The following is a 57444-nucleotide window of genomic DNA, read 5'->3' on the forward strand; positions in this document are numbered from 1 at the left end:
GGCCGCTGCGCAGCCGGGCCACCACATCGGCCGCGCCCGAGTGCTCGGCGGCGTCCAGGACGGCCTCCGCCCCTGTGCCGGTCCGGGCCGTACGGCCCGGGTCCGGGTGGCTCAGCCCTCGCTGACGCCGAGCTTCTCCAGGATCAGCTCCTTGACGCGGGCCGCGTCGGCCTGACCCCGGGTCGCCTTCATGACCGCGCCGACCAGGGCGCCGGCCGCGGCGACCTTGCCGCCGCGGATCTTGTCCGCGATGGCCGGGTTGCCCGCGATGGCCTCGTCGACGGCGGTGCCGAGGGCCGAGTCGTCGGAGACGACCTTGAGGCCGCGCTTCTCGACGACCTGGTCCGGGTCGCCCTCACCGGCGAGGACACCCTCGATGACCTGACGGGCCAGCTTGTCGTTGAGCTCGCCCCCGGACACCAGGGCCGCGACACGGGCGACCTGGGCCGGCGTGATCGGCAGGGAGCCGAGCTCGACGCCGTCCTCGTTGGCGCGACGGGCCAGCTCGCCCATCCACCACTTGCGGGCCGAGGCCGCGTCCGCGCCCTCCTCGATGGTGGCGGCGATCAGGTCGACCGCGCCCGCGTTGAGGATCGACTGCATGTCGTGGGCACCGATGCCCCACTCCTCGCGCAGCCGGTTGCGGCGCGTGCGCGGCAGCTCCGGCAGGGTGCCGCGCAGTTCCTCGACCCACGCACGGGACGGGGCGACCGGCACCAGGTCGGGCTCCGGGAAGTACCGGTAGTCCTCGGCCTCCTCCTTCACCCGGCCGGACGTCGTGGAGCCCGTGTCCTCGTGGAAGTGACGGGTCTCCTGGATGATCGTGCCGCCGGAGGAGAGCACCGCGGCGTGCCGCATGATCTCGTAGCGCGCCGCACGCTCCACCGAACGCAGCGAGTTGACGTTCTTCGTCTCGCTGCGGGTGCCGAACTTGTCGCTGCCCTTCGGCATCAGCGACAGGTTCACGTCGCAGCGCATCTGGCCCATCTCCATGCGGGCCTCGGAGACGCCGAGCGCCTTGATCAGCTCGCGCAGTTCGGCCACGTAGGCCTTGGCGACCTCGGGGGCCCGCTCGCCCGCGCCCACGATGGGCTTGGTGACGATCTCGATCAGCGGGATGCCGGCGCGGTTGTAGTCGAGCAGCGAGTGCTGCGCGCCGTGGATACGACCCGTCGCGCCGCCGATGTGCGTCGACTTGCCGGTGTCCTCCTCCATGTGGGCGCGCTCGATCTCCACGCGGAAGACCTCGCCGTCCTCGAGCTGGACGTCCAGATAGCCGTTGAAGGCGATCGGCTCGTCGTACTGCGAGGTCTGGAAGTTCTTCGGCATGTCCGGATAGAAGTAGTTCTTCCGGGCGAAACGGCACCACTCGGCGATCTCGCAGTTCAGCGCGAGGCCGATCCGGATGGCGGACTCGACGCCGGTCGCGTTGACGACGGGGAGCGAGCCGGGCAGGCCGAGGCAGGTGGGGCACGTCTGGGTGTTCGGCTCGGCGCCGAGCGTCGTCGAACAGCCGCAGAACATCTTCGTCCTGGTGCCGAGCTCGACATGGACCTCCAGGCCCATGACGGGGTCGTACGACGCCAGCGCGTCCTCGTACGACACCAGGTCAGTCGTGGCAGTCACGGTGAAACTTTCCCTCTCAGCCCAGCAGGACGTCGTCGTCGCCCAGGCGCTTCAGCTCCCGGTAGAGGATGGCGAGGCCGGTGACGATGGCGGCGGCGGACACGACGGCGTCGATGAGCTTGAGCGTGTCGTGCTCGCTGCGGGCCTTCTTGGCCTGCTTGACGACGCCGATCGCCCCGAAGCCGGTCGTGGCCATGGACAGATACGTACCGGTCTTGGACTTCTTGAAGCCCTTGGCCTTGGTCAGTGCACTCACAGCGAGGGAGCCTCCTCCAGCAGCGGGTGACCCCAGCGTTCCACGAAGGCCGCCTCGACGGCAGCACCGACCTTGTACAGGCGGTCGTCCTTCAGCGCCGGAGCGATGATCTGCAGACCGACCGGGAGGTTGTCCTCCGGCGCCAGGCCGCACGGCAGCGACATGGCGGCGTTGCCGGCCAGGTTGACGGGGATGGTGCACAGGTCGGCGAGGTACATCGCCAGCGGGTCGTCGGTGCGCTCGCCGATCGCGAACGCGGTGGTCGGCGTCGTCGGAGAGACGATCACGTCGACCTGCTCGAAGGCCTTCTCGAAGTCCTGGCTGATGAGCGTCCGGACCTTCTGGGCGGAGCCGTAGTACGCGTCGTAGTAGCCGGAGGACAGGGCGTACGTGCCGAGCATGATGCGGCGCTTGACCTCGGGGCCGAAGCCGGCCTCGCGGGTGATCGAGGTGACCTCCTCGGCGGAGCGCGTCCCGTCGTCGCCGGTGCGCAGGCCGTAGCGCAGGCCGTCGAACCGGGCGAGGTTCGAGGAGCACTCGGACGGCGCGATCAGGTAGTACGCCGCCAGCGCCAGGTCGAAGGACGGGCAGTCCAGCTCGACGATCTCGGCGCCCAGCTCCTTCAGCAGTTCGACGGACTCGTCGAAGCGCTGCACCACGCCGGCCTGGTAGCCCTCGCCGCGGAACTGCTTGACCACACCGACGCGCATGCCGTCGACGGAGCCGGTGCGGGCGGCCTCGACGACCGGCGGGACCGGGGCGTCGACGGACGTGGAGTCGAGCGGGTCGTGACCCGCGATCACCTCGTGCAGCAGCGCGGCGTCCAGGACCGTACGGGCACAGGGACCGCCCTGGTCCAGGGAGCTGGAGAACGCCACCATGCCGAACCGGGAGACCCCGCCGTAGGTCGGCTTGACGCCGACGGTGCCGGTGACGGCGGCGGGCTGGCGGATCGACCCGCCGGTGTCGGTGCCGATGGCGAGCGGCGCCTCGAACGAGGCGAGCGCGGCGCTGGAGCCACCGCCAGAGCCACCGGGGATCTTGGTGAGGTCCCAGGGGTTGCCGGTCGGTCCGTACGCGCTGTTCTCGGTGCTGGACCCCATGGCGAACTCGTCCATGTTGGTCTTGCCGAGGATGACGACGTCGGCTTCCTTGAGCTTCCGGGTCAGCGTCGCGTCGTACGGCGGGATCCAGCCCTCGAGGATCTTGGATCCGACCGTGGTCGGAATCCCCTCGGTGGTGAAGATGTCCTTCAGCGCCAGCGGTACGCCGGCCAGCGGGCCGAGCTTCTCGCCGCGCTCGCGCTTGGCGTCGACGGCGCGCGCCTGTGCGAGGGCGCCCTCACGGTCGACGTGCAGGAAGGCGTTGACCTTCTCGTCGACGGCCTCGATCCGGGCGAGGTGCGCCTCGGTGACCTCGACGGCCGTGAGCTCGCCGGAGGCGATCTTCCCGGCGATCTCGGCGGCGGTGAGCTTGATGATGTGGCTGTGGTCCGTCATGACGGTCAGTCCTCCCCCAGGATCTGCGGCACCTTGAAACGCTGCTGCTCCTGTGCCGGGGCGCCGGAGAGCGCCTGCTCGGGGGTGAGCGACGGACGGACCTCGTCCGCGCGCATGACGTTCGTCAGCGGCAGCGGGTGGGAGGTCGGCGGTACGTCTTGGTCGGCGACCTCGGAGACGCGGGCGACCGCGCCGATGATGTCGTCGAGCTGGCCGGCGAAGTGTTCGAGCTCTTCGGCCTTCAGCTCCAGACGCGCCAGCCGGGCGAGGTGGGCAACCTCCTCGCGCGTGATGCCAGGCATGCAGCGATCCTCAGGGGTGAGTGTGTGTGGTTTGGCCCAATCCTATGGGGCGCGGCCACGTGCCCGCGAAACGCTTTCCCTCCCGGCCCCGCGGGACAGGTGCACGCCTCGGCCGTCCCCTGACCCGGAGGGCCGTCGCACCGGCTTCGGCGAGGGCCTCGCGGCACGCCGTCTCCGGGGCGAGGCGGTCCGTTCCGTCACCGCTTCGGCGCAGGGGCCACGGACCGCACCGACCCTCGTCCCCACCCTGAAGACCGCGGCCGGGGTGCCATGGGGGCGCGCAAAGTCATCCCGGCCGGAGGCCGGGATCCGAGTCGGCTGCCGCCGCGGGCAATGCGGCACGCGGCCGCTGCCACCCCCGGGCCCCTCGGGCCCGGAGCCATGCCGTGGTCTCGTCGGGGGGCATGGCCGCGGCGACGAGCCACCCCTGCACCGCATCGCACCCGAGATCCCGCAGCCGCTCCCACGTCTCGTCGTCCTCGACCCCTTCGGCGACGACGAGCAGCCCCAGCGAGTGGGCGAGATCGAGGGTGCACCGCACGATCTCCGCGTCCTCGGCGTCCACGGCGAGGCGCGCCACGAACGACCGGTCGATCTTCAGCTCGCTCACCGGGAGCCGCCGCAGATGCACCAGCGACGAGTACCCGGTGCCGAAGTCGTCCAGCGACATCTTCACTCCGTGCCCGGTCAGCCCGGCGAGCGTGTCGGCGGCCCGCTGCGGATCCTCCAGGAGCACGTGCTCCGTTATCTCCAGCTGGAGCGCCCCCGGCGGGACCCCGTGCCGGGCGAGCCGCGCGGCGACGGCCCCCGCGAAACCGGGGGTGTGCACATCGCGCGGAGAAACGTTCACGGCCACGGGAACCAGAAGTCCCTGCGCGCGCCACCGGGCGACCTGAGCAAGCGCGGTCTCCAGCACGTATTCCGTGAGGTGCGGCATCAACCCGGAGGACTCGGCGATGGCGATGAACTCGTCCGGCGGCACCTTGCCGCGCTCCGGGTGCACCCAGCGGACCAGTGCCTCCAGGCCGGCGACCTGCCCGTCGAAGCGGACCTTCGGCTGGTAGTGCAGCTCGACCTCGCCCGCGTCCAGCGCCCGCCGCAGGTCGCCGAGCAGACCGAGCCGGTCCGGCGTGTTCGAGTCCCGCTTGGACTCGTACACCTCGACGCCCGTACGGTCCCGCTTGGCCTGGTACATCGCGACATCGGCCCGGCGCAGCAGCCCCTCGGCGTCGAGCGCGTGGTCGGGGAAGACGGCGAGTCCGGCGCTGGCCTCCAGGACGAGGGTGAGCCCGTCGAGGTCGAGCGGGGAGCCGAGCGCGGCGACGAGGGAGCGGGCGACACGGGTCGCGGAGGTCGTGGAGTCGGCGACGGGGAGCAGCACCGCGAATTCGTCGCCGCCGAGCCGTGCGGCCTCCGCGCCCTGCGGCAGGGCGAGGCGCAGCCGGTCGGCGATCTGCAACAGCAGCCGGTCACCCGCGAGATGCCCGAGCGTGTCGTTCACCGATCGAAAACGGTCCATGTCGATGAGGATCAGGGCGGAGCGCGCACCGATGCGTTCCGCTTCGTCCAGCGCCGTCCATGTCCGCTCCAACAGCCATTGCCGGTTGGGCAGTCCGGTGAGCGGGTCGCGCAACTGCTCCTCGGCGCGCGCGCGGGCGATCCACAGGGTGGAGTCGAGGGCGATGAGCGGTACCGCGAACAGCGGCAGCAGGACGGGCAGCGCCACCGCGACGACACAGATCAGCGGGGCGATGCCGAGCAGCGCGACACCGACGAGCCCCTGCCTGGCGAGGGCGGTGCGGGCGACGGTGGGCAGGCCGCCGGTGCGTGGCGCGTGCACGTACCAGAGCAGCAGTCGGGTGACGACGAGGTACGCGGCCGCCACCAGGACGAGGTCGGGCACCGCGTACAGGTCCCAGCCGTGCGGCTTCCAGGGGCTCTCCACCGTCGGCACCTGGCCGAACACCGCGAGCACGAGGGCGCCCGCGCCGATGCCGAGTATGTCGACGGCGCCGTGCAGCACGCCCTGGCGCCAGCGGTGGCGGCGGGCCACGCCGACCAGGACGACGACGGTGAGGCTCACGAGCCCCGCCGGCACCCAGCCGTAGAGCAGCAGGACCGCGAGGGTGAGCGCCGCACCGGAGCCCGTGCCGCCCCACCAACGGTCACGGCCGAGGGCCACCAGATGACCGACGATGACACCCGTGAGCACCGCGAGGGACCAGCCTGCCGTGCCCGAAGGGAAGAGCGCGTGGCTGGTGGTGACGGCCTGATAGAGACCGGTGACGAGAACGAGCGTCGCCAGGGCGACGATGGTCAGGGGCAGGAGCGGCCAGGTGCCCTGTGTGTCCTGCTCCGTTCCGTCCGCGACCTGTTCGGTCGGCCTTTGGTCGCTTTTGACGGTGTCTCGCCGTTCCGAACGCAGGGGCGATCCCCATCGCCGTCCACTGGACCCCCGGCGCAAGCGCAGCCGTGAGTCCGAGGCGGCACTCTCGGTCGGTTCCATTCCCGTCCCTCTCACAGCCGGCGGTGCCCACGCCACGCGGCCCGATGCCCTCGACCACCGTCATCGGCACCGCGTCTGAAAACCCGTCCCCCGCACTCGCGAGGAGCAGGGGATGCCCCATCCGCAGCAGGACACGGCAGGCGCACACCTCAACAGTAGGCCGCAGAAGGCTTCCACGGGCAGCGGTCGACAACGGTTGCCCGAATGCGCCCCGGCCACCCGTATGCAACTGATATGCGCCGAACGAGCGGCCTTCAACCACTACTGGTCGGTCGTAAGCGCGCCTATTCGCCGGTGGGCAGGGCGACTTCGGCGGCGGCGTCCGCGCCCTGTTCGAGGAGGACCGCGAAACCGTCCTCGTTCAGCACAGGGACCTTCAGTTGCATGGCCTTGTCGTACTTCGAACCCGGATTCTCACCGACGACGACGAAAGAGGTCTTCTTCGAAACCGATCCGGTCACCTTGGCGCCGCGGCTCTGCAGAGCCTCCTTCGCACCGTCCCGGGTGTGGTGCTGCAAGGTGCCCGTGACGACGACGGTGAGACCTTCGAGGGGGCGCGGGCCGCGCTCCTCCCCTGCGCCCTCGTCCTCCGTGCGGACCCCGGCGGCCCGCCATTTGCGCAGGATCTCGCGGTGCCAGTCCTCCTCGAACCACTGCTTCAGGGAGGCCGCGATGGTGGGGCCGACGCCCTCGACGGCGGCGAGCTCCTGCTCCGTGGCCTGTTCGATGCGGTCGATCGAGCCGAATTCGCGGGCAAGGGCCTCCGCGGCGACGGGCCCGACATGGCGGATCGACAGGCCGGTGATGATGCGGGCCAGCGGACGCTCCTTGGCGGCCGCGATGTTCGCGAGCATGGCCACCGCGTTCTTCCTCGGCTCGCCCTCCTGGTTGGCGAAGACCGTGGCGACCTTCTCCTCGCCGGTGTCCGGGTCGCGCTTGGGCAGCCCGCTGTCCTGGTCGAGGACGTACGCCTTGATGGGCAGCAGCTTCTCGACCGTCAGGTCGAAGAGGTCGCCCTCGTCGGCCAGCGGCGGCTCGGAGGGCTCCAGGGGCTTGGTCAGCGCGGCGGCCGCGACGTACCCGAAGTGCTCGATGTCCAGGCACTTGCGCCCGGCCAGGTAGAACAGCCGCTCGCGCAGCTGGGCGGGGCAGCTGCGGGCGTTCGGGCAGCGCAGGTCGACGTCGCCCTCCTTCATCGGCCGCAGCGGCGTACCGCACTCGGGGCAGTCGGCGGGCATCACGAACTCCCGCTCCGTGCCGTCCCTGAGGTCGGCGACGGGGCCGAGGATCTCCGGGATGACGTCCCCGGCCTTGCGGATCACCACGGTGTCGCCGATGAGGACGCCCTTGGCCTTGACCACGTCCTGGTTGTGCAGGGTGGCGAACTCGACCTCGGAGCCCGCCACGTGGACCGGTTCCACCTGGGCGTAGGGCGTGACCCGGCCCGTGCGGCCGACGCCGACGCGGATGTTGACCAGCTTGGTGTTGACCTCCTCGGGCGGGTACTTCCAGGCGATCGCCCAGCGCGGCGCGCGCGAGGTGGAGCCCAGCCGGCCCTGGAGGGGGATCTCGTCGAGCTTGACGACGACGCCGTCGATCTCGTGCTCCACGGAGTGGCGGTTCTCGCCGAAGTACGCGATGAACTCGCGGACGTCCGCGATCGAGTCGACCACCTTGTTGTGCCGGGCCGTGGGCAGGCCCCATTCGTGCAGCAGCTCGTACGCCTGCGACAGGCGGTCGATGTCGAGGCCCTCGCGGGCGCCGATGCCGTGCACCACCATGTGCAGCGGCAGCGTCGCGGTGACTCTGGGGTCCTTCTGGCGCAGCGACCCCGATGCGGAGTTCCGGGGATTGGCGTAGGGCTTCTCGCCCGCCTCCACGCGGCGTGCGTTCAGCTCCTGGAACGCCTCCATCGGGAAGTAGACCTCGCCCCGGATCTCGACCAGCGCGGGGACGCGGTCGCCCGCCAGCCTGTCCGGGATCTCCGCGATCGTCCGGACGTTGGGAGTGATGTCCTCGCCGGTGCGGCCGTCGCCGCGGGTGGCGGCGCGGGTGAGCCGCCCGTTCTCGTACGTCAGGTTGACCGCGAGGCCGTCGACCTTCAGCTCGCACAGGAAGTGGTGGTCGGTGGTGCCGACCTCCTTGGCCACGCGGTCCGCCCAGGCGGTCAGCTCCGCGTCGTCGAAGGCGTTGTCCAGAGAGAGCATCCGCTCGCGGTGCTCGACGGCGGCGAGGTCCGTCGCGTACGCCACCGCGACCTTCTGGGTCGGCGAGTCCGGCGTGCGCAGCTCGGGGTGCTCCTCCTCCAGCGCCTCCAGCGCGCGCAGGAGCGTGTCGAACTCCGCGTCCGAGATGACGGGCTGGTCCTTCACGTAGTACCGGAAGCGGTGCTCCTCGATCTGCTCAGCGAGCTGCGCGTGCTTCTCCCGTGCCTGAGCGGGCACCGATGCGGACTGTGCGTCCTTGTCGCCGGCCACCGTGTCGTCCTCCCGTTACTCTGGGTTGTCCGCGAGGGATCTCGCCGCCCGGACGCAGTGGGCGAGCGCCCTGCGCGCATACTCCGGGGAGGCCCCCGCGAGTCCGCACGACGGGGTGACCACGACCGCTTCGCCGAGCAGCCCCGGCTGCAGCCCCAGCCTGCGCCACAACGTCCTGACACCCATGACGCTACCGGCAGGGTCCGACAACGGGCCGTCCGTGCCCGGCACGACACCGGCGAACAGCCTGGTGCCGCCCTCGACCGCCTCCCCGATCGCGTCGTCGTCACGTTCGGTGAGCAACGAGAAGTCGAACGAGATGCCCGCGAACCCGGCGCGCCGCAGCAGGGCGAAGGGCACGTCCGGAGCGCAGGAGTGCACGATCACGGGGCCGTCGTGGACCGCGACGACGTCCCGCAGCGCGGCCTCCACGACCTGCCGGTCCACGGCCCGGTGCGTCCGGTACCCGCTCGCGCTCCGCACCTGACCGCGCAGCACGGCCGTCAGCGACGGCTCGTCCAGCTGGAGCACGAGCTCCGCGCCCGGCACCAGCCTGCGCACCTCGTCCAGATGGGTCCGCAGACCCTCGGCCAGCGACCCGGCCAGGTCACGGCACGCACCCGTGTCCGAGAGCGCCGCCTCGCCGTTCCTCAGCTCCAGGGCGGTGGCCAGCGTCCACGGCCCGACGGCCTGCACCTTCAGCGGGCCCTCGTAGCCCTGGGTGAACTCCTCCAGCGCGTCCAGGTCCTCGCCCAGCCACGACCGGGCGCGCCTGGTGTCGCGTCCCGGCCGGTCCCCGATCCGCCAGCCGCTCGGCTCCACGCGCGCGTAGAGCTCGACCAGCATCCCGGCGGTGCGCCCGATCATGTCGGCGCCCGGCCCGCGCGCGGGCAGTTCCGCCAGATACGGCATCCCCTGTCCGGGCTCGAAGCTCCCGGTCACCGTCTTGGCGGCCTCCCGCGCGTCGCCGCCCGGCATGGACCCGACCCCGGTGGCGCCCCGGACCCTGAACTCGCTGTTTTCGCTCACCCGGGCAGCCTATGCAACCCGCCGACGGCTCGTCGCGCCCGTCCGTCACGGCTCGAGGGCGGCGCACCGTGGCAGCGTCCGGCTACCTCCCGGGGCGTACGGTCAGATCGTTGACCTCGGCGTCGCGGGGCAGGTCGAGGGCCATCAGGATCGTCGTGGCGACCGATTCGGGGTCGATCCAGCGGGACGGGTCGTACTCCTTGCCCTCCTGCTGGTGGACCTTGGCCTGCATGGCGCTGGCGGTACGGCCCGGGTAGACGGAGGTGACCCGGACGCCGTTGGCGTGCTCCTCCTGGCGCAGGGAGTCGGCGAGTGCCTTCAGGCCGTGCTTGGAGGCGGCGTACCCGGCCCAGCCGGCGTGGGCGTTGAGGCCGGCGCCCGAGTTGACGAACAGCACATGGCCCTGGGTGAGGCGCAGTTGGGGCAGGAAGTGCCGGGTCAGCTCGGCGGGAGCGATCAGGTTGACGTTCAGCTGGGTGTGCCACAGCTTCGGGGTCAGCTCACCCACCGTGCCCAGCTCCACGACACCGGCGATGTGCAGCAGGGAGTCCACGCGGTCCGGGAGGCTCTGGTGGGAGAACGCCCAGGACAGCCGGTCGGGGTCGGCGAGATCGCCCACCAGGGTCGTGGCCCCGGGGTGGGCGGCGGCCAGTTCCTTGGCGCGTCCCGCGTCGCGCGCGAGGAGCACGAGGTCGTCCCCCCGCGCGTGGAGTCGGCGCGCGACGGCCGCGCCGATACCCGAGCCGGCCCCGGTGATCACATGAGTTGCCATAGGGGCCATGGTCGCATCACTCGATGCCCGGCCCCGTCGCGGGAGCCGCGTGCGTCCCGGCTTCCAGGTAGGCGAGCGCACCCGCCGGGTCCTCAGCGAAGAACACCAGCTCGGTGAGCGGCACGGGCAGGAATCCTTCCTCCTCCATGCGCCGGAACTGCGTCTGGAGGCCGTCGTAGAAGCCCGCCGTGTTGAGCAGCACCACCGGCTTGGCGGTGTGCCCGTGCTTCTTCAGCTCCAGGATCTCGGTGGCCTCGTCCAGCGTGCCGGTCCCGCCCACCATGATCACCACGGCGTCCGCCTTCTCCAGGAGCAGCGCCTTGCGCTCGGCGAGGTTCTTCGCGATCACCATCTCGTCCGTGCCGGGGCGCGCCTTCGCCGCGAGGAAGTCCACCGACACCCCCACGAGGCGGCCGCCGGCCTCCTGCACTCCGTCCGCGACGACCTTCATCAGCCCCACGTCGGAGCCGCCCCACACCAGCGTGTGGCCGGCCTTGCCGATCAGCTCGGCGAAGTCGCGGGCGGGTCCGGTGTAGCGGTCGTCGAGGTCGGCGGCGGAGAGGAAGACACAGATGTTCATGACCTCCACCGTAAGGGGAAGAAACGGCTCCCCCGACGCGCTGTGCCAGACATGACCAAAGGACACAGCATCACCATCGAGCAGGGCGCCCAGCACGTGCGTGTGGTGCGCGACGGGCGCGTCCTGGCGGACAGCCGTCGCCCCCTCGTCCTGCGGGAGACGGGCTGTCCCGTGCGCTACTACCTGCCGCCCGAGGACGTACGGACGGATCTGCTGACCCCGTCGGAGACCCACACCGTCTGCCCCTTCAAGGGGACGGCGTCCTACTGGTCGCTGCCGGACGCGAGCGATCTGGTGTGGGCGTATCCCGACCCGAAGCCGGACGTGGCACAGATCAGGGACCATCTGTGCTTCTACGACGTGGACGTGGTGGCCGGCGACTGACCCGCGCGCGGGAGCGCCCGGTCCGCCGGGCTCCGGGCGCTCCGGCCGACGACCCTCCGCGGCGCACCGGGCGACGGTCCGTCAGCCCACCGCCTGGAAGGTGCGCCGGTAGGCGACCGGCGACACACCCAGCGAGGAACGCATGTGCTGGCGCAGCGAGTTGGCCGTGCCGAAACCGGCCCGGTGGGCCACCAGGTCGATCGGCAGATCGCTGGACTCCAGCAGCTGACGGGCGAGTTCGATGCGCTGCGCGGTCAGCCAGCGCCCGGGGGTGGTGCCGGCCTCCTCCCGGAAGCGGCGCGTGAAGGTGCGCAGGCTCATCCGTGCGTGACGGGCCATGTCCCCCAGCGACAGGGGCTCCTGGAGCCTTTCGAGTGCCCACGCGCGCGTGGGGGCCGTCGTCGCGGTGGTGGGCTGCGGGACGGGCCGCTCGATGTACTGCGCCTGCCCGCCGTCGCGCCAGGGCGGTACGACGCAGCGGCGGGCGACGTGGTTGGCGACCTCGGTGCCGTGGTCGCGGCGCACCAGGTGCAGGCAGAGATCGACGCCGGCAGCGACGCCGGCCGATGTGAGGATGTCGCCGTCGTCCACGAAGAGGACGTTCTCGTCGAGGTCGACGCGCGGGAACGTACGCCGGAAATCCTGCGCGACGCGCCAGTGCGTCGTCGCGGGACGCCCGTCGAGGAGGCCTGCGGCTGCCAGCACGTACGACGCCGTGCAGATCGAGACGATCCGGGTGCCCGGACGGATCCCGGCGAGCGCGTCGCGCAGCGGCCCGGGAAGCGGTCCGCCGGTGGCGAGCGCGCCCAGCTCGTACGTCGGCGGGATGACCACCGTGTCGGCGGCCGCCAGCGCCTCGGGGCCGTGTTCCACGCCCACGGTGAAACCGGCCTCGCTGGTCACGGGGAGTCCGTCGGCGGTGCACACGACGACCTCGTACAGCGGCCGCCCCGCACTGTCCTCGGCGTTGCCGAAGACCCGCGAAGGGATGCCGAGCTCGAACGGAATGACGCCTTCGAGCGCCAGGACGGCCACACGGTGCATGGCCAGATTCTGTCACATCATGGCCAAACTGCCAGCACTGCGGCCCGGCTCCCCGGGCGAGCCTGGAGGCACGCAATCCCGGGGGTGCGCCGCGGGAGCAAGGTCCGGCGCACCCCTGCACGACCAGGAAAGAGGCAGAAGATGAAGATGCGTGCCGTGAGCCCCCGCGCGTGGGGCGGCCCCGAGGTCCTCACCGAGGTGGAGGTGGACCGCCCGGAGCCCGGGCCCACCGAGATCCTCGTCCGGGTGCACGCGGCGGGCGTCAACCCGGTCGACTGGAAGTCGCGCGAGAGCGGGGGCTTCGGCATGTGGGGCACTCCCCCGATCCTCGGCTACGACGTCTCGGGGACCGTCGAGGCCGTCGGCATCGGCGTGACCCTCTACCGGCCCGGCGACCAGGTCTTCGGCATGCCGCACTTCCCGCAGCAGGCGGGCGGCTACGCGGAGTACGTGGCCGCACCCGCGCGGCACTTCGCGCGCAAGCCGGACGCCATCGACCATGTGCAGGCGGCCGCGCTGCCGCTCGCCTCGCTCACCGCCTGGCAGTCCCTCGTCGAAACGGCCCGGCTGGCTCCCGGGCAGCGCGTGCTGATCCACGCGGCGGCGGGCGGCGTCGGCCATCTCGCGGTCCAGATCGCCAAGGCGCACGGGGCGTACGTCATCGGCACGGCTCGCGAGGCGAAGCACGGGTTCCTGCGCGGTCTGGGCGCCGATGAACTGATCGACTACACCACGACGGACTTCACCGAGGCCGTCGAGGACGTGGACGTCGTCCTCGACTCCCTCGGCGGCGACAACGGCCGGCGCTCGCTGAAGGTGATGCGCCGCGGCGGCACCCTGGTCTCGCTCCCCTCGCCGGACTCCGCGCCGCTGGCCGAGGCCGAGGCCCTGGGCATCCGTGCCGGGTTCACCCTGGTCGAGCCGGACTACGCGGGCCTCCAGGCGGTCGCGCGCCTGGTGGAGGAGGGACGCCTGCGCGCGGAGATCGACACGGTGCTTCCGCTGGCGGAGGCCGCGAAGGCCCACGCGTACGGCGAACAGGGCCGCACGCAGGGCAAGATCGTGCTCAGCGTGGCCGAGTAGCGCCGGGCGGCGTCGCGCTCCGGGCGACGGCGGACGTCGTGCGCGTGGTCGTCGCGATGGTCGCCGAACCGACCACCCGGGTGTCGTCGTACAGGACGATGGCCTGGCCGGGCGCGACGCCGCGTACGGGCTCGTCGAACGTGACCCGCAGCTCGCCGTCGACCAGCTCCGCGGTCACCTCGGTCTCGCCGCCGTGTGCGCGCAGCTGGGCCGTGTAGCTGCCGGGGCCCGAGGGCGCGGTGCCGCACCAGCGGGGCTTGATCGCGGTGAGCGCGCGGACGTCGAGGGAGGCGGCGGGACCGACGGTGACCGTGTTGTTCACCGGCGAGATGTCGAGGACGTAGCGGGGCTTGCCGTCCGGGGCGGGGGTGCCGATGCGCAGGCCCTTGCGCTGACCGATCGTGAAGCCGTACGCCCCGTCGTGCGTACCCAGCGTGGCGCCGGACTCGTCGACGATGTCGCCGGGCGAGGTGCCGAGGCGGCGGGCCAGGAATCCCTGGGTGTCGCCGTCGGCGATGAAGCAGATGTCGTGGCTGTCGGGCTTCTTGGCGACGGCGAGCCCGCGGCGCTCGGCCTCGGCGCGGATCTCGTCCTTCGTGGTCACGGTGTCGCCCAGCGGGAACAGGGCGTGCGCGAGCTGCTGGGCGTCGAGAACCCCGAGGACGTAGGACTGGTCCTTGGCCATGTCGGAGGCGCGGTGCAGCTCGCGGGAGCCGTCCGGGTTCACGACCACCTTCGCGTAGTGGCCGGTGCACACGGCGTCGAAGCCGAGCGCGATCGCCTTGTCGAGGAGCGCCGCGAACTTGATCTTCTCGTTGCACCGCAGGCACGGGTTCGGGGTGCGGCCCGCCTCGTACTCGGCGACGAAGTCCTCGACCACGTCCTCGCGGAACCGCTCGGCGAGATCCCAGACGTAGAAGGGGATGCCGATGACGTCCGCGGCCCGGCGGGCGTCGCGCGAGTCCTCGATGGTGCAGCAGCCGCGGGCGCCCGTGCGGAACGACTGGGGATTGGCCGAGAGCGCCAGATGCACTCCGGTCACGTCGTGCCCGGCCTCGGCGGCGCGGGCGGCGGCGACGGCGGAGTCCACGCCGCCCGACATGGCGGCGAGGACACGGAGGGGACGCTGCGGGGTCTCAGTCATAGCCCTACCAGGGTACGGGGCGCCGGGAACCTCGGCGGCCGCGTGTCCGTTGGGAGGGTCGACAGGGGCCGGAAGGGGCTGGGAAGAGGCGCGTACGACATCGGGGGTGGGTCGGATGACGGGGGAGGCGATCCGGAGCGGGACCGGGTCCGCGGGTCCGGGCGGCGAGCGGCGGATCGGCCGGCGGGGCGTCCTGATCGGCGGAGCGGTCGCCGTGCTCGGCTCGGCGGCGCTGGCGCGCGACGAGCTCGCGCATCTGTGGTGGCGGCTGCCGGGCGTGGAGAAGCGGCGCAAGGCCGGCGAGGTGGATTTCCGGGGTGCCCAGTGGGTGGCCGCGTCCACGATGAACTACCGACGGGCGGACCGGCCCGCGGACTACCCGATCGACCGCGTGGTCATCCATGTCACCCAGGGCAGTTACCCCTCCACGCTGAAGGTGTTCCGGGACCCGGGACACCAGGCCGCCGCGCACTACGTCGTGCGCAGGGACGGGCACATCGCCCAGATGATCCGCGAGCTGGACGTGGCCTTCCACGCCGGCAACCGCGCGTACAACGAACGCAGCGTCGGCATCGAGCACGAGGGCTTCGTCGAGAAACCGTCGTCGTTCACGGACGCGATGTACGCGGCATCGGCCCGGCTGACCGCGGCGATCTGCGCCCGGTACGGGATACCGGTCGACCGGGAGCACATCGTCGGACATGTCGAGGTGCCGGGCACGGACCACACCGATCCCGGCCCGCACTGGGACTGGGACCGCTACATACGCCTGGTGCGGCGGGCGCGTACGGCCATCGCCTGACCGGTCCCCGGCACAGGCCGGAAGGACGACCGCGGCGCAGGCCGGGAGGCCGCCCGGCGCACGGTCAGGGGCGTCAGGTGAGCCCCGCCGTCCGGGCGCGCTCCACCGCCGGGCCGATCGCCCGGGCCACCGCCTCGACGTCGCCCCGGGTCGAGGTGTGGCCGAGCGAGAAGCGGAGGGTGCCGCGCGCGAGGTCGGGATCGGTACCGGTGGCGAGCAGGACGTGGCTCGGCTGGGCCACCCCCGCCGTGCACGCCGAGCCGGTCGAGCACTCGATGCCCTGCGCGTCCAGCAGCAGGAGCAGCGAGTCCCCCTCGCAGCCGGGGAAGGTGAAGTGCGCGTTCGCGGGCAGCCGGCCCCCGCTGTCGGGGTCGCCGCCGAGGATCGCGTCCGGCACCGCCTTGCGCACCGCGTCGACCAAGTCGTCCCGCAGGGCGCCGATCTCGCGGGCGAACCGCTCACGGTTCCCGGCCGCGATCCGGCCCGCCACGGCGAACGCGGCGACGGCCGGGACGTCGAGCGTCCCGGAGCGGACGTGCCGCTCCTGGCCGCCGCCGTGCAGCACCGGCACGGGGCCGTACTCGCGGCCGAGCAGCAGCGCGCCGATGCCGTACGGGCCGCCGATCTTGTGGCCGGAGACGGTCATCGCGGCGAGCCCTGAGGCACCGAAGTCGACGGGCACCTGACCGACGGCCTGGACGGCGTCGGCGTGCAGCGGGACGTCGAACTCGGCGGCGACGTCGGCGAGTTCACGGACCGGCATCAGGGTGCCGATCTCGTTGTTGGCCCACATGACGGTGGCCAGGGCGACGTCGGCGGGGTTGCGGGCGATGGCTTCGCGCAGGGCGTCGGCGTGGACACGGCCATGGGCGTCCACGGCCAGGTACTCGACGTTTGCACCCTCGTGCTCGCCGAGCCAGTGCACGGCGTCGAGCACGGCGTGGTGTTCGACGGGGCTCGCGAGGACCCGGGTGCGGGCCGGGTCTGCGTCTCTGCGCGCCCAGAACAGGCCCTTGACGGCGAGGTTGTCCGCCTCGGTCCCGCCCGAGGTGAACACGACCTCGCTGGGCCGGGCGCCCAGCGCCTCGGCGAGCGTTTCGCGGGACTCCTCGACGGTGCGCCGCGCCCGGCGTCCGGCGGCGTGCAGTGAGGAGGCGTTGCCGGTGACGGTCAGCTGGGCTGTCATCGCCTCGACCGCCTCCGGAAGCATCGGAGTGGTCGCGGCGTGGTCGAGGTAGGCCATGGTGCGCACGATTCTACGAGCCCCGTACCGGGGTCGTGCCCGGCGCAGGGGTGCACCGGAGGCTCGCGCGCGGCAGGCGGTGGGCTCCGCGGGTCAGCCCGCGACGCTCCACGACAGGGTGTGGTCGGCGGAGACCAGCGTGGCGAGGACGATCAGGTCGGCCACACCGAGGCCGAGTCCGAGCAGGGCCCGTCCGCGGCGCGAGGTCCCGCGCCACAGCGCGAGGCCGGCGAGCACGATGGCGACCGGGCCGAGGAAGAGATTGAGGACGAGGAGGCCGAGCAGTCCGAGGACGAAGGACGCGACGGCCATGCCGTCGGCCTCACCGGCGCGGGTGCGGCGCTTGGCAGGTCGTGCCGGGCCGGCCACGTCGGTGTGGGTGGCGGAGGCGTTCGGAGCGGTGAGTTCCATGACGTGACTCCAGAAAGGAGGGGTGTTCAGTGGGTGTGGCGGCGCCGGGCGTGGCGCTCGCGGAGGGCGAAGACAACGAGCCAGACGCCGATGACGGCGGCGGCGAGCAGCGTGACGGGGAGCGGGGCATGGGCGACGGAGCCCATGGCGACACCCAGCAGAAGGAGGGCTGCAACGAGGAACAGCATGTGATGCCTCTCAGATGCCTCTCGGGAAACGGATGCCTCTTCGGATACTGACCCGCGGACCGGTCGGCCCACGGAAAGCTTCGGAAAGCTTCGGTGAACAACTGTGGTTACAACTGTTCACTGACTACTGAGTCTACCCCCTCCCCCGACTTCCAAATTCCGGAGAACAGTTGTTAACTGCATGGCATGAGTCACACTCTCGGCATCCGGCAGGCCCAGAAGCAGAAGACCCGGCAGGCACTCCTCGACGCGGCGCTCGCGCTGCTGGCCGAGCAGAGCCTGAGCAGCCTGGGCCTGCGCGAGGTGACCCGGGCCGTGGGGGTCGCGCCGACCGCCTTCTACCGCCACTTCCGCTCCATCGCCGACCTGGGCGTCGCCCTCGTCGAGGAGGCCCTCGGGAGCCTGCACCCGATGATCGGCTCGGCCCTGGCGGCCAGCGGCGACAGCGGCGAACGCATCGACCTGTCCGTCGAGCTGATCGCCCGCCATGTGCGGGAGTACCCGGAGCACGTACGGTTCATCGCCCGGGAGCGGCACGGCGGGGTGCAGCCGGTGCGCGAGGCGATCGACGGGCAACTGGCCCGGTTCGCCGAGGAGGTGAGCGCCGAGCTGGCCCGGCACCCCGAGTCGGAGGGCTGGAGCGACGACGATCTGCTGATGCTGGCGGAGCTCTACGTCAACCACATGGTGATGACGGCCAGCGCGTTCCTGGACGCAGGACCCGAGGAACAGGAGCGGCTGGCGAGCGTGGCGCGGCGGCAGATGCGACTGGTGAGCCTGGGGCGGCGCCACTGGCTGGACTGACCCCGGCTCAGCCCGGGGCGGCCGTCCCGTCCACCGGGGCACCCGGTGGAGCGCACACCCCGCCCGCCGGGGCCCCCTGCGCGTACAGCCGTGCCGTCGCCGCCGCCGCGCGGGCGAGTTCCGCCCGGGCCTCCGGCGGGGACAGCACTTCGAGGCGTTCGGCGAAGGAGAGCAGCGAGCGCACCTCGCGGATGTCGCCGTATCCCAGGCGGACGGTCACCCACGGGCCGCGGCCGTCGTCGTCGGGCGGGGCGGTCAGACGGGAACCGTTGAGACGGCGGAACATGTCCAGGCGGTCACGCCGGACCCGGGCGGTCACCTCGATGCCGACCGGCCGCTCCTCCACCTGCTGCTTCAACACGGCCCACACATCGGCCAGTTCGACGCCGGTCCGGCGGCGCACCGGCTCGTCGCCAGACGTCGCCGAGAGCACCCGGTCGGCGCGGAAGAGCCGTGGGACGCCCCCGTGGTCGGCAACGAGGTACCAGACGCCGGCCTTGGCGACCAGGCCGTACGGGTCGACGGTGTAGCACGTCGCCTCGGTCCGGCTGCTGTGCCGGTAGCTCAGCCGCAGACGCCGGTCGGCGAAGACCGCGTCCTGGAGCACGCCGAGGTCCACGGGGGGCTGCGGTCCGCCCATCCAGCGGGTGGCGTCGACAAGGATGCGGCGGCTCGCCGACTCCGCCACGGGACGGTGCGGTGCGGGGAGGGCGGCCATCACCTTGCGCAACGCGGAGCCGAGCGCGGCGTCCAGGCCGAGCGCGGAGTGTGCGCCGTCGGCGGCGAGGACGAACAGGGCGCGCGACTCGTCGGCGGTCAGACCGGTGACGTCCGTGCGGAAGCCGGGCAGCAGGGCGATGCCGCCGTGCCGGCCGCGCTCGGCGTAGACCGGGACGCCCGCGGCGGAGAGGGCCTCGATGTCGCGGTAGATGGTGCGGACGGAGACCTCGAGGCGTTCGGCGAGGTCGCGCGCGGGGATCCGGCCACGGGTCTGGAGCAGCAGCAGAATCGACAACAGCCGGTCGGACTTCACGGGTTCAGTATCGCGTCGGCCCGGGATCGGCCCGATCCGGGCCGCAGGGCCCGACGCGGACCCGCCGGGTGGTGCGCCGGGGAGGCGGCCGACGAGGTGTCCGGGAACGCCGTCGCCTCCCCTGCCGATTCAGGAGAGCTTGGCCCTCGCGAGCTGCCGGGACTGGGCGACCAGCCGGTCCGCGCTGTCCCAGACCTCGGCGTCCTCCTCCAGGAAGCCGCCGGCCAGGTTCCGTGTGGTGATCGAGACACGCAGCGGTCCCGGCGCCGGCCGGCAGCGCACGTGCACGGTCAGTTCGACGGTGGGCACCCAGCCCATGAGGCCGATCTCGAACGCGGTCGGCGGCAGCGCGTCCACCGCGAGCAGCAGCGAGAGCGGGTCGGCGTCGCGTCCGTCCGCGAGCCCGAACCAGGCCCGCATCTCCCCCTTGCCCGAGGGTGCGCCGAGCGCCCAGCCCAGCGTCGAGGGGTCCAGCTTGAGCATGAGTCGTCCGGCGATCTCGGAGCCGCCCGGCAGGGGACCGTTCTCCGGGGCGTCCTGCGGTCCGAAGCACTGCTCGACGGGCGGGATCGCCGGCGGCACGGCGGTGGTGCGGACGTCGTCGGGCAGCGCGTCGAGGTCGCCGTACGAGGCGAGGACCCGGATGCGCTCGACCTCCGTGCCGTCGGCGTCGTACTGGAACAGCGAGGCCTGACCGGTGGAGAGCGTGCGGCCGGTCCTTACGACATCCGTGCGGATCACCGCGGGGCCGGGCTGCGAGGCGGTGAGGTAGTGCGCGGAGATGGTGAACGGGTCGGGGTGCGGCAGTGCGTCCGCGAGCGCCCGCCCGAGGACGGCGAGCAGATAGCCGCCGTTGACGGCGCCGAGGATGGTCCAGCCGGCCGAGAGCTCCAGGTCGTAGACGCCGGGCTCGCGGCGGGTGACGGCGGTGTCGCGGTCGAACTCGCTGTCACCGATCGATGCCTGTACCGATGCTGCTTGTGCCATGCGGGCACCGTACAACACAAAATTACTAAGCGGTAGCTTTCTTCGGAGGGGCTACGGCTCACACCACCTCGTCCGCCTCCATCGCCGCGGACCGCCGGTTCCACGCCCGGGGCGCCCGCCAGTGGAAGCGCATCGCGAGCAGCCGGATCAGGAAGGCCGTGACGACGGCGAATCCGCTCGTGACCGCGTTCAGCACGTCGTAGCGAATGCACAGCACGACGATGGTGGCGCCGATGACGGCGGGCACCGCGTACAGGTCGCGGTCCCAGCGGACCAGCGACGGGACCTCGTTGGCGATGATGTCGCGCAGTACGCCGCCGCCGACCGCGGTGGCCAGGCCGAGGACGGCCGATGCGGTGAGGCCGAGCCCGTAGTCGTACGCCTTGGTCGTGCCCGTGACGCAGAACAGACCGAGCCCCGCGGCGTCGAAGACGTTGACCGCGACCTGGATCCGTTCCACCTCGGGGTGCAGGAAGAACACCAGGACGGCCGCGACGAGCGGCATCAGGAAGTAGCCGAGGTCGTTGAACGCGGCCGGCGGCACGGCCCCGATGACCAGGTCCCGGAACAGCCCTCCGCCGAGCGCCGTGACCTCGGCGAGCACGGCGATGCCGAAGACGTCGAAGTTCTTGCGGACGGCGAGCAGGGCGCCGGAGATCGCGAAGACGAAGATCCCGACGAGGTCGAGCACATGCTGGACGGAGGGGGTGAACAGTTCGTGGAGCACCCGACATTTTTACGCATCGCCGGGTGCCCCCCGGACACGTGCCGCTAAAGCGCGGGCTTCCCGGTAGTGAACAGCCACGTCCGGAACAGATCGTCCAGCCGCTGTCCGGACACCTTTTCCGCGAGCCGCTCGAAGTCCGCGGTCTCCGCGTTCCCGTACCGGTGGACCCTGGTCCAGGTGCGCAGCAGCCGGAAGAACGCCTCGTCGCCGATCCGCTCGCGCAGCATCTGGAGGGTCAGCGCACCGCGCCGGTAGACGGCGGAGGCGAACATCGTGTCGCGCTGCGGGTCGCCGACGGTGACCTGCCAGAAGGGGTCGTCGGCCGGCTTGGAGTCGTAGTAGGCGCGGGCGAGGTCGTGTGCGGTGGCACGGCCGCGGTGCTCCTCCCACAGCCACTGGGCATAGCTCGCGAAGCCCTCGTTGAGCCAGATGTCCTTCCAGCGGTGGACCGAGACGGAGTCGCCGAACCACTGGTGGGCCAGCTCGTGCACGATCGTGGTCTCGTTGCGGACGGCCGAGTAGGCGGGCTTGCTCTGCACCTCCAGCGAGAATCCGGCCTGCGGCATGTCGTCGACGATGGCGCCGGTCTCCTCGAAGGGGTACGGACCGAAGAGCTTCGACCAGTAGTCGGTGGCCTCGGCGGTGACCCCGTACACATCGACGGTCTCGCTGTTCTCCAGCTTCGGATCGATTGCGACGTAGATCGGCGTCCCGGCGGGTGTCCGCCCGGTCCGTACGTCGAACTTCCCGATGGTGGCGGTCGCGAGGTACGTCGCCATCGGGCGGCTCTCACGCCAGTGCGTGACGGTCTCGTCGCCCTTGGTGCGCGTCGACACCAGCCGCCCGTTGGACACACCGGTCAGGCCCTTCGGCGCCTTGATCCGGATGTCGTACGTGGCCTTGTCGGAGGGGTGGTCGCTGGACGGGAACCAGGTGGAGGCCGCATTCGGCTCACAGGCGACGAAGACGCCGTCGGCCGTCTTCATCCAGCCGTAGGGGGAGCCGAAGATGATCGGGCCGCCGAGCGGTTCGGGGACGCCGCCGTAGGTGACGGTCACGGTGAAGGTGCGGCCCCGGGACAGCGGGCCGCGGGGAGTGACGCGTATCTCGTCGCCGGTGCGGGTGAAGCGGGCCGCTCTGCCGTTCACCTCGATCGACGAGACGTCCAGCTTCTGGAGGTCCAGGTCGAAGGACGAGAGGTTCTGAGTGGCGCGCGCGGTGATCGTGGTGCGGCCGTCGAGGCGGGCGGTGTCCGGGTCGTACGCGACGTCGAGCGCGTAGTGGCGCGCATCGAAGCCACCGTTGCCGAGCTGGGGGAAATAGGAGTCGCCGATGCCGTCCGCGCCCGGGGTGGGGGCGGAGGACGCCGCGATGGTGAGGAAAGAGGCCGCCGCGGTGGCGACGGCCGCCCAACGTGCCGAACGGGAGAGTGCCATGAGTCATCCCTTCGCGCGTGTTCCGATGTGTCGGACACGCAGACTCTGCACTCTCCCGTCGGGACATGTACATGACTTTGCCAACTCGTCATGCCTCAGCGGTCGGTTGACTCCTGACCCTCGGACGGCCCGTCACTCGCGGAGGACTCACCGCCGTCGGCGTCGGTGGAGGCCTCGGTGTCCGCGGCACCATCGGCGGCCTCGGTGTCCTCGACTACGGACTCCTCGGCTACGGACGCCTCGGCAGCGGGCTCCTTGGCTCCGGACTCCTCGGCAGCGGACCCCTCGGTGGACGGCTCGCCCTCCACCGCGGCGGCCACCGCAGCCGACGTCTCCGCCGACTCCGCCAGCACCTCGTCCGGCACCAGTTCGCCGGCCGCCTTCGCGGCGGACAGCAGCACCGTGTCCTGCGGCGCCTGGTCCTCGAAGTTCTCCGGGTGGTGGCAGGCCACCCGCTGGCCGGGCTTCAGCTCCAGCATCGCGGGCTCCGTCGTCCGGCAGATCTCCGTCGCCTTCCAGCACCGGGTGTGGAACCGGCAGCCGCTCGGCGGCGCGATCGGCGAGGGCACGTCGCCCCTGAGCAGGATGCGCTCGCTCTTGACGCCGCGCCGCTTGGGGTCGGGGATCGGCACGGCCGACATGAGCGCCTTGGTGTACGGGTGCATGGGCGCCGTGTACAGCGAGTCCCGGTCCGCCAGTTCGACGATCTTGCCGAGGTACATCACCGCGATCCGGTCCGAGACGTGCCGGACGACGGACAGGTCGTGCGCGATGATCACGTACGTGAGACCGAGCTCCTGCTGGAGGTCGTCGAGCAGGTTCACGACCTGGGCCTGGATGGAAACGTCCAGCGCCGACACCGGCTCGTCGGCGACGACCAGCTTCGGGTTGAGGGCGAGCGCCCGCGCGATGCCGATGCGCTGGCGCTGGCCGCCGGAGAACTCGTGCGGATAGCGGTTGTAGTGCTCGGGGTTGAGGCCGACCACCGACAGCAGCCGCTGGACCTCCTTCTTGATGCCGCCCTCGGGCTTGACGCCCTGGAGCTTGAAGGGGGCCCCGACGATCGTGCCGATCGTGTGCCGCGGGTTCAGCGACGAGTACGGGTCCTGGAAGATCATCTGCACATCGCGGCGCAGCGGACGCATGCCGCTCGTGCTGAGATGCGTGATGTCCTTGCCCTGGAACTCGACCGTGCCGCCGGTGGGCTCCAGCAGCCGTGTGATCAGCCGGCCCATCGTCGACTTGCCGCAGCCGGACTCGCCCACGACGCCCAGGGTCTCCCCCGCACGCACGTCGAAGTCGATGCCGTCGACGGCCTTCACGGCGCCGACCTGGCGCTGCATCAGGCCCTTCCGGATCGGGAAGTGCTTCTGCAGCCCGGTCACCTTGAGCAGGGTCTCGCCGGGGGCGGCGTCCTTGGTGAGGGTGGCGCCGCCGCTCTGTGCAGGAATGGTCACCGCGGAGTCCTTGTGGTTCTCGCTCACAGCTTCGGCGCAATCTCTTCGGTCCAGATACGCTCCCGCTCCTCCTGCGACATGTGGCAGGCCGCCCAGTGCCGGCTGCCGACCTCGCCGAGTTCGGGCCGGACGGTACGGGTGACGTTGTCCTTGGGCACGTCGGCGTACGGGCAGCGCGGGTTGAAGGCGCAGCCGGACGGGATGTTGATCAGTGAGGGCGGGGAGCCCTTGACCGGGATCAGGCGTTCCTGCTGGTCGCGGTCGAGGCGCGGCATCGAGCCCAACAGGCCCCAGGTGTAGGGGTGCCGGGGCTCGTAGAACACCTTCTCCGCCGGGCCGCGCTCCACGCAGCGGCCGCCGTACATCACGAGGAGGTCGTCGGCCATCTCGGCGACCACTCCCAGATCGTGAGTGATCATGATGACGGCGGAGCCGAACTCCTTCTGCAGGTCCCGGATCAGGTCGAGGATCTGCGCCTGGACGGTCACGTCCAGTGCGGTGGTCGGCTCGTCCGCGATCAGCAGCTGCGGGTTGTTGACCAGCGACATCGCGATCATCGCCCGCTGGCGCATACCGCCGGAGAACTCGTGCGGATAGCTGTCGACCCGCTTGTTCGGCTCCGGGATGCCGACCCGCTCCAGCATCTCGATCGCGCGGGTCTTCGCCGCCTTCTTCGAGACCTTGTGGTGCGTGCGGTAGGCCTCCACGATCTGGGCGCCCACCGAGTAGTACGGGTGCATGGCGGACAGCGGGTCCTGGAAGATCATCGCCATCTTCTGGCCGCGCAGCCGCCGTACGTGGTCGGGGTCCGCGCCGATGAGCTCCTCGCCGTCCAGCCAGACCTCGCCGGAGATCTTCGCCCGGGCGGTGCGGTGCAGACCCATGATGCCGAGCGAGGTGACCGACTTGCCGGAGCCGGACTCGCCGACGATCCCCAGGGTCTTCCCGGGCCGGACGTCGAAGCTGACGCCGTCGACGGACCTGACGAGGCCGTCGTCCGTCTCGAAGTGGATGCGCAGGTCGCGTACGGAGAGGAACGCCCCCTCGGTGTCCGCCGGCGGATCCGCCACGGGCTCGCCCACTGCCGCTCCGGTCTTGCTGAGTTCAGTCATGCGAGCCTCACCCGGGGATCAATGGCGGCGTACACCAGGTCCACCAGCAGATTGCAGACGACGATGAAGAAGGCGGCCACCAGCGTGACACCCATGACGATCGGCAGGTCGTTGTCCCCCACGCCCTTGACCGCGTAGAAGCCGAGGCCCTGGAAGGAGAAGACCCCCTCGGTGATGACCGCGCCGCCGATGAGCAGACCGAAGTCCATGCCGAAGATGGTGACGATCGGCGTGAGCGCCGCCCGCAGACCGTGCTTGGCGACCACCTTGGACTCCCGCAGACCCTTGGCCCGGGCCGTGCGGATGTAGTCCTCGCTCATGGTCTCCAGCATTCCGGCGCGGGTGAGCCGGGCGTAGAGCGCCGAGTAGAGGAAGGCGAGGCTGCACCACGGGATGAGCAGGTTCCACGCCCAGCCCAGCGGATCGTCGGTGAAGTTGACGTAGTTGATGCCCGTGTCCCAGATCGGAATCTGCACGGTGAAGACGCCGAGGGCGAGCATGCCGGTGAAGAAGATCGGGAGGGAGACGCCGGCCAGCGCCACGCCCATGAAGAAGCGGTCGAGGAAGGTGCCGCGGCGCAGCGCCGAGACCACACCCGTCGCCACACCGGTCAGCACCCAGATCACGGCGGCACCGATGGCGAGCGAGAAGGTCACCGGGATGCGCTCGGTGATCTGCGGCCAGACCTCGATGTGCGACTTGAACGAGTAGCCGAAGCACGGCGCGTCGCAGTGCGTGGCGTCGGGACCGAACTTGTAGTCGGCGCCGGTGAAGATCTGCTTGATGAAGTGCCAGTACTGGGTGTACAGCGGTTGGTCGAACCCGAGGTTCTTCTTCACCGCGGCGATGGACGCCGGGTTGGCGTCCTTGCCCACGTACTGCGCGGCCAGTTGGTCCATCGACTGCCCGGCGAGCCGGGGCACGAGGAAGAAAATCGCAAAGGTGACGGCGCTGACGATCAGCAGCAGCACCACAGCGCCAAACACGCGTCGGATGATGTACGCAGCCACAGCTGTCCGGCACCGGTGCCCGCCGTGCGGGGGTGACCCGCATCGACGGGCACCGGTGCCTTCACCTGCCTTTCAGTCTCTTCAGCCCACCGGGCCCGCTGCTACTTCGCGGAGCCCATCAGCAGGTAGTCGTACATGCCGAGGTAGGCCTGGGTGACCGTGACGTTCGTCGCGGAGGTCGGCCGGAGCAGCAGGTTCTTGCGGTACGTCAGCGGCACGGCCGAGGCGTTCTCCGCCACCATCTTGTCGATGTCGCCCCAGGCCTTGGCACGGGCGGCGGCGTCGGTGTTGGCGATCGCGTCGTTCAGCGCCTTGTTGATCTTCGGGTCGTCGATCTCCTGGACGTTGTTGCCACCGGACGGCTTGATGGCCGAGCCGTTGATGATCTGGTCCAGGAAGCCGAAGCCGGTCGGCCAGTCGGCGCCCCACGCGGTCATGATCATGCCCAGCTTGTGCGCGTGCACGTAGCTCGGGTTGCCCGCGAAGTTCGTGAAGTACTTACCGGTCGGGTAGGACTTGATGTCCGCCGTGATGCCGATCTTCTTCAGCGACGCCTGGATGGCGGTGGCCATGGCCATCTCCGCCGGACGGTCCGAGCGGGCCGTCAGGTTGGTGGAGAAGCCCTTCGGCTTGCCGCACTGCTTGAGCTCGTCCTTGGCCTTGGCCACGTCGCCCTTGTGACCCGCGGTCGGGTACAGGTCGAACTTGCTGTAGCCGTTGACGGTCGGCGGCAGCAGCGTCGTGGCGACGTCACCCTTCGGGTCACCACCGGCGGCGGCCTGGACCGAGGCCCGGTCGAGACCCCACTGCACGGCCTTGCGGCAGTGGACGTTGTCGAACGGCTTCACGTGCAGGTTCAGACCCATGTACGAGGTCGCACCGGCGTAGGAGCCGTCCAGCTGGCTCTTGTACTTGGCGCTCTGCAGGACCTTGGGCTGGGTCTCCGGGGCGACACCGGTGCCACCCGCGTCCGTCGTGATGGCGTCCGACATCAGGCTGTTGTCGATCGTCGGCTGGTTGACCTTGAAGCGGAGCGTGATCTTGTCCGGCAGGGCCTTGCGGATCGGGTCCGTCTTCGGGTCCCAGCTGGTGTTGCGGACGAGGGTGGCGTCCTTGCCCTCCTCGTACGACTGGAACTTGTACGGGCCCGAGGACACGATGTGCTGGACGTAGGAGGCGCCCTTGTCCTTGGCCTGCGGCACGGGGGCGGTCTGCGAGAACGTCGCCAGGTAGTCGAAGTCCGCGAAGGCGTCCTTCAGGTGGAAGACGATCGTCCGGTCGTCCGGCGTCTCGATCGACTTGATGCCGTCCTTGGACTTGTCCTTGTACGGGCCCTTGTACTTGTCGCCGCCCTCGAGGTGCGCCTTGAAGTAGGTCGGACCGTTGGACAGCGCCTCGGGGGCGAAGTTGGAACGCTCGACGGCGTACTTGACGTCCTTCGAGGTGATCGGCGTGCCGTCCTCGAACTTCAGGCCCGCACGCAGCTTGTACGTCCAGGTCTTGGCGTCGGCGCTGGGCTTGCCCAGGGACTCGGCCATGTCCGGGACGACCTGGAGGCCCGCCTTGCCGGCCGCCGGCTTGAAGGTGGTCAGGGTACGCGCGTAGAGACGGGAGAAGTTCTGCACCCAGCCGTAGTACGTGTTGCCCGGGTCCAGCGAGTCCGGCGTGTCGGCCAGCTCGTAGGAGGCCGTGCCGCCCTTCTTGTCGCTCTTGTTGACGACGGACGTCAGCGCGGCGTCTGCCTTGGCGGAGCCCCCCTTGCCGCCGTCATCCTTGGAGCCGTTGCACGCGGTCGCGCCCAGCGTCAGCGCCAGAACAGTGGCGACTGCTGCTGTCACTTTCTTGGTCTTCACCTGAGGAAAGCCCCCTCAATCGGATGGTTGCTGCGGACGAACTGGCTGTTGCCGCGCTTTATTTGCTGCGGGGATCGAGCGCATCACGCAGCCCGTCGCCCAGCAGGTTGAATGCCAGGACCGTGATGAAGATGGCCAGGCCCGGCACGATCATGTACATCGGATCCGCCTCGTAGAGGGGCGTGGCGGTGGTGAGCATGCCGCCCCAGGAGGCCTGCGGCGGAGCGATGCCCACACCCAGGTAACTGAGGGCGGCCTCGAAGAGGATGTTCGTCGGGATGAGCATCGTCGAGTAGACGAGGATCGGTGCGACGAGGTTGGGCAGAAGCTCGCGGAACACGATGAACGGACCGCGGGCACCCAGGCTGCGGGCCGCCTCGACGAACTCGCGCTCACGCAGGCTCAGCGTCTGCGCTCGCACGATGCGCGCCATGTACGGCCAGTTGAAGAAACCGATCACGAAGATCAGGACGGCGATGCGCAGCGGCAGTCCGGTGAGTCCGAACGCCCCGTCCTGGAGCGAAGCGGAGATCGAGATCGCGAAGAGCAGCAGCGGGAAGGCGAGGAAGGTGTCCATGGCCCTGCTGATCAGCGTGTCCACCCAGCCGCCGTAGAAGCCGGCAACCACGCCCATGACGACGCCGATCACCACGGACAGCAGGGTCGATCCGCCGGCGACCAGCAGCGAGACCCACGAGCCCTCGATGACACGGGCGAGGACGTCACGGCCGTACTGCGGGTCGACACCCAGCGGGTGGTCCCAACTGATACCTCCCCAGCCGCCCTTGGGAGCAAGCAGGGCCGGGTCGATGAGGTTCTGGTGGAAGTCGTTGGGGTCGAGGCCGAAGACGGCCTGGATCGGCTTGGCGAGCACCGCCGTCAGAATGAGCAGCAGGACGACGATTCCACCCGCGACGGCCACCTTGTCCCGCTTGAAGCGGGTCCATGCGATCTGTCCGAGGGAACGGCCTTCGATCTGGCTCTGTTTGGCTCCGGCGAGGACTGCCTCGGGCTGCGCCTCGGCCGCGGCCCCGGTGGTCTCGATCGGTGCGGTCACGGGTGACTGCCCCTTCCCGGCCGGAGGTGACCGGCCCGCGCTTGCCGCTGTAGCGGCCCCTACCCGTCTGCAGCGCGAGAGGTCCCGACTCGGGACATTTGATCGCGCAGCTCGCACATGGGGCCGAGCGGCCCGTGCATGCGGGGAGTCTTCAACGCCCCCGTGATCACCCGCCAGATCTGGCCAGGAAAGGATGCGCAACCGTGATGTGGCCTGGAACATTCCGCTATCCGAACACCATGGTCGATAGCTGGAATCGCATGTGACGGGCACGTACGGCGATCCGCGCGGGGGACGGAACCGCCAAGCGGCCGCTCATGGGGGCAAGTTGGCCGATGGACGCCGAGAGGGGGCGGACCCGGGGCAATTAAGGTGAATCAGTACGCGCCGCGCGCCGGGGGATATCCGTATCCGGCGGCCGGGGAGGAGGGGGCGGCGTGGGACTCGCGGTCGTAGAACGGGCGGGCGTTGGCACGCAGCCACATGGCGACGGGGTCGTACTCGTCGGAGAGCGCCACCGTCGACACGGGCAGCCCGTCCGGGACGGCGCCGATGGACTGCTGCATCATCGCCCGTACGGCGTCCACGGCGGGCGGACTCGTGTCGTAGACGTCGAGGCCGATGGCCAGGTACGGGGCGCCGAGCGCGGGCTGCACCCAGGCGCGGCGCAGGGAGCGGACGGCGGGGGTGCGGTGGGCGTTCTGCGTGAGCAGCGCGTAGAACTGGGGGATCTCGATGCCCGGTTCGCCGATCCGCAGCGGCCCGGCGGGCTGCCGGTCGAGGCCGGTCGCGATCCGGCGCAGGTCGAGCCAGGGGATGCCGACACCGCCGCCCGGAGCGTGCGGATTGAGCCAGAGGCCGTACTGGTCGGGGTAGAGGGTGCGGGCCACGTCGAGCACCGGGACGACCTCGTACGAACGGTTCCAGCCGCTCGCCGACAGCTCCTGCGCGGAGGTCACACAGGGGGCGTAGCCGAAGCCGTCGACCTCCATGTTCCCGTACTGCGCGTCGGGCGAGCCGGCCTGTCCGTGCCAGAGCAGCATCCAGATCTGGCCGGACGCGGGGTCGGCGAGGGCGCGCAGCAACGCCTCGTACGCGTCGTAGCGCCCGGGTGTCACCTGGCGCAGCATGTGCTCGACCTGTCCGGCCGCAGCCGTGCCCGACGCACTCACCCTTGACCGCCCCTTCGCGACGCTCTCAACACGCACCCGACCCCGTCATGAAACCAGCTTAAGCGGCGTCCCTGACACCGACTTGACGCACCGGGCCCGTGGTGTCGCCGGTGCACTCGCGAGCGGGTGCCAGGAGAGCGGTCAAGGTCAGTGGCCCCGGTGGTAGAAGGGGCGCACCTTCTGGCGCATCCAGTCGGCCACCGGGTCGTCGGTGATGTCCAGCAGGACGAGGTTCACCGGCCAGGCGGCGGAGGCCCTGCCGAGGGCACGGCCCAGCGCGTCCATCGGCAGCTCCCGGGCGTTTCCCTCCCACGTGGAGAGTTCGACGCCCACGAACAGCACGGGGGCGTCGCCCTCGACGCTGGCCAGGCAGCGGCGGGCGGTGAGGACCACACCGGCGTCCGCGAACTCGGCGGACGCGGCCGACAGGAAGTCGACCGGGTCTTCCTGCCAGTCGGGTTCGCGCAGGTGGACGCGGCCGCCGCCGGCGGGCCCGTCGAGCTCGCTGCGGCCCGTGCGGCACAGCTCGGCGACGGCGGGGGGCGGCAGCGGAACGCCGACGATGCCGTCGGGGTTCACCGCGATGCCGAGCTGGGGCGGCAGGCCGCGCGCGAACTCGACGGCGGGCGCGACGGCGTACGACATGGCGTCGCCCACGACCTGGCGGAACTGCTGCTCGGAGCTGAAGACGGGGACGTAGGCCTGGCCGTCGATCTCGATGGCGGGCAGGTCGAGGCTCCCGCCGTCGGGGCTGCCGCCGTTCGGCAGCGGCACCCAGACGTGGCTGCGGCCGAGGACCTCCACGATCCGGCCGGCCGCCGATGCGGCGGCGCCGAGGGATGCGGCGAGCACCTCCTCCAGTTCGTTGCCGGGCCACCCCGCGTGGGGATGGGGAGCGGCGGCCTGCGCCGGGATGTCCATCTCTTCCTACCACCTGCTCGTAACGCTGCTGCGGGTCGCACCCTAACGCGTCCCGGGTGCGCCGCGGACGCTCCGTCCATGGAATGCGATCGTCCGCAGGGCGTCGGCCGCCCGGCGGTCCAGCAGGACGGCCGAGGCACACCCGCGCGGCAGCTCTCCCCGCTCCACTCCGGTCAGCAGCCGGGCCACGGTCCTGCGGTGCCGCAGGAAGGCATAGTGCGAGACGCCGCGGCCGCGCTCGCGCTGGCCGGCCCGGGCCGTCTCGGGCGGCACATCGAGCAGCAGCAGATGGAGCACGGTGCCGCGTCTGCGCGCCGCACGGCCCAGCCAGCGGCGCACCCACGCCTGTGTACCGCAGTCGTGCACGACGACGCTCCCTCCGGAACCCAGCGCGCGGCGCAGACCCCAGTAGTGAGCGATGCGGACGAGCGGCCGGTACACGGCGTACGGCAGGAAGCGGGGCATGCGGCGGGCCCAGTGCTCGCGCATGTCCTGCGAGTCGACCCGGGCGCCGGCGGCGGTGCGCCGCATCAGCGTCGACTTGCCGCTGCCGGGCAGCCCGGAGACGACGACCACGTCGCCCTCGGCGAAGGACAGCACGGCGGGGCGCCGTCCGCGCAGGTCCCGGACGAGCGGGACGGGTCCGTGCGCCGCGCGCACGCGCCGCTGCCCGGGCAGCGCGACCCCCGCCGTGGTGGCGTACGCCCTGGTCCTGTCCACCGCGATCGGCCTCCCCCTGGGGATACGACTGCTTCCGGACACCTCCGGTGCCTCTCCCCGACGAGTGTAAAGAGAAGGTAATCCGACACAAGGGAGTCGCCCGGTTCCCGCACCCCGCGACCGGGCCTGCGGGGTCGCACGGGGCCGGGCCGGCGGGGCAGCGCGGGGCCGGGACCGCCGCTTCGTGGGTACCGGTCGGATCTGCGACTGCCGCATCGCGGCGAGCCGTGCAATGATGTGCGCGCCAACTGCATACAGGCCGCTTGAATCCGCGCGGGAGAGCTCTCGGCCGTGAGGCCGGGGCGCCGAAGGAGCAAGTTCCTCCCTTGAATCTCTCAGGCCCCGATACCGCGTGGATGAGGCAGATCTGAAAAGCGAGCCCTGTGGCTCCACCCAAGGTGCAAGCCGAGTCCCCGGTGCGGGCTCTTGGCGAACCTCTCAGGTTCCGATGACAGATGGGGAGGATCGTCCTCGCCCGTCATGCATGCCCTGGGAGCAGTACGTAATGAGCAACGCCCCCCGTCACACCGCCCTCGATGCGCTGCATCGCTCGCTGGGCGCCACCATGACCGACTTCGCGGGCTGGGACATGCCGCTGCGCTACGGCAGCGAGCGCGACGAGCACAACGCCGTCCGCACCAAGGCCGGCCTGTTCGACCTCTCCCACATGGGCGAGATCACCGTCACCGGCCCGCAGGCCGCGGCCCTGCTGGACCACGCGCTCGTCGGCAACATCGGCAGCATCGCCGTGGGCCGGGCCCGGTACACCATGATCTGCCGGGAGGACGGCGGGATCCTCGACGACCTGATCGTGTACCGCCTCGGTGAGACCGAGTACATGGTCGTGGCGAACGCCTCCAACGCCCAGATCGTGCTGGACGCCGTCACCGAGCGCGCCGCCGGATTCGACGCCGAGGTGCGCGACGACCGTGACGCGTACGCGCTGATCGCCGTGCAGGGCCCCGAGTCCCCCGGCATCCTCAAGTCGCTCACCGACGCCGACCTGGACGGCCTGAAGTACTACGCGGGCCTGCCGGGGACCGTCGCCGGGGTTCCCGCGCTGATCGCCCGCACCGGTTACACCGGCGAGGACGGCTTCGAGCTGTTCGTGGCCCCTGAGCACGCCGAGAAGCTGTGGCAGGCGCTGACCGAGGCCGGCGCTCCGGCCGGTCTGGTGCCCTGCGGTCTGTCCTGCCGCGACACGCTGCGCCTGGAGGCGGGCATGCCGCTGTACGGGCACGAGCTGACCACCGCACTGACCCCCTTCGACGCGGGCCTCGGCAGGGTCGTGAAGTTCGAGAAGGAGGGCGACTTCGTGGGGCGGGCGGCTCTGGAGGCCGCCGCCGAGCGCGCCGCCACCAAGGCGCCGCGCAAGCTCGTCGGCCTGATCGCCGAGGGCCGCCGGGTGCCGCGTGCGGGCTTCTCCGTGGTCGCCGGCGGCGAGGTGATCGGCGAGGTCACCTCCGGTGCCCCCTCCCCCACGCTGGGCAAGCCGATCGCGATGGCCTACGTCGACGCGGAGCACGCCGTGCCGGGCGCCGAGGGCGTCGGCGTGGACATCCGCGGCGCCCACGAGGCGTACGAGGTCGTCGCCCTGCCCTTCTACAAGCGGCAGAAGTAGCACAGAAGCCGTACAAGGCGCCCAAAACGGCAGAAATCATGCCACGTCACGGAAGTCTCATCACGTCACAGAGGCATCACGCGTGACACTGCGCACAGCAGGGTGCCGGACGCCCGCGCGTCTCATATCCCAAGACCCCTTGTTCATCACCACTCCCCCGCGTACAGGAGAATTCAGGCCATGAGCAACCCCCAGCAGCTTCGCTACAGCAAGGAGCACGAGTGGCTGTCGACCGCCGAGGACGGCGTGTCGACGGTCGGCATCACGGAGTTCGCGGCGAACGCGCTCGGCGATGTCGTCTACGCCCAGCTCCCGGAGGTCGGCAGCACGGTGTCCGCGGGTGAGTCCTGCGGCGAGCTGGAGTCCACCAAGTCGGTCTCGGACCTGTACGCGCCGGTCACGGGCGAGATCGTCGAGATCAACCAGGACGTCGTGGACGACCCGTCGCTGGTGAACTCGGCCCCCTTCGAGGGCGGCTGGCTGTTCAAGGTGCGCGTCACGGACGAGCCGGACGACCTGCTCTCCGCCGACGAGTACTCCGCGTTCTCCGCCGGCAACTAAGGACCACTCACCCATGTCGCTTCTGAACACCTCCCTCCACGAGCTGGACCCGGATGTCGCGGCCGCGGTCGACGCCGAGCTGCACCGTCAGCAGTCGACCCTGGAGATGATCGCCTCGGAGAACTTCGCTCCGGTCGCGGTCATGCAGGCCCAGGGCTCGGTGCTGACCAACAAGTACGCCGAGGGCTACCCCGGCCGCCGCTACTACGGCGGCTGCGAGCACGTCGACGTGGTCGAGCAGATCGCCATCGACCGCATCAAGGCCCTGTTCGGCGCCGAGCACGCCAACGTCCAGCCGCACTCCGGCGCCCAGGCCAACGCCGCCGCGATGTTCGCCCTGCTCAAGCCCGGCGACACGATCATGGGTCTCAACCTCGCCCACGGCGGGCACCTGACCCACGGCATGAAGATCAACTTCTCCGGCAAGCTCTACAACGTGGTCGCCTACCACGTCGGCGACGACGGCCTGGTCGACATGGCCGAGGTCGAGCGTCTGGCCAAGGAGTCCAAGCCGAAGCTGATCGTCGCCGGCTGGTCCGCCTACCCGCGGCAGCTGGACTTCGCGGCCTTCCGCCGCATCGCCGACGAGGTCGGTGCCTACCTCATGGTCGACATGGCCCACTTCGCCGGCCTCGTCGCCGCGGGCCTGCACCCCAACCCCGTCCCGCACGCCCACGTGGTCACCACCACCACCCACAAGACCCTCGGCGGACCCCGCGGCGGTGTGATCCTGTCCACCGCGGACCTCGCCAAGAAGATCAACTCGGCGGTCTTCCCCGGTCAGCAGGGTGGCCCCCTGGAGCACGTGATCGCCGCCAAGGCGGTTTCCTTCAAGGTCGCCGCGACCGAGGAGTTCAAGGAGCGCCAGCAGCGCACCCTGGACGGCGCCCGGATCATCGCCGAGCGGCTGGTCCAGGACGACGTCAGGGCTGCCGGCGGCTCGGTCCTCTCCGGCGGCACCGACGTCCACCTCGTCCTGGTCGACCTGCGCGACTCCGAGCTGGACGGCCAGCAGGCCGAGGACCGCCTCCACGAGGTCGGCATCACCGTCAACCGGAACGCCGTCCCCAACGACCCCCGGCCCCCGATGGTCACCTCGGGCCTGCGCATCGGCACCCCCGCGCTGGCCACCCGCGGTTTCCAGGCCGAGGACTTCCGCGAGGTCGCGGACATCATCGCCGAGGTCCTCAAGCCGGGCTTCGACGCCGAGCAGCTGAAGGCCCGCGTCGCCGCCCTCGCGGCAAAGCACCCGCTGTACCCGGGTCTGAAGTAGTTCGTTTCCTCGGAGTACGTACCGAGTACGTACGATTGTCCGGGGCGCCGTGCACACTGACCGTGCGTGCGGTGCCCCGGACCCTCCGCCTCCTTCTCACCCTTTCCCGCACCCCACACCGGCGGACAAACGTTCCTGCACCACTCGGCGGACAACGGCGTCTACCACTTGTTTGAGGAGTTCCCCGTGGCCATCTCGGTCTTCGACCTGTTCTCGATCGGCATCGGCCCGTCCAGCTCCCATACGGTGGGCCCGATGCGCGCCGCGCGGATGTTCGCCCGCCGCCTGAAGAACGAGGGCCTGCTGGCCCACACCGCCTCCATACGCGCGGAGCTGTACGGCTCGCTGGGCGCGACCGGCCACGGCCACGGCACCCCGAAGGCGGTGCTGCTGGGCCTGGAGGGCGAGTCGCCGCGCACGGTGGACGTGGAGACGGCCGACGACCGGGTGGAACGGATCCGGAGCAGCCGGCGGATCAGCCTGCTGGGCGTGCACGAGATCGACTTCGACTTCGACAAGAACCTGGTCCTGCACCGCCGCAAGGCGCTGCCGTACCACGCGAACGGCATGACCCTCTGGGCGTACGACGCGACGGGCACCGTCCAGCTGGAGAAGACGTACTACTCCGTCGGCGGCGGATTCGTCGTGGACGAGGACGCCGTGGGCGAGGACCGGATCAAGCTCGACGACACGGTGCTGAAGCACCCCTTCCGCACGGGCGACGAGCTGCTGCGCCTCACTCGGGAGACCGGCCTGTCCATCTCCTCGCTCATGCTCGAGAACGAGAAGTCGTGGCGCACGGAGGACGAGATCCGCTCCGGCCTCCTGGACATCTGGCATGTGATGCAGGCCTGTGTCTCCCGGGGCATCTCCCGTGAGGGCATCCTGCCGGGTGGCCTGAAGGTGCGCCGCCGGGCCGCGACCACGGCCCGCCAGCTGCGCGCCGAGGGCAACCCCCACGCGCACGCCATGGAGTGGGCCACGCTCTACGCGATGGCGGTGAACGAGGAGAACGCCGCGGGCGGCCGCGTGGTCACCGCGCCCACGAACGGCGCCGCCGGCATCATCCCGGCCGTCCTGCACTACTACATGAACTTCGTCCCGGGCGCGGACGAGGACGGCGTGGTCCGCTTCCTCCTCGCCGCGGGCGCCATCGGCATGCTCTTCAAGGAGAACGCCTCGATCTCCGGCGCCGAGGTCGGCTGCCAGGGCGAGGTCGGCTCCGCCTGCTCCATGGCCGCCGGCGCCCTCGCCGAGGTCCTCGGCGGCAGCCCCGAGCAGGTCGAGAACGCCGCCGAGATCGGCATGGAGCACAACCTCGGCCTGACCTGCGACCCCGTCGGCGGCCTCGTCCAGATCCCCTGCATCGAGCGCAACGGCATGGCCGCGGTGAAGGCCGTGACCGCCGCCAAGATGGCCATGCGGGGCGACGGCAGCCACAAGGTCTCCCTGGACAAGGTCATCAAGACCATGAAGGACACGGGCGCCGACATGAGCGTCAAGTACAAGGAGACGGCCCGGGGCGGGCTGGCGGTGAACATCATCGAGTGCTGAACCGCCCGCCGCGCCGACACCTGGGATGAGGCGCCCGGCCCTTGGGAACCATTCAGGGGCCGGGCTCCCCCCACACAGTGCGTCAGGAGGCTGTCGGATGCTCCATGGCATCGATGTCAGCGCGTATCAGTCGTCGTTCGAGACCGACGGTCTGGCCTTCGTGTTCGTGAAGGCCACCGAGGGACGGTCGTACATCAACCCCCGGCAACGGGCGCAGGCGAAGCAGGCGCGCGACGCCGGCTGTGTCGTGGGGTTCTACCACTTCCTGTGGCCGGGCCATATCGCCGCGCAGGCCGAGTACTTCGTGACCGAGTGCGCGTCGAGGGAGCACGATGTGCTCGCGGTCGACTGGGAGCGGACCGGTGAGGGCACGCATGCGAGCAACGCCGAGAAGGACGCGTTCCTGCACGAGGTGAAGCGGCTGCGTCCGCACCACCGGGTCGTCCTGTACTGCAACCGCGACTTCTGGCTGAACGTGGACCGGACGTCGCACGCGGGCGACGGGCTCTGGATCGCCGACCCCACGACCGCGGGCAAGCCCCGGATCAAGGCGCACTGGACCTTCCACCAGTACTCCGACCATCCGCTGGACAAGGACGTGGCCAACTTCTCCAGCACCGCGAAGCTCCGGGAGTGGGCCCGGGGCTCGTGAGCCGTCCGGGCCCGCTGCCGGCCCCGGACGGCCCGGTGACGGCGTCCGCCGACTAGCCCCTGAACGCCGCTGTGCGCTCCGGGCCGGCCTCCGCCAGCGCCTTGCCGACGGCCTCGGCGTCCGCCGCGAGGCCGTACACCGGGGTGCCCGGCTGCTGGCGCCACGACTCGTCGATGCCGCCCGCGTCCACGGTGTCGAAGCCGATCTCGTCGATCAGGTCGCGCACGACCCGCTTGGCGGCCTCGTCGTCCCCCGCGACCGGCAGGGCGATACGGCCGGGCGTGCCCTTGGGCTGCGGCTTGTCCAGGATGTCCTGGGCGTAGGTGCCGTTGAAGGCCTTGATGACGGGGTGGCCGATCTGCCGTTCGGTCCAGCGGCTCTCGGTCAGCCCGTCGTCCTCGATGGCGGAGATCCGTCCGTCGCGCTGCTGCGGGTAGTAGTTGTTGGTGTCGATGACGGCGACGCCCTCGGCGGCCCCGTCCAGCAGGCCGCTCGGCAGATCGGGCACGGCCTTCACCGGGACGGTGATCACGACGACCTGGGCGTCCTTGGCCGCCTCGGTCGCCCACACGGGCGTGGCGCCGGTCTCCTCGGCCAGGGGCGCCAGGGTCTCGGGGGCGCGCGAGTTGGCGACGGACACGTCGTGGCCCAGCGCCGTCAGGCGACGGGTGAGATTGCCGCCGATGTGCCCGGCGCCGATGATGCCGATCTTCATGACTTGACCTTCCGGAGGGGAGAACCTTCTCGGTGCTGTCTGCCTGTCGCAGCACTGTCATCGGCAGGTGTCGGTGCTTGTCGGCCCTTGACATCGCTTGTCGGTGTTCGACAGTGCTTGTCGCCACCAGTCGGTGCTGATGTGCGCTTGTCGCTTTCGGCAGTGCTGTCGAAAGTCCACCAACCTCCGGCCGCCATCGGCTATTCCGGCATTCCGCGCCTTCCGGCCTCCCACCACCTCGGTTGACCGGATCCCTACCGTTCGGCGGGGCGCACCCGCGGACGGCGGGCGGCCCGCTCGCCGGGGCGGCGGGAGCGGGGGCCCGGCCGTGGAGTGCCCGGCACGGCACATGCACGCCGAGGGGGTACGCGAAGGGGCGGGCCGGCTGATGCCGTGCCCGCCCCGTCTCTCGCTTCGCCGCTCGTTCGGGCGGCCTACGGAACTACTTGTTCAGGTGGGCCCAGAACTCGTCGAAGGAGAGGAGCTTGTCGCCGTTGGTGTCCTGCTTCGCGATGACGGCCTCGGCCACCGCCTCGGTGGCGTAGAAGTCCCCCATCTGCGCCATGGCGCTCTTCCACTCCGCCGCCGTGATGAAGCCGTCGCCGTTCGCATCGAACCGGTCGAACGCCTTGCGTGCTTCCTCGATGTCCGCCACCGGATCCGCCCCTTCTTGGTGCCTTGTTGACGGGGGTCAGATTAACGGCCCGGAGAGGCGGCCGGCGCGGGGGCCACCCGGTCCGCCGTGCAGCACGGCGGAATGCGGGCCGGGGACCGCAGGACCGGAGCGGAGTACAGGGGTACAAAGGTCACTTGTCCGGATATTCACGGCCCGCGAGGGTGCGTCGGCCTGCGGCGCCCGCGAAGTGTCACGGCGCGGACGCGGGCAACACCGAACGGGGCGAGGGGGATGCGCGCGGCCGGATTCCGACCGGTGGACACAGAAACGCCGTTCACCACCCGTTCACCCAGGAATCGCGCATTCCACCCCCGCGGGAGCCGCGGACATCCCGTCGAACATCGACCACTATTCCGTAGACCGGAATATCCAATCCAATTCCGGCCGTGTACAGGCGAGTTCCCGTCAATCCGGCGGTCAGGTGTTCGTCACTCTCCGCCCTCGCGGTCTAACGTTCCGCGTACCGCCGCCACACCAGGAGCACCCGGCTCCCAGGGACATGCGACGGCAAGGGCGAATCCACTGTGACGACCACACACCCAGACGTTTTCGAGGTCCTGCCCTTCACCCGGACCTGCCAGATCATCCGGGAGGAGGGCGACCACGTACTCATCGGGGTGAGCCCGGGAAACAGCTACTTCAGCGCCGATCGCATAGCCGATCTCACGGCCTGGGCCCACGACCGTTTCGCGGAGATCGACTTCGTGTACGCGGACCTCCATGTCGACACGCTCTTCGAGGCGTTCGGCCACACCCCGGAGCACGCCGCACGCCGCGCCGCCAAGGAGCTGAAGGCGGTGCGCCGCCGGATAGTGAAGGGCGTCGAACGTGCCGGGCCACCGGACGGGCGCAGGAACATCCGCATCCGCGCGCTGTCGGAGTTCTCCGGCCATCCCGTCTACGAACTGCTGCACCGCCGCGTACGGCACTTCATGACGTACGACGACTCGTTCCGCGAGGGCTGCGACGACATGGTCCGCCAATTCCTCGAACCCAAGCTGGCGGAAGGCCGGTCCGGCACCGAGCGGCAGCGCGCCGCGTGCCTCGACTACATCGCCGCCGAGCTCCCCTTCTTCATCGACACCCCGGGAATCCTCGACGTGCCGAGTTCGGTGGCCGCGTACCACACGGTGCTGCCGCTGACCGAGGTCCTCTACGCGCGCGGCGGCGGGCTGCGCGCGACCCGCAACCAGGCCTACGCGGTCGTACGACCGGAAGGGAACGGAGCCCGTGACCGTGCAGCATGAGACGCCCGTGCTCGACTTCCCGCTCCCGCGGCGCGGCGATGTGCTGCCCCAGGAGTGCGCCTGGCTCCGTGCGGAACACCCGGTCGCGAAGGTGCGCACACTCACCGGCGACGAGGCCTGGCTGGTCAGCTCGTACCGGCTCGCCAAACAGGTGCTGGAGGACGAACGGTTCAGCCTCAAGGACACCGCGAACGCGGGAGTGCCCCGCCAGTACGCCCTGACGATCCCGCCGGAGGTCGTCAACAACATGGGCAACATCAACAGCGCGGGGCTGCGCAGTGCCGTGATGAAGTCCCTCAACCCCCGTACCGACGGTGTCGCCGGATGGCTGCGCGGGCAGGCGGACGCCCTCATCGACGACCTGCTCGCCGAGGGTCCGCCGGTCGACCTCCGGGCCGGGTTCGCCGACCCCTTCTCGGCCGCGCTGCACTGCAAGGTGCTGGGGGTGCCGTTCGCGGACCGGCGGCGGCTGATGGCGGGCATCGACATCGCGTTCATGACGGCGGCCGAGCCCTTCGAGGACTCCGCGCTCAACTGGTACAAGGACCTCGGCTACATGGTCGAACAGCTCAACGCCCCCGCGGGCCGGCGCTCGGGCCTGCTGGAGCGGCTCGCCGCCCTGCGCGAGGACCCGGAGTCCGCCCATCTGACCGACGAGATGCTCGCGACGGTGGCCCTGTCGCTGTTCGGGGCGGGCGCGGTCAGCACGTCCGCGTTCCTCGTCCTGGCCGTGCTCGCTCTGCTCCAGCGGCCGGAGCTGATGGAGCGTCTGCGCGCACACCCGGAGTGCATCGGCCGGGCCGTGGACGAGCTGCTGCGGTGGAACCTGTCCATCGGCGACGGTCTGCCGCGGCTCGCCCTGCAGGACGTGGAGCTCGACGGCGTCGTCGTACGCAGGGGAGAACTGGTGCTGGTGCTGGTCGAGGGCGCCAACTTCGACCCGGCCGTCTTCGAGGACCCGGAACGCCTCGACCTGGACCGGCGGCACAACCCGCACCTGTCCTTCGGCGCGGGCCGGCACTTCTGCCCCGCCTCGGCGCTGGGCCGCGCCCATGCGGAGGTCGCGCTCTCCGCACTGGTGGAGCGGCTGCCCGGGCTGCGGCTGGCCGTGCCGCCTCAGCAGCTGGTGTGGCGCACGGGGTTCATCAAGCGGCTTCCGGAGCGGCTGCCCGTGGCGTGGTGAACCGGCCCTCCACGGTCACCCGCCGCCGTGCTCCCCGCCCGCCGCCGGGGCGCACGGCGGCGGGTGCCGGCGCGGTCCGTCAGCGGAAGATGCCCGTGTGCCCGAGCGAGTAGCGGCCCGGCTGCGGGTACACCGCAAGACCGTGCGGCCCGCTGCCGACGGGGATGCGGGCGATCTGCTGCCCCGTGCGGGTGTCGATCGCGTACACCTCGGAGTCGTAACGCCCGGACAGCCACAGCACCTTGCCGTCGGCGGAGACCCCGCCCATGTCGGGACTGCCACCCTCGGGCAGCACCCACTTCCTGGTCAGCCGGTCCTTGGCGAAGTCGAAGACGGAGATGGTGCCTTCGCCCCGGTTGGAGACGAACATCTCCTTGGAGTCGCGGCTGACGTACAGGCCGTGGGCGCCCTTGCCGGTGGGCAGCAGCGTCGGTTTGCCGAACGTGTCGCCGTCGAGCACCCACATACCGTTGGCGATCATGTCGGCGACGTAGAACTTCCTGCCGTCCGGGGACATCTTCACGTCCTGCGGCATCGCCCCGCTGTACGGCAGCCGCTGCTGGGCCACCACCTGCATCTTCGCCGTGTCGACCTTGAGGAGCTCGCCGGAGAACTCGCAGGACACGATGAAGTACCGGCCGTCCAGGGAGAAGTCCGCGTGGTTGACGCCGTAGCAGCTCACCGGAACCGTCTTGACCCGTTCCATGGTGTGCGCGTCGCGGAAGACCAGCTCGCGGTCGAGCGAGGCCATGACGACGGCGTACTTGCCGTCGGGTGTGAAGTAGAGGTTGTACGGATCGTGCACGTCGACGGTCTTGCCCGCCTTGCCGGTCCTGGGGTCGATCGGCGTGAGCGAGTTGCCGCGGTCGTTGTTGACCCACAGCGTCTTCAGGTCCCAGGACGGCACGACGTGCTGGGGCTGTACGCCCACCGGGATCGTCCGGATCACCCGGTACGTCTTCGGGTCGATGACCGACACCGTGTTGGAGTTGGTGTTGGGCACGTACACGAGCGACGGGAAGTCCTTGACGACCGGCGAGAGATTGCCGGGCCGGTCGGCTGCATACACGTCCTTCGGGTCGAGCACGGGCGGCATCCCGGGCAGTCCCTGCGCCTTCGGCTCGGCGGGCCGCAGCGCCGCCTGGGTGCCGAGGGCCTGGTCGGCCTGCTTGTCGCCGCCGGAGCAGCCCGCGGTCAGGGCGGCCATGGCGACGGCTCCGGCGAGCAGGGCTCCGGCGCGCTTGGTGAGGGTCAGGTGCACAGACATCAGGTCAGCAGCTCCGTGGTCGTCACCGCGCGCAGGCCGCGGCGGTCGAGTTCTTCCAGGACGTCGGGGAGCGCGGCAACCGTGTCCGCGTACCCGAAGTGCAGACTCACCACCGAACCGGCGCCCGCCTGCCCGGTGACGGTTCGCACGACGGCGGGGGCGCCCGGCGAGGTGTAGTCGAGCGAGTCGACGTCGTACGACAGCACGTGCGGGTATCCGGCCTCGCGCGCCAGACGCTCCACGAGCGGGGACGCCAGCTGCGCGCGCGAGGGCCGGAACCAGGTGCCGATCGAGCCGGTGAGCCGGCGCAGCCTGTCCGCGCAGCCGGTGATCTCGGCGCGTGCCTCGGCCTCCGGCATGGTGTTGATGTCGAGGTGGCGAAGGGTGTGATTGCCGAGGTCGTGGCCCCCGTCGAGGATGCGCCGGGCGACCTCGGGGTGCTCGTCCAGCCAGGTGCCCACGGCGAGCACGGTGACCTTCGCGCCGGCGCGCTCGGCCTCCTTGAGCACGGAGCGGGCGACGGCCGGGTCGCCCTGGCCGTGGAAGGTCAGCGCCACCTGGCGGCGGCCCCGGGGGCTGTGGGTGATCTGCACGGGCAGGCCGGAGAAGCGGCGCGGGGCGGGCGCCGCGCGCTCGGGCGCGGCACGAGCGGTCCGCGCCGGTGCGGACGGGGTCTCCGGGCGGATGTGCTCCGGCGCCGGACGGGTCGGGGAGCAGCCGGTGAGCGCGCCCGCGACGGCGAGCCCTGCGCCGGTGCGCAGGGCCGAGCGGCGGTCGGTCGAGGTCACCCGACCATTTAAAGACGATTTGTCATGAAAACTGGCGAATGACTCGTTCGAACCCTCCGGCACCTTGCACCGCACCCCGGCCCCGTGGGCGCGCGAGGGAACGCCAGGACGGCCCGGAGCGTCAAGAAATCATCGAACGATCGGTAACAGCATCGATTAACCAGCGTTTACCAGGCCCGTGGCCCATCTCACCAAAGATTCACTTTGGAAACGCCAGCATATCTACCCTTATGCCCGAGTAGGGACTTTTGGATCAGAGGCCCCCGTCTGCCATAGTCGGAGGCCGCGACCCCCATTGACCCGGGCCAGGTCGTCGTAGCGACCGCGGAGCACACCCCCTTCGCATCCGCGCCGCATCAGAGAAGCCCCCGAGCACCGCACAAAGGCAGTCGGGGGCTTCTGTGCATCCGGGGGCCGGGGAAGCGGCGTCAGCGGTCGGCGACCCGCATCTCGAACCATGTCGTCTTGCCCCTGGGTAAGAGATCCACGCCCCAGCGGTCGGAGAGCTTGTCGACCAGGAAGAGCCCACGGCCGGAGACGTCGAGCTCATGGACCGGCATGAGGCAGGGCAGGCCGCGCGACGGATCGCGCACCTCGACGCGGATCCAGCCGCGGCGCCGCAGCATCCGCAGCCCGAAGATCCGGGCGCCGGTGTGCCGCACGGCGTTGCCGACGAGCTCCGAGACGAGGAGCACGGTGTCCTCGGTGAGCTTGGGCGAGAGTGCCCACTGACGGAGCACCACGACCTGGGCGAGCCGGCGGGCCGCGGCGGCCGACTCGGGACGCGAGGGCAGCGGCACCTCCCGCTCGGTCGGGTTGCCGAACAACTCGAGCACCCTGAGTGCCTGCTCGTCCGCCACCGTCGGCGACCAGCGTGCCGCAGTGGCACTCGCGTGCCGCCGCGGCTGTTCGAAACCCTCCAGCCCCGCCATGCCCCCCATCATGGCGGCCAGAAAGGCAGTTGGGGGCCGTTCCGAAGGAATACGACCCCCGGAATCTTCGATTCCGGGGGCGCTTCGAGGCATATGCCGGTGGCAGAAAAGGACTTCGCGCACCCTCACTGACCTGCAATGACCCTTCGCTTACGAATGATCACCGAGCGCGGGCCATCACAGATGTTTAAGGTTGTCTTAAGGTCCCCATAAACCGCCCCTACGGGGGACGGTGCCGGTTCACGCCACCATGACGGCTTGACGGGCCGACGAACCGACGAACCGACGATGCGACAACCGCCGTGCGCTCAGAGGAACTTGGCCTTGCCCGGGCCTTCCTCCACAAAGCTGCGCATACCGCGCTCGCGGTCCTCGGTCGCGAACAGCCCGGCGAACCAGTTCCGCTCGATGGCGAGTCCGGTCTCGATGTCCGTCTCCAGACCCGCGTCGACGGACTCCTTGGCGGCACGCAGCGCGAGCGCCGGCCCCTGGGCGAGCTTCGCGGCCCAGGCGTGGGCCTGCTCGTACACCTCGGCGGTCGGCACGACACGGTCCACGAGCCCGATGGCGAGCGCCTCGTCGGCCTTCACATGGCGGCCGGTGAAGATGAGGTCCTTGGCCTTCGACGGGCCCACCAGCCGGGACAGCCGCTGGGTGCCGCCCGCACCCGGAATCAGGCCGAGCAGGATCTCGGGCTGACCGAGCTTGGCGTTGTCCCCGGCGATGCGGTAGTCCGCGCAGAGCGCCAACTCGCAGCCGCCGCCGAGCGCGTACCCGGTGACGGCCGCGACCACCGGCTTGGGGATACGGGCGACGGCGGTGAAGGACTCCTGCAGGCCCCGGGAGCGCAGGACCATCGCCGTATGGTCCATGGCCTGCATCTCCTTGATGTCCGCGCCCGCCGCGAACACCTTCTCGCCGCCGTAGAGGATCACGGCGCGCACGTCGTCGCGACGCGTGGCCTCCTCGGCGAGTTCCTTGAGACGGTCCTGGGTGGCGATGTCCAGCGCGTTCATCGGCGGACGGTCGAGGCGGATCGTGCCGACGCCCTCGGCGACTTCGAGATGCACAGTCATGCAGAGCAGGTTAGCCGCCGTTAACGACAATGGGCCCGGTGCACTGTGTCACAGTGCACCGGGCCCGTTCGAGGCCGTGGCCGCAGCGCGGCCGGGCGGAAGGCGAAGCGTTACGCCTTCCAGTCCTCCCAGGACATGTTCCAGCCGTTGTAGCCGTTGTCCGGGGCGACGGTCTTGTCGTGCGCGTGCTTCACGATCACGACGTCACCGATGATCGAGTGGTCGAAGAACCAGGCCGCGGGCACCGAGCGGTCACCGCCGCCGCGCACGTCGCGCAGGCCGACGCAGCCGTGGCTGGCGTTGTAGTTGCCGAAGGCGTCGCCGCCCCAGTAGTTGCCGTGGATGAAGGTGCCCGAGTCCGTCAGGCGCTGGGCGTCCGGCACATCCTTGATGTCGTACTCGCCGCCGTATCCGACGGTCTCGCCGTTCATCCGGGTGACCCGGAGCCGCTCCTTGATGACCATCTGGCCGTTCCAGGTGTCGTATCCCGGCTTGCCCGTGGTGATCGGGATCCTCTTGATGACCTTGCCGTCCCGCTTCACCGTCATCATGTGGGTCTTGGCGTTGACGGTGGACACCTGGCTGCGGCCGACCGTGAACTTCACGGTCTTGAGCTGCTTGCCGTACACACCGGGCCGGCCCTCGACCCCGTCGAGGTCGAGCTTGACGGTCACCTTGGTGCCGGCGGCCCAGTACTTCTCCGGGCGGAAGTCGAGCCGGTCGTTGCCGAACCAGTGGCCCTGGACGTCGACCTTGGGCTCGGTGGTGATCCGGATCGCCCGCTCGACGTCCTCCGGGTGCGTGATGCCCCGGGTGAAGCGCACCGAGAACGGCATGCCGACGCCGACCTTGGAACCGTCCTCGGGGGTGTAGTTGCCGATGAAGGTGTTCTTCGGCGTCAGCGTGGTGAACTTCGACTCCTTGGCCGACGCGCGGCCCTCGGAGTCCTTGGCCACCGCGTGCACCTTGTAGGTGGTGGCGGAGGCCAGGTGGTACGACGGCGTCCAGGTGGCCCCGCCGCCGGTGATCTTCCCCTCGACCTCGTTGCCCTTGGTGTCCTCGACCTTGACTTCGGTCAGCTTGCCGTGGTCGGCCGTCACCTTGAGGGCGCCGCCGGTGTCGACGCCGTCGGCGCCGTCCTTCGGCGCAATGCTCACCACGGCCTGGGACTGCTTGTCCGCCGCCTTTTCCGGCCCCTTGCCGTCCTTGCCGTCGTCCGCCCCGGCGCCGGAGCCGCCGCCGCAGGCCGTGACCAGCAGCAGCATCGCTCCCAGCAGCAGGGCGAGCAGCCCCGTTCCCCCCTGACGCCGCGCACGCAGCCGCGCACCAACCGACGCCCCCGATATCGGTCGCCCGTTCAACGTTGTGTCTCCCCTCGCACGGCCCGACCGGGCCCGCACTCACAGCGCGCCCCGCGCGCCCGTGCGTACATTAACCATCCGGCCCTGTGCGATGGCTCCCCGCGATTGTCACTGTTCAGTCCCAGTTTTCCGTGGGCCGTCCCGGGCCCGACGAGCCGTCAGGAGCGCGCCGCGCCCGCCTTCCACTTCTTCCAGTTCATGTTCCAGCCGCCGAGGCCGTTGTCCGGGGCGACCATCTTGTCGTCGGAGTTGACCACCTCGACGACGTCGCCGATGAGCGAGCGGTCGTAGAACCAGCCCGCGGGGGTCTTGGGGCTGCCGCCCTTCACATCGCGCAGGCCGATGCAGCCGTGGCTGACGTTCTCGCTGCCGAACACGCCGGACACCCAGTAGTTGCCGTGCAGGAAGGTGCCGCTGTCGGTGAGGCGCATCGCGTGCGGCACGTCCGGGATGTCGTACTCGCCGCCGAAACCGACCGTGCCCCCGTCCATCCGGGTCACGTCCTGCATGTCGCTGATGACCATCTTGCCGTTGTACGTCGTCGCGTCGGGGGCACCCGCGCTGATCGGGAGGGTCTGGACGAGCTCGCCGTCGCGGCGGACCTCCATGGTGTGCGCGTCGGCGTCGACGAGGCTGACCTGGCTGCGGCCGACCGTGAAGGAGACCGTCTTGTGCTGGAGGCCGTAGACGCCGGGTGCCTCCTCGACGTCCTGGAGGTTCAGCTGCACCGTGACCTTGGTGCCCGGTTTCCAGTACTTCTCGGGGCGGATGTCGAGGCGCTTGTCGCCGAACCAGTGCGGGGCGACCTCGACGGCGGGCTTCGCGGTGACGCGGATCGCGCGCTGCACGGCGGCCTTGTCGCGGATCTCCCGGCTGAACTTCAGCGAGACGATCATGCCGGTGCCGACGGTGGAGCGGTTCTCCGGCGCGGCGTACGCGATGAACCGCTGCGCCGGGACGACGGTCGTGAACGTCGTGTGCCGCGCCGTCCGGTGCCCGAACTCGTCCAGCGCGACCGCGTCGACGATGTACTTGGCGGCCCCGGCCAGCCTGCCGTCGCCGTCGGGCCGCCAGCTCAGTCCGTTCGCGGAGATCCGTCCCGGCACCGGAGTGCTCTGCGCGTCCTGGTTTCTGACGACCTTCACGGATTCCAGCCGGCCGCCCGGAACTCGCACCTCCAGCGGTTGGCCGGGGCGCACGTCCTTGCTGCCGTCGTCCGGGATCACCCTGATGGCGTCCTCGGGTGCGGGGGACTTGCCGAGCAGCTCGTCAGGAGAGCAACCGGCGAGGGAGGCCAGCAGGCCCGACCAGGTCAGTACGGCGGCCAACGCCGCCGCTGCGCGCCGTGCGCGCCTCGCATCGTGCTTCACGGTTGTCCGACGATAGGGCTTGTGTGCGCCCCGGGGCGGTTGACCGGCCCGGCGTGGGCGGGTCGTTCCCCCGGGTGATGCAGTGCCCGGCTTCCCGGGCGGTCCGGCCTCCGGCGAGATGCGGTGCGCCGCCTGCCCGCCGCTGCCACTCCGGGACGGCCGCCGTGCGCCGGGCCACGCCGTGCTCGCGAGAGCCGCGCTCCCCTGCCCTCCTGGGGAAACGTGAGTGCGAGGCGATCGGTGGGCAGAACAGTGGGGAGGACGACACCCGGGGAGCCGCGGACGGGACACCGCGCGCTCGTCGCGGCACGTCGTCCACCCGAGCCGCGGGAGGCCGACACGTGTCGAGCGCAGCCGAGCAGGAGGCAGTCCAGGAGGGGCGGAGCACGGGCAACGGCACCGTGCCCGAACGCCCCTCGTCCGTGCTGAACGGTCACCGGGCGGGCGGCCGCCCGGCGCCCGCCGTTCCCGTGTGGCCCGGGACGCCGACCCCCCTGGGCGCCCGCTTCCGGGTGGGCCCGGACGGGGTCGCGGGCACCAACTTCGCCCTGTGGGCGGGCGGGGCCGAGGCGGTCGAGGTGTGCCTCTTCGACGACGAGGGCCACGAGACGCGCTGTCCGCTGACCGAGCTGACCCATGAGATCTGGCACGGCTTCGTGCCGGGTGTGCTGCCGGGCCGCCGCTACGGCTTCCGGGTGCACGGCCGCTGGGACCCCTGGACGGGCGCCCGCTGGAACCCGGCGAAGCTGCTCCTCGACCCGTACGCCCGCGCGGTGGACGGCGACTTCACGCTGCCGCCCGAGGTCTACGGTCATGTACGGGACTGGCCGCAGCAGTACGTCGCCGACACCGTGCGCGACTCCCGGGACTCCGCACCGCACGTCCCCAAGGGTGTGGTCGTGCACGACGACGTGCCCGACGACGAGTGGATGGACGACCGCCGGCCGAAGACGCCATGGGCGGACTCGGTCATCTACGAACTGCACGTGCGCGGCTTCACCAAACTCCACCCGGACATCCCCGAGGAGCTGCGCGGCACCTACGCGGGCCTCGCGCACCCCGCCGCGATCGAGCACCTCAGCCGGCTCGGGGTGACCGCGGTCGAGCTGCTGCCGGTGCATCAGTTCGCGCACGAGGACCATCTGCTGCGGCGGGGGCTGCGCAACTACTGGGGCTACAACTCGATCGGCTACTTCGCGCCGCACGCGGCGTACGCGGCGACGGGCACGCGCGGGCAGCAGGTCGGAGAGTTCCGCCGGATGGTGCGCGCCCTGCACGAGGCGGGCATCGAGGTCATACTCGACGTGGTCTACAACCACACGGCCGAGGCCGGCGAGCTGGGCCCGACGCTGTCCCTGAAGGGCATCGACAACCGCGGCTACTACCGGCTCCAGGCGGACGCCCGCCGGTACGCCGACTACACGGGCTGCGGCAACACGCTGCACGTCGTCCAGCCGCAGGTACTGCGTCTGATCACCGACTCGCTGCGCTACTGGGTCACCGAGATGGGCGTCGACGGCTTCCGCTTCGACCTGGCGGCCGCGCTCGCCCGGTCGTTCCACGACGTGGACATGTTGTCCCCCTTTCTCGCGGTGATCGCCCAGGACCCGGTGCTGCGGCGCGTGAAACTCATCGCCGAACCGTGGGACGTCGGGTCCGGGGGCTACCAGGTGGGCGCGTTCCCACCCCTGTGGACGGAGTGGAACGACCGCTACCGCAATGCGATGAGGGACTACTGGCGCGGCGCCCTGCCCGATGTGCGCGACCTCGGCTACCGCCTCTCCGGGTCCAGCGACCTCTATGCCTGGGGCGGCCGCCGACCGTACGCCTCCGTCAACTTCATCACCGCCCACGACGGCTTCACGCTGCGCGACCTCGTGTCGTACGAGCGCAAGCACAACGAGGCCAACGGCGAGGGCAACCGCGACGGGTCAGACGACAACCGTGCCTGGAACTGCGGTGTCGAGGGCGAGACCGACGACCCCGCAGTGCGCGCGCTGCGCCGCCGCCAGCTGCGCAATCTGCTGACCACGCTGCTGCTCTCCACCGGCGTGCCCATGCTGGTCGCGGGCGACGAGCTCGGCCGCACCCAGCGCGGCAGCAACAACGCCTACTGCCAGGACAACGAGATCAGCTGGATCGACTGGAGCCTGCTCCGGGAGCCCGGCTGGAAGGCCCTGTACGACCTCACGTCACGGCTGATACGGCTGCGCCACCGCCATCCGGTGCTGCGGCGCCGCGCCTTCTTCTCCGGCCGCCCGCACTCGGTCGACGGGCTGCGCGACCTGGCGTGGTTCACGGCGCGCGGCACCGAGATGACCGAGCAGGACTGGTACGCGCCCGCCGCGACGCTCGGCATGTACCTCTCCGGGCGGGACATCCCGGGCCGCGACGCACGGGGGGCGCCCGTCACGGACGACAGCTTCCTCGCGGTCCTGCACGCCGGTCACCGCCCGGTCGACTTCGCGCTGCCGGGGCCGCCCTGGGCCGAGGAGTACGAGGTCGTCGTCGACACCTCGGACGAGGAGCAGGCCGGACCCCCGGAGACGGTGCACCGGGCGGGCACGACGGTGACGATTCCGGGGCGCACGGTGCTGCTGCTGCGCGTCCGGTCGTGACCGCGGGGAGGTCACCCGAGGATCCCCCGGTCGTACCCCACCGCCACGGCGGCGGCCCGGTCGCTCACCCCCAGCTTTGCGTACAGGTGCGTCAGATGGGTCTTCACGGTCGCCTCGCTGATGAACAGGACGCGGGCGATCTCGCGGTTGGAGGTGCCCTTGGCGACCAGGGCGAGGACCTCGCGCTCGCGGGACGAGAGCGGGGTCTCGACCGTGGCGGGGCGGCGCACCGCGGAGACCAGGCGTGAGGCGACGGCAGGTGAGAGGACCGTTCGGCCCTCGGCCGCAGCCCGCACGGCGGTGAACAGCTCGTCGCGCGGGGCGTCCTTGAGGAGGTAGCCGGTGGCGCCGGCCTCGATCGCGGGGAGCGTGTCGGAGTCGGTGTCGTACGTGGTGAGGACCAGGACCCGGGAGCGGGACCCTCGCCTGGTCAGCTCGGCTATCGCGTCGACGCCATCGCCGCCGGGCATCCGCAGGTCCATCAGGACGACATCGGGGTCGAGCCCGGCCGTCAGCGCGACTGCGTCGACGCCGTTCGCGGCCTCGCCGAGGACGGAGAAGCCCGCCGCGGATTCGAACATGCCGCGCAGCCCGTCGCGTACCACGGGGTGGTCGTCGACGAGCAGCACGGTGATGGGGGGCTCATCGGTCATGGCGCACCAACGGTACGCGAGCCGACACGGCCGTACCGCTGCCCGGCTCCGATTCGACGGTGAGGGAGCCTGCGACGCGCTCGGCGCGGGCCCGCATGCCGTCGAGGCCGAAGCCGCCGGTACGGGTGCGGGGCCGTGGGAGGAGCGGGTCGAACCCCCGGCCGTCGTCGCGCACATCGAGGGTGACCTCGCCGTCCATGAAGGACAGGGTGACGCCGGTCCGGGTCGCGGCCGCGTGCCGGGAGGCGTTGGCGAGTGCCTCCTGCGCGATACGGAGCAGCGTGCCCTCGATCTCCTCGTGGAGAGGTTCGGCCGGGCCGGTGACGGTGAACTCGGCGCGCACGCCGGTGCGTTCGGCCCAGTCGCCGACCGTCTTCGCCAGCGCCTCGGGCAGTCCGTCGTGCTCCAGCGCGGCCGGGGCGAGGTTCTGCACGGAGCGGCGGGCCTCGCCGAGGCTGTGCCGCGCGAGGTCGGCGGCACGGTCGAGATGGGCGCGGGCGATGTCCGGGTCGGGGGCATTCGCGACGACCTGAAGCTGCGCGATGATGCCGGTGAGCCCCTGCGCCAGGGTGTCGTGGATCTCCGCCGCGAGGCGGCGGCGCTCGTCGGCGACCCCGGCCTCACGGGCCTGCACCAGGAGCTGGTTGGCGAGCTGGGCGTTTTCGTCGAGCGCCTGTTTCAGACGGCTGTTGGTGCGCTCCAGCTCGTCGATGGTGGCCACCTGGAGGCGGGTGCGCTCCTCCTCCTGCGCGGAGAGATGGCTGAACACACTGAGCAGCGCGATGTTGACCGCGAGCAGGGCGCCGAAGAGGACCCAGCCGATCCGGCCGTGCGGCGGCATCCCGCCGGACTGGGATCCGGCCAGGATCACCGCCGTGGCGAACAGCCCGGGCTTGAGCAGCCGTCGCGGCAGCAGCCGGTCCGCGCCGAAGTAGCCGCTGGCGGCGTAGAACACGAAGAACGGGTTGTACCAGCCGAGGACGAAGCCGATCGCCCACCGCGTGAAGTAGTAGAGGGCGCCCGCGGTGGACGGCTCCCGTCCCCCGCGCGGCGTCCTCCCCCACCCGAGTTGGAGGGCGACGGCGGCGGCGACGAGGCCCCAGGCGACGTACCAGTCCCGGCGGTCCATGCCGACGAGGTCGGAGGTGGCCAGCGAGACGAGGACACCGACGGCGAGGAGGGCGTAGGGGCCGTAGTGGTGGAAGACGGCCCAGCGCTGTTCGACCGAGGTGGCCGCGGCCGCACTGCGCTCGGTGGCGGATGCAGCGCGGTCGTCCGCCGCCCCGTCGGCTCCGTCGCCCACGGCGCGCCCGGCCGGGTCCGCGCCCTCGGCCGGGTCCGCGCTCCGTGCCCGGTCCGTGCTCCGATCCGGCTCCGCGTCCTCGGCAAGGCCCTCGTATGCACCCGGATCCCTGTACTGCGCCGACCCCGTGGACATCCGCCCAGTCTGCACGCGGCTACTCCCAACGGAACCAGCGGGACGCCGCCGCGGAGAGCAGCACCGTCCACGCGGCGAGTACGCCCAGGTGGGACCAGGCCGGCCAGTGGCCGGCCGCGGCCTCGCCCAGGGCCCGCGCAGCGGCGCCGAACGGGGTGTATCCGACGATACGGGCGAGCACGGCGGGCATGGCCTGCACCGGCAGCCACACTCCCGCGCAGAACATCATCGGGAAGACCACGGCCGACCCTATCGCGTTGGCGATCTTGGATGTGCGGGAGAGCGCCGAGACGAGGGCGCCGAGGGCGAGGGCCGCACCGGTCGCGAGGCCCAGCGCGACGAGATAGCCGGCGGCCTGCCGGGGCAGCGTCACGTCGAAGACGAGCCGGCCGACGGTCAGCGACAGGACGGCCGAGGCCAGCGCGGCCGCGCCGTGCAGCCCCATCTGGCTGCCGAGCAGCGCGACCGGCCGTACCGGCGTGGTCGACATACGGCGCAGGATGCCGCGTTCCCGGTAGCCGGTGATGAGCGGCGGCATGGCCTGGAGTCCGGACATCAGCAGCGAGATCAGCACGGTGACGGGCACATACGCGTCGATGAGCCGGATGCCGCCGAGTGACTGGTCGGCGGTGCGGAACGACGGAATGGAACCGAGGATGCCGAGCAGGAGGCTCGGGAAGGCGAGGATCCAGAAGACGGCGCCCGGCTCCCGGCGGAAGAGACGGGCCTCGGTCTTGAGGACGGCCGCGCCGGCGCCTCGGGTGCGGGCGGGGCCGACGGGCGCGGCGGTGGCGGGGTGGGCCGTACTCATGCGGACGCTCCGGTCAGGTCGAGGTACGCGTCGTCCAGGGTGGCGTCGGAGACACGGAGTTGGTGGGCGGTGATGTGGTGCCGGGCGAGCAGGGCGACGGCGGCGTTGACCGTTTCGTCGGTCCCGGTCAGGGTGAGCCGGCCGTCCCTGTGCTCGAGGGAGGCGAGGGCGGGCAGTGACCGCAGTGCCTCCTCGTGCAGCGGCGTGGACGGGGTGAACGACATCACGGTGGAACTCGCGGTGCGGCTGATGAGGCCGTCCGGGGTGTCGAGGGCGGCGATCCGGCCCCGGTCGATGACGGCGATCCGGTCGCAGAGGCGCTGGGCCTCCTCCATGAAGTGGGTGACCAGCAGGACCGTGACGCCCCGGCCGCGCACGTCCTCGATGAGCTGCCAGGTGTCACGGCGGGCGCGCGGATCGAGGCCGGTGGTCAGCTCGTCGAGCACGACGACCCGGGGGTTCCCGATCAGCGCGAGGGCGATGAACAGGCGCTGCTTCTGGCCGCCGCTGAGCTTGGCGAACCGGGTGCCCAGGCGGTCGGTGAGCCGCAGCCGTTCGGCCAGCGGACGCCAGTCGGCGGGGTGGGGGTAGCAGGCGGCGTAGAGCTCCAGCGCCTCACGGACGGTCAGCTTGCCCTGGAGTTCGCTCTCCTGGAGCTGGGCCCCGAGGATCCGGGTGACCCGGTCGTGGTCGGCGACGGGGTCGAGTCCGGCGACGCGCACGGCACCCGCGTCCGGGGCGCGCAGGCCCTCGACGCACTCGACGGTGGTGGTCTTGCCGGCGCCGTTCGGGCCGAGTATCCCGAAGATCTCGCCCTCCTCGACGGTGAAGGAGACACCGTCGACGACGGTCCGGCCGCCGTAGGCCTTGGTGAGGCCGTTCACTTCGATGACGGGCTGGTTGGTGGACATGCACCGAGCATCCCGGCGGCAGCCCCGCTGCGGCATCGCCCATCGCGCTCGAACCCGCATCAGCCGATCGGCCGATGGCGGGCTACGACCCCACCGGCCGGGTGGTGGGCCCGGCACGGGGACGCGGGCCGGACGGTGTGACCGGCCCGGAGACCGCCGGCCGGGCGGTGTACCAGGCACGGAGAACGCCGGCGCACGCCGACCTTGCCGGAAACCCGGTGGGCTCTGTCAGTGGTGAACCGTAATCTCGGTCCTGATGTCCAGGACCAGTGCAGTTTCCGGGGAACGCTCCGCCGTGCGGAGCCTGTTGCGGCTGTGGCCGTATGTGCGGCCCGTGCGGGCGCGTCTGTTCACCGCCGCGTTCGTCGCGGTCGTCGCCTCCTGCGTCGGGCTGGTGATCCCGCTCGTCCTGAAGTGGATGGTGGACGGCCCCGTCGCGGACCGCGACCCGCGCGGCGTCTGGCTCGGCGCGCTGTATCTGCTGCTGCTCGGCATCGCCGAGGCATGCCTCTTCGGGTTCCGCCGGTGGCTGGTGGCACGCCCGCTGGCGGGCGTCGAGGCGGACATGCGGGCCGCCCTGTACCGGCATCTCCAGCGGCTCCCCGTCGCGTTCCACGACCGCTGGGCGTCCGGCCAGCTGCTCTCCCGGGCCACCACCGACCTCATGCTGCTGCGGCTGTTCCTCGCCTTCCCGTTGACCTTTCTCCTGGTCAATGGCGCGACCATCCTGGTCGGCGTGGTCATCCTGCTGGTCCAGCAGTGGACCCTGGGCCTGGTGCTGCTCGCCCCCGCCGTTCCCGTCGTCGTCGCCTGCTGGTTGTTCGAGAACCGGTACGCGGAGCTGACACGGCGCGCACAGGACCAGGTGGGCGACCTCACGACGGTCGTCGAGGAGAGCGTGCTCGGCATCCGCGTCGTCAAGGGCTTCGGGCGCCATCGCAGCCAGGCCCGCGCGTTCGCCGCGCTGTCCCGGACGGTACGCGGCACCGAACTGGCCAAGGCCCGGCTGCTGGCGACGATCTGGACGGTCATCGTGACGCTTCCGGAGCTCGCCATCGGGGCGGCCCTCGTCCTCGGCACGGTCCAGGTCGCCGACGGCACCCTCTCCGCAGGCACCCTGGTCGCCTTCCTCTCCACCGCACTCGCGCTGCGCTGGCCGATCGACTCCATCGGATTCCTCCTGGCCATCAGCCAGGACGCGGCCACGGCGACGGACCGGTACTTCGAGGTCATGGACGAATCCCCGGAGCCGGAGGCGGACGGCGGCGCGGACGGCGCAAACGCTTCCGAACCCACGGCCGGCAGCAAGGCCGACGGAGACCGGGACGTGGAAAGCGGCCCCGCCGTCGCTGTGCACCGGGCGTCGGGGAGACCGAAGGGAAGCGGCGAACCGGCCGGCGGCGGACTTGAGTTCCACGGTGTCCGCTTCCGCTACCCAGACGCGCCCACGGACGCACCCCCGGTGCTCAGCGACATCACCCTGAGTATCGCGCCCGGCGAGACCATGGCCCTGGTCGGCGCCACGGGCAGCGGCAAGACGACCCTGACCGCCCTGGTCCCGAGGCTGCACGAGCCGACCGGGGGCCGTATCACGCTGGACGGCGAGGACATCACGGCGATGCCCCGCGAGCGCCTCCGCGCGCTCGTCTCCATGGCCTTCGAGGAGCCCACCCTCTTCTCGGCCTCGGTCGGCGACAACGTTCTCATGGGCGCGGGCGACGCCTCGGGCCCCGGCGATCTGGAGCGTGCCCTGACCGTCGCCCAGGCCGACTTCGCCCACGCCCTGCCGCAGGGGACGGACACCCAGGTGGGCGAACAGGGCCTGAGCCTGAGCGGTGGCCAGCGCCAGCGGCTCGCCCTGGCGAGGGCGGTCGTGGGCCGCCCCCGATTCCTGGTGCTGGACGATCCGCTGTCCGCGCTGGACGTGCACACCGAGGCCCTGGTGGAGGCGGCCCTGCGCCGCGTGCTCGACGGGACGACCGCCCTGGTGGTGGCGCACCGCCCGTCCACGGTGCAGCTGGCCGACCGGGTGGCGCTGTTGTCCGGCGGCCGGATCGCGGCGGTCGGCACCCACCACGAACTGCTGCGGACGAACGCCGAGTACGCATGGCTGATGTCGGGCGCGCGCACCGGGCCCGCCGACCCGGACGGGCCCGCCGGCGTGCCTGTGTCCGCCGACGCTCAGGGGCCGACGGACGCGGGGGTGCCCGTGGACGGAATCGCGCCTGCAGAAGCAGAAACAGAGGCACGGGCCCAGGCGGCGGCACGGCCACGGGCACAAGCAGAGGCACCGGCACACGCAGAGGCAGAGGAGAAGGACCGATGACGGCGCCCGCGAAGACCGCACCCGCGGCGGCCCAAGGCGCCCCGGAGGCCGCCGGCGACCCCTTCGACCGCGACGCCCTCCCCGCGCCGGAGGGCGCGACGGGCGCGCTGCTGCGCTCCCTGCTCGCGCCGTTGCGGGCGAGGGTCGTCGTGACGACGCTCCTGCTGCTGCTCCAGCAGGCCGCGGTCCAGGCGGGGCCGCTGCTCGTCGCGTACGCCATCGACCGGGGCGTACCGGCGTTCCGGGCGCACGACCACGGCCCGCTGATCGCCGTCGGTGCCGGCTATCTGCTGTGCGCGGCGGCGGGCGGAGCGTTCCAGTACGGCTTCATCGTGGCGTCGGCGCGGGTGAGCCAGGACGTGCTGCTGGATCTGCGCGGCCGGATCTTCCGGCATGCGCAGGCGCTGAGCGTGGACTTCCACGAGCGGTACACCTCGGGCCGGCTCATCTCGCGGTCCACGACCGACGTCGAGTCCCTGCGCGAACTGCTCAACGACGGCCTCCAGGAGCTGATCACGCTCCTGTTGTCGTTCGTGTACATCTCGGCGCTGCTGCTCTGGCTGGACCTGGGCCTCGGCGCGGTGGCGGTGCTGTCCTTCGGGCCGCTGTATCTGCTGGTGCGGCTGTACCGGCGCCGCGCCGGGGAGGTGTTCCGCAGCCGCTCGACGGCCATCGCCGCGCTGATCGTGAAGTTCACGGAGACCATGAACGGCATCCGGCCCGTGCGGGCGTTCCGGCGCGAGCAGGTGAACGACGCGGACTTCCGCGTGCTCAAC

General features: G+C 71.0%; 51 protein-coding genes, 1 pseudogene and 1 riboswitch (1 of these 53 only partly in view). Of the genes and pseudogenes, 14 read left to right on the forward strand and 38 right to left on the reverse strand.

Annotation, left to right across the window (positions count from 1 at the left end; all coding sequences use genetic code 11):
• Nucleotides 1–111 precede the first annotated feature (111 nt).
• The 9 genes from gatB to ACWCP6_RS12180 form a co-directional block, all read right to left on the reverse strand.
• Nucleotides 112–1626: an Asp-tRNA(Asn)/Glu-tRNA(Gln) amidotransferase subunit GatB gene (gatB, locus tag ACWCP6_RS12140; RefSeq protein ID WP_450932297.1), complete on the reverse strand. Its 1515-nt coding sequence runs from the start codon at nt 1624–1626 to the stop codon at nt 112–114.
• A gap of 16 nt (nt 1627–1642) precedes the next feature.
• On the reverse strand, nt 1643–1882 hold the full coding sequence (locus ACWCP6_RS12145) for a hypothetical protein (protein WP_450932298.1): 240 nt from the start codon (nt 1880–1882) through the stop codon (nt 1643–1645).
• A complete protein-coding gene (gene gatA / locus ACWCP6_RS12150; RefSeq protein ID WP_450932299.1) occupies nt 1879–3381 on the reverse strand; it encodes an Asp-tRNA(Asn)/Glu-tRNA(Gln) amidotransferase subunit GatA in 1503 nt (500 codons plus the stop codon). The genes ACWCP6_RS12145 and gatA overlap by 4 nt, the downstream gene beginning before the upstream one ends.
• Before the next feature lie 5 nt (nt 3382–3386).
• Nucleotides 3387–3683 carry an Asp-tRNA(Asn)/Glu-tRNA(Gln) amidotransferase subunit GatC gene (gene gatC, locus ACWCP6_RS12155; protein ID WP_165335824.1) on the reverse strand — a complete coding sequence of 99 codons (297 nt, stop codon included), beginning with the start codon at nt 3681–3683 and terminating at the stop codon, nt 3387–3389.
• Nucleotides 3684–3969: 286 nt separating this feature from the next.
• On the reverse strand, nt 3970–6189 hold the full coding sequence (locus ACWCP6_RS12160) for a putative bifunctional diguanylate cyclase/phosphodiesterase (RefSeq protein ID WP_450932300.1): 2220 nt from the start codon (nt 6187–6189) through the stop codon (nt 3970–3972).
• A gap of 284 nt (nt 6190–6473) precedes the next feature.
• A complete protein-coding gene (ligA, locus tag ACWCP6_RS12165; RefSeq protein WP_450932301.1) occupies nt 6474–8666 on the reverse strand; it encodes an NAD-dependent DNA ligase LigA in 2193 nt (730 codons plus the stop codon).
• Between the two features lie 15 nt (nt 8667–8681).
• Nucleotides 8682–9695, reverse strand: a complete 1014-nt coding sequence (locus ACWCP6_RS12170; RefSeq protein ID WP_450932302.1) for a methionine synthase — start codon at nt 9693–9695, stop codon at nt 8682–8684.
• Nucleotides 9696–9777: 82 nt separating this feature from the next.
• A complete protein-coding gene (locus ACWCP6_RS12175; protein WP_450932303.1) occupies nt 9778–10476 on the reverse strand; it encodes an SDR family oxidoreductase in 699 nt (232 codons plus the stop codon).
• A 7-nt stretch (nt 10477–10483) separates the two neighbouring features.
• Nucleotides 10484–11047 carry an LOG family protein gene (locus tag ACWCP6_RS12180; RefSeq protein ID WP_450932304.1) on the reverse strand — a complete coding sequence of 188 codons (564 nt, stop codon included), beginning with the start codon at nt 11045–11047 and terminating at the stop codon, nt 10484–10486.
• Nucleotides 11048–11098: 51 nt separating this feature from the next.
• Between ACWCP6_RS12180 and ACWCP6_RS12185 the strand changes: the two genes are divergently transcribed.
• Nucleotides 11099–11431, forward strand: coding sequence for a DUF427 domain-containing protein (locus ACWCP6_RS12185; RefSeq protein ID WP_450932305.1), 333 nt, complete (start codon nt 11099–11101; stop codon nt 11429–11431).
• Nucleotides 11432–11512: 81 nt separating this feature from the next.
• Here ACWCP6_RS12185 and ACWCP6_RS12190 read toward each other — a convergent pair whose 3' ends face one another.
• Nucleotides 11513–12475, reverse strand: coding sequence for a GlxA family transcriptional regulator (locus tag ACWCP6_RS12190; RefSeq protein ID WP_450932306.1), 963 nt, complete (start codon nt 12473–12475; stop codon nt 11513–11515).
• Nucleotides 12476–12616: 141 nt separating this feature from the next.
• On the opposite strand from ACWCP6_RS12190, the gene ACWCP6_RS12195 reads away from it, so the two are divergent.
• On the forward strand, nt 12617–13558 hold the full coding sequence (locus ACWCP6_RS12195) for an NADP-dependent oxidoreductase (RefSeq protein ID WP_450932307.1): 942 nt from the start codon (nt 12617–12619) through the stop codon (nt 13556–13558).
• On the opposite strand, the gene mnmA is transcribed toward ACWCP6_RS12195, so the two are convergent.
• Nucleotides 13542–14702 carry a tRNA 2-thiouridine(34) synthase MnmA gene (gene mnmA / locus ACWCP6_RS12200; protein ID WP_450932308.1) on the reverse strand — a complete coding sequence of 387 codons (1161 nt, stop codon included), beginning with the start codon at nt 14700–14702 and terminating at the stop codon, nt 13542–13544. The genes ACWCP6_RS12195 and mnmA overlap by 17 nt on opposite strands.
• A 115-nt stretch (nt 14703–14817) precedes the next feature.
• Here mnmA and ACWCP6_RS12205 point away from each other — a divergent pair, with 115 nt between their 5' ends.
• Nucleotides 14818–15504, forward strand: a complete 687-nt coding sequence (locus tag ACWCP6_RS12205; protein WP_450932309.1) for an N-acetylmuramoyl-L-alanine amidase — start codon at nt 14818–14820, stop codon at nt 15502–15504.
• 73 nt (nt 15505–15577) lie between these two features.
• Here ACWCP6_RS12205 and ACWCP6_RS12210 read toward each other — a convergent pair whose 3' ends face one another.
• The 3 genes from ACWCP6_RS12210 to ACWCP6_RS12220 all read right to left on the reverse strand — a co-directional run bounded on the left by ACWCP6_RS12210 (nt 15578) and on the right by ACWCP6_RS12220 (nt 17346).
• On the reverse strand, nt 15578–16747 hold the full coding sequence (locus tag ACWCP6_RS12210; RefSeq protein WP_450932310.1) for a cysteine desulfurase family protein: 1170 nt from the start codon (nt 16745–16747) through the stop codon (nt 15578–15580).
• A 93-nt stretch (nt 16748–16840) separates the two neighbouring features.
• Nucleotides 16841–17158: a DUF4190 domain-containing protein gene (locus tag ACWCP6_RS12215; protein WP_450932311.1), complete on the reverse strand. Its 318-nt coding sequence runs from the start codon at nt 17156–17158 to the stop codon at nt 16841–16843.
• Nucleotides 17159–17184: 26 nt separating this feature from the next.
• On the reverse strand, nt 17185–17346 hold the full coding sequence (locus ACWCP6_RS12220; RefSeq protein WP_450932312.1) for a hypothetical protein: 162 nt from the start codon (nt 17344–17346) through the stop codon (nt 17185–17187).
• A 186-nt stretch (nt 17347–17532) separates the two neighbouring features.
• Between ACWCP6_RS12220 and ACWCP6_RS12225 the strand changes: the two genes are divergently transcribed.
• Nucleotides 17533–18150, forward strand: a complete 618-nt coding sequence (locus tag ACWCP6_RS12225; RefSeq protein ID WP_450932313.1) for a TetR family transcriptional regulator — start codon at nt 17533–17535, stop codon at nt 18148–18150.
• 7 nt (nt 18151–18157) lie between these two features.
• On the opposite strand, the gene ACWCP6_RS12230 is transcribed toward ACWCP6_RS12225, so the two are convergent.
• From ACWCP6_RS12230 to ACWCP6_RS12285, 12 genes are all read right to left on the reverse strand, one after another.
• The gene (locus tag ACWCP6_RS12230) at nt 18158–19183 is read right to left on the reverse strand and encodes a helix-turn-helix transcriptional regulator (RefSeq protein ID WP_450932314.1); all 1026 of its coding nucleotides are present in this window, start codon (nt 19181–19183) and stop codon (nt 18158–18160) included.
• Between the two features lie 129 nt (nt 19184–19312).
• Entirely contained in the window at nt 19313–20170 is an 858-nt protein-coding gene (locus ACWCP6_RS12235) for a thioesterase family protein (RefSeq protein WP_450932315.1), read from the reverse strand.
• A gap of 58 nt (nt 20171–20228) precedes the next feature.
• Nucleotides 20229–20897: a trimeric intracellular cation channel family protein gene (locus ACWCP6_RS12240; protein ID WP_450932316.1), complete on the reverse strand. Its 669-nt coding sequence runs from the start codon at nt 20895–20897 to the stop codon at nt 20229–20231.
• A 44-nt stretch (nt 20898–20941) separates the two neighbouring features.
• Nucleotides 20942–22333, reverse strand: a complete 1392-nt coding sequence (locus ACWCP6_RS12245; RefSeq protein ID WP_450932317.1) for a M1 family metallopeptidase — start codon at nt 22331–22333, stop codon at nt 20942–20944.
• Nucleotides 22334–22428: 95 nt separating this feature from the next.
• Nucleotides 22429–23790 (reverse strand): ABC transporter ATP-binding protein, encoded by a 1362-nt coding sequence (locus tag ACWCP6_RS12250; RefSeq protein WP_450932318.1) that lies wholly within the window; start codon nt 23788–23790, stop codon nt 22429–22431.
• A gap of 23 nt (nt 23791–23813) precedes the next feature.
• Nucleotides 23814–24902 carry an ABC transporter ATP-binding protein gene (locus tag ACWCP6_RS12255; protein WP_450932319.1) on the reverse strand — a complete coding sequence of 363 codons (1089 nt, stop codon included), beginning with the start codon at nt 24900–24902 and terminating at the stop codon, nt 23814–23816.
• A complete protein-coding gene (locus tag ACWCP6_RS12260; RefSeq protein WP_450932320.1) occupies nt 24899–25912 on the reverse strand; it encodes an ABC transporter permease in 1014 nt (337 codons plus the stop codon). Before ACWCP6_RS12260 ends, ACWCP6_RS12255 begins: the two co-directional genes overlap by 4 nt.
• Nucleotides 25913–26013: 101 nt before the next feature.
• Nucleotides 26014–27765, reverse strand: coding sequence for an ABC transporter substrate-binding protein (locus ACWCP6_RS12265; RefSeq protein WP_450932321.1), 1752 nt, complete (start codon nt 27763–27765; stop codon nt 26014–26016).
• Between the two features lie 58 nt (nt 27766–27823).
• Nucleotides 27824–28822, reverse strand: a complete 999-nt coding sequence (locus ACWCP6_RS12270) for an ABC transporter permease (RefSeq protein ID WP_450932322.1) — start codon at nt 28820–28822, stop codon at nt 27824–27826.
• Nucleotides 28823–29199: 377 nt separating this feature from the next.
• The gene (locus ACWCP6_RS12275; protein ID WP_450932323.1) at nt 29200–29994 is read right to left on the reverse strand and encodes an enhanced serine sensitivity protein SseB C-terminal domain-containing protein; all 795 of its coding nucleotides are present in this window, start codon (nt 29992–29994) and stop codon (nt 29200–29202) included.
• Between the two features lie 147 nt (nt 29995–30141).
• Nucleotides 30142–30915 (reverse strand): enhanced serine sensitivity protein SseB, encoded by a 774-nt coding sequence (locus ACWCP6_RS12280; RefSeq protein ID WP_450932324.1) that lies wholly within the window; start codon nt 30913–30915, stop codon nt 30142–30144.
• A gap of 42 nt (nt 30916–30957) precedes the next feature.
• Nucleotides 30958–31635 (reverse strand): AAA family ATPase, encoded by a 678-nt coding sequence (locus ACWCP6_RS12285; RefSeq protein ID WP_450932325.1) that lies wholly within the window; start codon nt 31633–31635, stop codon nt 30958–30960.
• Between the two features lie 264 nt (nt 31636–31899).
• A riboswitch (glycine riboswitch) is annotated at nt 31900–31996 on the forward strand.
• A 144-nt stretch (nt 31997–32140) separates the two neighbouring features.
• Between ACWCP6_RS12285 and gcvT the strand changes: the two genes are divergently transcribed.
• The 5 genes from gcvT to ACWCP6_RS12310 all read left to right on the forward strand — a co-directional run bounded on the left by gcvT (nt 32141) and on the right by ACWCP6_RS12310 (nt 37296).
• Nucleotides 32141–33256: a glycine cleavage system aminomethyltransferase GcvT gene (gene gcvT / locus ACWCP6_RS12290; RefSeq protein WP_450932326.1), complete on the forward strand. Its 1116-nt coding sequence runs from the start codon at nt 32141–32143 to the stop codon at nt 33254–33256.
• 180 nt (nt 33257–33436) lie between these two features.
• Nucleotides 33437–33817, forward strand: coding sequence for a glycine cleavage system protein GcvH (gene gcvH / locus ACWCP6_RS12295; protein WP_450932327.1), 381 nt, complete (start codon nt 33437–33439; stop codon nt 33815–33817).
• Between the two features lie 13 nt (nt 33818–33830).
• Nucleotides 33831–35090, forward strand: a complete 1260-nt coding sequence (gene glyA / locus ACWCP6_RS12300; RefSeq protein WP_450932328.1) for a serine hydroxymethyltransferase — start codon at nt 33831–33833, stop codon at nt 35088–35090.
• 186 nt (nt 35091–35276) lie between these two features.
• On the forward strand, nt 35277–36644 hold the full coding sequence (locus ACWCP6_RS12305; RefSeq protein WP_450932329.1) for an L-serine ammonia-lyase: 1368 nt from the start codon (nt 35277–35279) through the stop codon (nt 36642–36644).
• A gap of 97 nt (nt 36645–36741) precedes the next feature.
• Complete coding sequence (locus ACWCP6_RS12310; protein WP_450932330.1) at nt 36742–37296, forward strand: GH25 family lysozyme; 555 nt, start codon at nt 36742–36744, stop codon at nt 37294–37296.
• 52 nt (nt 37297–37348) lie between these two features.
• Here the strand turns inward: ACWCP6_RS12310 and ACWCP6_RS12315 are convergent.
• Together ACWCP6_RS12315 and ACWCP6_RS12320 are read right to left on the reverse strand one after the other, a co-directional pair.
• Nucleotides 37349–38029 (reverse strand): annotated as a pseudogene (locus tag ACWCP6_RS12315) (NADPH-dependent F420 reductase); the annotation flags it as partial.
• 424 nt (nt 38030–38453) lie between these two features.
• Nucleotides 38454–38666: an EF-hand domain-containing protein gene (locus ACWCP6_RS12320; RefSeq protein ID WP_450932331.1), complete on the reverse strand. Its 213-nt coding sequence runs from the start codon at nt 38664–38666 to the stop codon at nt 38454–38456.
• Between the two features lie 545 nt (nt 38667–39211).
• Here ACWCP6_RS12320 and ACWCP6_RS12325 point away from each other — a divergent pair.
• Together ACWCP6_RS12325 and ACWCP6_RS12330 are read left to right on the forward strand one after the other, a co-directional pair.
• Nucleotides 39212–39934 (forward strand): tRNA-dependent cyclodipeptide synthase, encoded by a 723-nt coding sequence (locus ACWCP6_RS12325; RefSeq protein ID WP_450932332.1) that lies wholly within the window; start codon nt 39212–39214, stop codon nt 39932–39934.
• On the forward strand, nt 39918–41117 hold the full coding sequence (locus tag ACWCP6_RS12330; RefSeq protein ID WP_450932333.1) for a cytochrome P450: 1200 nt from the start codon (nt 39918–39920) through the stop codon (nt 41115–41117). The genes ACWCP6_RS12325 and ACWCP6_RS12330 overlap by 17 nt, the downstream gene beginning before the upstream one ends.
• A gap of 79 nt (nt 41118–41196) precedes the next feature.
• Here ACWCP6_RS12330 and ACWCP6_RS12335 read toward each other — a convergent pair whose 3' ends face one another.
• The 6 genes from ACWCP6_RS12335 to ACWCP6_RS12360 form a co-directional block, all read right to left on the reverse strand.
• Nucleotides 41197–42384 (reverse strand): YVTN family beta-propeller repeat protein, encoded by a 1188-nt coding sequence (locus ACWCP6_RS12335; RefSeq protein WP_450932334.1) that lies wholly within the window; start codon nt 42382–42384, stop codon nt 41197–41199.
• Nucleotides 42384–43172 carry a polysaccharide deacetylase family protein gene (locus ACWCP6_RS12340; RefSeq protein ID WP_450932335.1) on the reverse strand — a complete coding sequence of 263 codons (789 nt, stop codon included), beginning with the start codon at nt 43170–43172 and terminating at the stop codon, nt 42384–42386. Before ACWCP6_RS12340 ends, ACWCP6_RS12335 begins: the two co-directional genes overlap by 1 nt.
• A gap of 428 nt (nt 43173–43600) precedes the next feature.
• The gene (locus tag ACWCP6_RS12345; RefSeq protein WP_450932336.1) at nt 43601–44104 is read right to left on the reverse strand and encodes an ATP-binding protein; all 504 of its coding nucleotides are present in this window, start codon (nt 44102–44104) and stop codon (nt 43601–43603) included.
• A gap of 308 nt (nt 44105–44412) precedes the next feature.
• Nucleotides 44413–45180 (reverse strand): enoyl-CoA hydratase/isomerase family protein, encoded by a 768-nt coding sequence (locus ACWCP6_RS12350; protein ID WP_450932337.1) that lies wholly within the window; start codon nt 45178–45180, stop codon nt 44413–44415.
• 110 nt (nt 45181–45290) lie between these two features.
• Nucleotides 45291–46541 carry a L,D-transpeptidase gene (locus ACWCP6_RS12355; RefSeq protein WP_450932338.1) on the reverse strand — a complete coding sequence of 417 codons (1251 nt, stop codon included), beginning with the start codon at nt 46539–46541 and terminating at the stop codon, nt 45291–45293.
• 158 nt (nt 46542–46699) lie between these two features.
• Nucleotides 46700–47911, reverse strand: coding sequence for a L,D-transpeptidase (locus ACWCP6_RS12360; protein ID WP_450932339.1), 1212 nt, complete (start codon nt 47909–47911; stop codon nt 46700–46702).
• A 341-nt stretch (nt 47912–48252) separates the two neighbouring features.
• On the opposite strand from ACWCP6_RS12360, the gene glgX reads away from it, so the two are divergent.
• Nucleotides 48253–50529 (forward strand): glycogen debranching protein GlgX, encoded by a 2277-nt coding sequence (gene glgX / locus ACWCP6_RS12365; protein ID WP_450932340.1) that lies wholly within the window; start codon nt 48253–48255, stop codon nt 50527–50529.
• Nucleotides 50530–50540: 11 nt separating this feature from the next.
• Here the strand turns inward: glgX and ACWCP6_RS12370 are convergent, their stop codons facing one another.
• The 4 genes from ACWCP6_RS12370 to ACWCP6_RS12385 are packed head-to-tail and all read right to left on the reverse strand — an operon-like array spanning nt 50541 to nt 54342.
• Complete coding sequence (locus ACWCP6_RS12370) at nt 50541–51182, reverse strand: response regulator (RefSeq protein WP_450932341.1); 642 nt, start codon at nt 51180–51182, stop codon at nt 50541–50543.
• Nucleotides 51172–52620 (reverse strand): sensor histidine kinase, encoded by a 1449-nt coding sequence (locus ACWCP6_RS12375; RefSeq protein ID WP_450932342.1) that lies wholly within the window; start codon nt 52618–52620, stop codon nt 51172–51174. The genes ACWCP6_RS12370 and ACWCP6_RS12375 overlap by 11 nt, the downstream gene beginning before the upstream one ends.
• Before the next feature lie 19 nt (nt 52621–52639).
• Complete coding sequence (locus tag ACWCP6_RS12380; RefSeq protein ID WP_450932343.1) at nt 52640–53431, reverse strand: ABC transporter permease; 792 nt, start codon at nt 53429–53431, stop codon at nt 52640–52642.
• Nucleotides 53428–54342 (reverse strand): ABC transporter ATP-binding protein, encoded by a 915-nt coding sequence (locus tag ACWCP6_RS12385; RefSeq protein WP_450932344.1) that lies wholly within the window; start codon nt 54340–54342, stop codon nt 53428–53430. Before ACWCP6_RS12385 ends, ACWCP6_RS12380 begins: the two co-directional genes overlap by 4 nt.
• Before the next feature lie 256 nt (nt 54343–54598).
• On the opposite strand from ACWCP6_RS12385, the gene ACWCP6_RS12390 reads away from it, so the two are divergent.
• Both ACWCP6_RS12390 and ACWCP6_RS12395 read left to right on the forward strand, forming a co-directional pair.
• The gene (locus ACWCP6_RS12390; protein ID WP_450932345.1) at nt 54599–56668 is read left to right on the forward strand and encodes an ABC transporter ATP-binding protein; all 2070 of its coding nucleotides are present in this window, start codon (nt 54599–54601) and stop codon (nt 56666–56668) included.
• Nucleotides 56665–57444: the start of an ABC transporter ATP-binding protein gene (locus ACWCP6_RS12395; RefSeq protein ID WP_450932346.1), read on the forward strand. It continues 1074 nt past the right edge of the window; the window shows 780 of its 1854 coding nt (coding positions 1–780); the start codon lies at nt 56665–56667; its stop codon lies beyond the right edge, outside the window. Before ACWCP6_RS12390 ends, ACWCP6_RS12395 begins: the two co-directional genes overlap by 4 nt.

The sequence above is a fragment of the Streptomyces sp. NPDC002004 genome (assembly GCF_053593975.1).

Coding starts and splice junctions, on each gene's coding strand:
- gatA (WP_450932299.1), bottom strand. CDS start 3,381: ATGACGGACCACAGCCACATCATCAAGCTCACCGCCGCCGAGATCGCC.
- gatC (WP_165335824.1), bottom strand. CDS start 3,683: ATGCCTGGCATCACGCGCGAGGAGGTTGCCCACCTCGCCCGGCTGGCG.
- ACWCP6_RS12160 (WP_450932300.1), bottom strand. CDS start 6,189: ATGGAACCGACCGAGAGTGCCGCCTCGGACTCACGGCTGCGCTTGCGC.
- ACWCP6_RS12175 (WP_450932303.1), bottom strand. CDS start 10,476: ATGGCCCCTATGGCAACTCATGTGATCACCGGGGCCGGCTCGGGTATC.
- ACWCP6_RS12180 (WP_450932304.1), bottom strand. CDS start 11,047: ATGAACATCTGTGTCTTCCTCTCCGCCGCCGACCTCGACGACCGCTAC.
- ACWCP6_RS12185 (WP_450932305.1), top strand. CDS start 11,099: ATGACCAAAGGACACAGCATCACCATCGAGCAGGGCGCCCAGCACGTG.
- ACWCP6_RS12190 (WP_450932306.1), bottom strand. CDS start 12,475: ATGCACCGTGTGGCCGTCCTGGCGCTCGAAGGCGTCATTCCGTTCGAG.
- ACWCP6_RS12195 (WP_450932307.1), top strand. CDS start 12,617: ATGAAGATGCGTGCCGTGAGCCCCCGCGCGTGGGGCGGCCCCGAGGTC.
- mnmA (WP_450932308.1), bottom strand. CDS start 14,702: ATGACTGAGACCCCGCAGCGTCCCCTCCGTGTCCTCGCCGCCATGTCG.
- ACWCP6_RS12205 (WP_450932309.1), top strand. CDS start 14,818: ATGACGGGGGAGGCGATCCGGAGCGGGACCGGGTCCGCGGGTCCGGGC.
- ACWCP6_RS12210 (WP_450932310.1), bottom strand. CDS start 16,747: ATGGCCTACCTCGACCACGCCGCGACCACTCCGATGCTTCCGGAGGCG.
- ACWCP6_RS12215 (WP_450932311.1), bottom strand. CDS start 17,158: ATGGAACTCACCGCTCCGAACGCCTCCGCCACCCACACCGACGTGGCC.
- ACWCP6_RS12220 (WP_450932312.1), bottom strand. CDS start 17,346: ATGCTGTTCCTCGTTGCAGCCCTCCTTCTGCTGGGTGTCGCCATGGGC.
- ACWCP6_RS12225 (WP_450932313.1), top strand. CDS start 17,533: ATGAGTCACACTCTCGGCATCCGGCAGGCCCAGAAGCAGAAGACCCGG.
- ACWCP6_RS12235 (WP_450932315.1), bottom strand. CDS start 20,170: ATGGCACAAGCAGCATCGGTACAGGCATCGATCGGTGACAGCGAGTTC.
- ACWCP6_RS12245 (WP_450932317.1), bottom strand. CDS start 22,333: ATGGCACTCTCCCGTTCGGCACGTTGGGCGGCCGTCGCCACCGCGGCG.
- ACWCP6_RS12255 (WP_450932319.1), bottom strand. CDS start 24,902: ATGACTGAACTCAGCAAGACCGGAGCGGCAGTGGGCGAGCCCGTGGCG.
- ACWCP6_RS12280 (WP_450932324.1), bottom strand. CDS start 30,915: ATGGACATCCCGGCGCAGGCCGCCGCTCCCCATCCCCACGCGGGGTGG.
- gcvT (WP_450932326.1), top strand. CDS start 32,141: ATGAGCAACGCCCCCCGTCACACCGCCCTCGATGCGCTGCATCGCTCG.
- gcvH (WP_450932327.1), top strand. CDS start 33,437: ATGAGCAACCCCCAGCAGCTTCGCTACAGCAAGGAGCACGAGTGGCTG.
- glyA (WP_450932328.1), top strand. CDS start 33,831: ATGTCGCTTCTGAACACCTCCCTCCACGAGCTGGACCCGGATGTCGCG.
- ACWCP6_RS12310 (WP_450932330.1), top strand. CDS start 36,742: ATGCTCCATGGCATCGATGTCAGCGCGTATCAGTCGTCGTTCGAGACC.
- ACWCP6_RS12335 (WP_450932334.1), bottom strand. CDS start 42,384: ATGTCTGTGCACCTGACCCTCACCAAGCGCGCCGGAGCCCTGCTCGCC.
- ACWCP6_RS12345 (WP_450932336.1), bottom strand. CDS start 44,104: ATGGCGGGGCTGGAGGGTTTCGAACAGCCGCGGCGGCACGCGAGTGCC.
- ACWCP6_RS12350 (WP_450932337.1), bottom strand. CDS start 45,180: ATGACTGTGCATCTCGAAGTCGCCGAGGGCGTCGGCACGATCCGCCTC.
- ACWCP6_RS12370 (WP_450932341.1), bottom strand. CDS start 51,182: ATGACCGATGAGCCCCCCATCACCGTGCTGCTCGTCGACGACCACCCC.
- ACWCP6_RS12375 (WP_450932342.1), bottom strand. CDS start 52,620: ATGTCCACGGGGTCGGCGCAGTACAGGGATCCGGGTGCATACGAGGGC.
- ACWCP6_RS12380 (WP_450932343.1), bottom strand. CDS start 53,431: ATGAGTACGGCCCACCCCGCCACCGCCGCGCCCGTCGGCCCCGCCCGC.
- ACWCP6_RS12385 (WP_450932344.1), bottom strand. CDS start 54,342: ATGTCCACCAACCAGCCCGTCATCGAAGTGAACGGCCTCACCAAGGCC.
- ACWCP6_RS12390 (WP_450932345.1), top strand. CDS start 54,599: ATGTCCAGGACCAGTGCAGTTTCCGGGGAACGCTCCGCCGTGCGGAGC.